This window comes from Achromobacter dolens, assembly GCF_902859745.1.
Classification (GTDB): Bacteria; Pseudomonadota; Gammaproteobacteria; order Burkholderiales; family Burkholderiaceae_B; genus Achromobacter; species Achromobacter dolens.
This window is the reverse complement of the sequence record NZ_CADIJW010000045.1, coordinates 1-48893: the sequence shown is the minus strand read 5'-3', so window position 1 is coordinate 48893 and position 48893 is coordinate 1. Positions and strand designations below refer to the sequence as shown.

Sequence of the window (48893 nt, the reverse complement as noted above, 5' to 3'; positions counted from 1 at the left end):
CCGCGCCGGCGCCGGCCAGCGCGGCCGTGCGCGCCGCGGCCAGGCTGGCCAGCACCGCCAGCCCCAGCGCGCCGCCCATCATGAAGGCGGTGTTGACCACGCCGGACGCCAGGCCCGACTGGCTCGGCTCGACGTCGCTCATGGCGGCCAGCAGCATCGGGTTGAAGGCGATGCCCGCGCCCAGGCCCAGCAGCAGCATGCCGGGCAGCACGTCCGCCGCGAAGTGGCCGTCGACCGGGGCGCGCGCGAACAGCGCCAGCCCCAGCGCCGCCAACAGCAGCCCGGTGGCCAGCGGCCCGCGGATGCCAAAACGCATCACCAGCTTGGCCGACAGCCCCAGCGAGAACGCCGCCATGATCAGGTTGGCCGGCAGGAACGCCAGCCCCACCTGCATGGCGTCGTAGCCCAGCACCAACTGCATGTACAAGGCCGAGACGAAGAACCAGGCGAACATGCCCGCGGCCCACAGCACCCCGACCACGTTGGCGGTGGCCACGTTGCGCAGGCGGAACAGCGCCAGCGGCATCAGCGGTTCGGCCACGCGCGCCTCGATCGCCAGGAACAGCGCCATCAGCAGCGCGGCCGCGCCCAGCAGGCCGAGCGACTGCGCCGAGGTCCAGCCGGCCTCGTTGCCGTTGACCACGGCATACACCGCCAGCATCAGCGACGCGGTGACGGTCAGCGCGCCGGCTACGTCGAGCCGGCCGCCGCCGGCCGCGCCGCGCGCCGCCGGCAACAGCCGCAGGCACAGCGCGTAGACGGCCACGCCGATCGGAATGTTGACCAGGAAGATCCAGTGCCACGACAGTTTGCTGGTCAGCAGCCCGCCCAGCAGCACGCCCAAGCTGCCGCCGCCCGCACAGACGAAGCCGTACACGCCCATGGCGCGGGCGCGTTCGCCGGCCTCGGTGAACAGGTTCATGATGAGCGACAGCGACACCGCCGACACCACCGCGCCGCCCAGCCCCTGGGCCGCGCGCGCGGCGATCAGCAGCCCCTGGCCCCGCGCCAGCCCACAGGCCAGCGAGGCCACCGTGAACAGCACCAGGCCCGCCAGGAACATGCGCCGGTGGCCGAGCAGGTCGCCCAGCCGTCCGCCCAGCAGCAGGAAGCCGCCGAAGGTCAGCATGTAGGCGTTCACCACCCAGACCAGCGAGGTCTCGGTGAAATGCAGGTCTTCGCGGATCGAGGGCAGGGCGACGTTGACGATGGTGGTGTCCAGCACGATCATCAATACGCCCAGGCACAGCACCATCAGTGCCCACCAACGTTGCCTGCCCTGTATGCCATGCGTCATGGATGTCTCGCTCCATCCGCTGGTGGCGGATGCGGTTGTCAGTGGGGTTGTCAGTTGGGGGTGTCAGTGGCTGAGCCGCCCGCCGCTGACCATCCACCGCGTGTCGTAGCGATCAATCAGCGCGCCGTAGGCGTCGGCCCAGAAGGTTTTCTGGAGCGGCATGGTAACGCTGCCGCCCTCTGCCAACAGATCGAACACGCGTTGCGCGTCCGAGACCGTGGGGTAGGCCAGTGACAGCGCCATGCCCTGCTTGCCGGGGTAGGGATGGCCGGCGGTGGCGTCGCTGGCCATCAGCACCTGTTCGTCCAGCGCCAGGCGGGCGTACATGATGCGTTCGGATTCTTCGGTCGACAGCGCCGGCATGGCGGCATCGGCGGGCGCATCCGCGTAGCGCACCATGGCCTCGACGCGGCCGCCCAGCACGCGCTCGTAGAAACGCATGGCCTCGGCGCAGTTGCCGTCGAAACTGAGGTAGGCGGAAAGTTGGGGCATGGCGGGTTCCTCCTTGATGGCCGACCCTGATTCTCGCACCCATGGCGCCGTCCGGGAAACCTCTTATTGCCGCCGGTCCGCGCGCATCCCTATGATTCGGCACAGGATCAGGACTGATCCGCACGCACCGGCATGGCTTGGTGCGGCAGTGCCCCGCAGCAATGATTGCTGCCCGAACCTTCGTCTGGCTATAGAAGCCCCCGACTCACACGCGATGCGTGGTCGGGGGCTTTTTTGTTTTCCGAAACGTTGCAGGGAGATCGCATGCAAGTATCACCGCCGCCGGACGCCGCCGCGTCCGCGATCCACGTGGCCAGTGTGCAGACGGCCCCCGTCATGGGCGAGGTCGCCGCCAACGTGGCCCGTTCCATCGAACTGGTCGAGCAGGCCGCCGCGCAGGGCGCGCGGCTGGTGGTGCTGCCCGAGCTGGCCAACACCGGCTACGTGTTCGCCAGCCGCCAGGAGGCCCACGCCCTGGCCGAAAGCGTGCCCGAGGGCCCCAGCTCGCGGGCCTGGATCGCGCTGGCGCAACGCCTGGGCATCTACCTGGTGGCCGGCATCGCCGAGCGCAGCGGCGGCAGGCTGTACAACGCCGCCATCATCGCCGGCCCCGACGGCTACCTGGGCACCTACCGCAAGCTGCACCTGTGGGGCGACGAGAACCTGTTCTTCGAGCCGGGCGACCTGGGCCTGCCGCTGTTCGACACCGAATTCGGCCGGCTGGGCGTGGCGATCTGCTACGACGGCTGGTTCCCCGAGGTCTACCGCCTGCTGGCGCTGCGCGGCGCCGACATCGTCGCGGTGCCGACCAACTGGGTGCCGATGCCCGGGCAGACGCCCGACGGCCCGGCCATGGCGCACGCGCTGGCGGCGGCCGGCGCCCACAGCAACGGCCTGACGCTGGTGTGCGCCGACCGGGTCGGCGTCGAGCGCGGCCAGCCCTTCGTCGGCCGCAGCCTGATCGTCGGCTCGCAGGGCTGGACCGTGGCCGGCCCCGCCAGCCACGACCGCGAAGAGGTGCTGGTTGCGCCGGTGGACCTGGCCGCCTCGCGCCGCGCGCGGCAATTGAACGACTTCAACCACGTGCTGCGCGATCGGCGCCGCGACCTTTACGACGAACTGCTGGGCGCCGCCGAGGCGCCGCGGCAGCGTTGACTACAACGGCGGACAGCCGGCCCCCAAGGAGAAATCCCCATGAAAAAACCCACTTGCAGCTTCCTCATCCGACTTTCCTTCATCGCCGCGCTGACCGGCGCGGCGGGCGCGCACGCGGCCGACCCTTTGCGCATCGGCGTGCCGGTCGGCCTGTCCGGCGCCAACAGCGTGGTGGCGCCCGGCGTGGTGCAGGCCTCGCAACTGGCCGCCGATGAAATCAACGCCGCCGGCGGCATCCTCGGCCGCCAGGTGGTGCTGGAGATCGCCGACGACGCCTCGGGCGCGGTCGGCGCGCAGAAGGCCTACGACACGCTGGTGTTCCAGAAGAAGGTGGACGCCATCATCGCCATGGAAACCAGCGCGGCGCGCAACGCCGCGCTGCCCATCGTCTCGCGCGGCAAGGTGCCGTACATCTACACCTCGTTCTACGAAGGCCGCTCGTGCAACCGCTGGATGCACGTCAACGGCTGGGTGCCCGAGCAGCAGGTGGCGCCGGTAGTGGACCACTTCATGAAGGAACGCGGCGCCAAGACCTTCTTCCTGGTCGGCAGCGACTACGCCTTCGGCCGCGGCATGCTCAAGTTCACCCGCGAATACATCGAGAAGCAGGGCGGGCGCGTGGTGGGCGAGGAATACCTGCCCATCGACGGCTCCGACTGGACCCCGGTTGTGTCGAAGATCCGCTCGGCCAACCCGGACGCGCTGATCAGCTCCACCGCCGGCGGCGGACCCAACGTCAGCCTGGCCAAGCAGGTCAAGGCGGCCGGCCTGACCATGCCCTACGGCAACCTGGCGATCGACGAAGCCACCGCCAAGACCATGGGCGACACGGCGATCGGCATGTACCTGTCGGCCTCGTACCTGACCAGCATCGATACGCCGCAGAACCGCAAGTTCCTCGACGGCCTGAAGGCCAAGTTCGGCGCCGACGCCAAGACCGCCAACGAGTTCTCGGGCCCGCAGTACGAAGCCTTCTTCCTGTACAAGGCGGCGGTCGAGAAGGCCGGCAGCCTCGATCCGCAGAAGGTGGTGCAGGCGCTGAGCGAAGTGTCGTTCGACGGCCCGCGCGGCCCGGTCAAGATGGACCGCCAGCGCCACGCCGCGCTGACCATGCGGCTGGGCCAGGTGCAGCCGGACGGCTCCATCAAGATCCTGCAGACCTTCGACCAGGTCGATCCGGGCGCGCAGTGCCCCGACCTGAAGTAACGCGGTAAGCCACACCCTGCGCGCCGCCGGTCCGCCGGCGGCGCAGGAGAACACAATGGGTTTGATGCTGGACATCCTGAGCACGGCCGCCATGCTGTTCATCGTGACGGCCGGGCTGATGATCATTTTCGGCGTGATGAAGATCGTCAATTTCGCCCACGGCGCCATCATCACGCTGGGCAGCTACGCCGCCCTGGTGGTGACGCGGCTGGGGCTGGACCCGTGGCTGGCGCTGCCGTGCGCGCTGGTGGCGGGCGTGCTGGTGGGCATGCTGGTCGAGCGCCTGATCGTGCAGCCGCTGTACAAGCGGCCGCTGGACGCCATCCTGGCGACCTGGGGCCTGGGCATCGTGATCGGCCAACTCATCACCATGGCCTTCGGCCGCGAGGTGCAGTTCGCCGATGCGCCGATCCAGGGCGCGGTGCCGTTCCTGGGCACCGAATACTCGGCCTATCGGCTGTTCCTGGTGCCGGGCGCGCTGCTGCTGTACGTGGCGCTGACGCTGCTGCTGAACGGCACGCGCTTTGGCGTGCGGACCCGCGCCGTCATCATGAACGAGGACCTGGCACGCGGCCTGGGCATCAACGCCGAACGCATCCGCTTCACCACCTTCGCGCTGGGCGCGGGGCTGGGGGCGCTGGCCGGCGCGCTCATCACGCCGCTGTCCAGCGTCGATCCGAACATGGGGCTGCCGTGGCTGGTCAGCGCCTTCATGCTGGTGATGGTGTCGGGCAACTCGATCACCGCGCTGCTCCTGACCTGCCTGGTCTATGGCGCCTGCCAGGTGCTGGTGGGCGTGTTCATCAGCCCGATCCTGGGCGGCGTCACCATCGCGGTGCTTGCGGCCCTGACCCTGCGGCTGCGTCCCAAAGGATTCGCCCATGACTGATTCCTCCCTTGCGCAACCGGCGCTGGCGACCCGCGCCGACCCGCGCCGCGCCGCCCGCGGGCGCGACCTGCTGTGGCTGGCTATCGCCTGCCTGGCGCTGACCGTGGCCGGCCCCTGGCTGTTCGACACCTACCTGCTGAACGTGCTGATCAAGGCGCTGTTCTTCGCCGTGGCGGCGGTCACGGTCGATATCCTGTGGGGCTACACCGGCTACCTGACCTTCGGCCAGTCGGCTTTCTTCGGGGTCGGCGCCTATGCCGCCGGACTGGCCTTCACGCACTACGGCTTCTCGCCGGGCATCGCGCTCGCGGCCGCGCTGGTGGCGGTGGGCGCGGCGATGCTGCTGGCGCTGGCCATCGGCTGGCTGTCGTTCTATCGCGGCGCCTCGCCGTTCTTCGCCACCGTGATCTCGCTGGTATTGCCCATCGTGCTGACCCAGGTGGCGCTGTCGGGCGGCACCTACACCGGTTCGTCGTCCGGCCTGACCGGCTACGACACCTTCGACCTGTCGCTGGAGGCCTGGTACGTCATCGCCGCCGGCGGCCTGTCGATCGTGGCGCTGCTGGCCTGGGTCGCGGTGCGCAGCGACGGCGGCCGCATCCTGGCCGCGCTGCGCGACAACGAGGGCCGCTGCAGCTACCTGGGCCTGAACACCGCGCACTGGCGCATCGCGCTGCTGGTGGTGTGCGGCGCGGTCGCCAGCCTGGCGGGCTTCGGCTACGGCGCCTTCAGCGGCGTGGTGGCGCCGGAACTGACCGGCTTCGTGTTCGGCACCGAACTCATCATCTGGGTGGCGCTGGGCGGACGCGGCACGGTCTGGGGGCCGGTCCTGGGCGCCGTGCTGATCAACGTGGCCGGCTCGTACCTCAGCGGCAACATGCCGTTCCTGTACCAATTGGTGCTGGGCGTGACCTTCATCCTGGTGATCCTGCTGCTGCCGCGCGGGCTGCTGCCGTTACTGCTGGCGCCGTGGCGCCGCCGGCGGCCGGCGCCGGTGCCGGAATTGGTGGCGCGCGCGCCGGCCCAGGCCGCCGCCGAAAGCGGCCTGGGCCTGGCCGGCGTGGCCAAGCGCTTCGGCAGCCTCAAGGTGCTGGAAGGCATCGACCTGCGGGCGCGCGGCGGCGAGCTGCTGGGCCTGATCGGTCCCAACGGCGCCGGCAAGACCACGCTGATGCGCTGCATCGCCGACGGCGCCGAGCGCAGCGAGGGCACGGTCGAACTCTGCGGCCACGCCGTCAGGCGCGACGGGCCGGAGCAGTGCGTGCGCTACGGCCTGGGGCGCAAGTTCCAGAACGCCAACATCTTCGACACGCTGACCGTGGCCGAAAGCCTGCGCATCGCCACCACGCTGCGCGAGCGCCCGTCATGGCGACGCCGCGCGCCCGCCTTGGCGCTGCCGGCCTACGCGCTGGAGGTGCTGCGCATGACCGGCCTGGACCAGCAACTCGACCGCGTGGCGCGCGACCTGTCGCACGGCCAGCAGCAGGCGCTGGAACTGGCCATGGTGCTGGCGCTGGAGCCGCGCGTGGTGCTGCTGGACGAACCCACCGCGGGTCTCAGCAAGGACGAACGCGCCCGCATCGGCCAGGTGCTGTCGGCCCTGGCCCATACCCACGGCCTGTGCTGCCTGCTGGTCGAGCACGACCTGGACTTCGTGGCCGAGGTGGCCACCCGCATCATCGTGCTGCACCAGGGCCGCATCGTCATGGACGGCAGCTTCCGCGAAGTAGCCGAATCCGAACTGGTGCGCACCATCTACGCCGGCAATGCGCCGGCCGCGAACAAGACCGCGCAAGCCACCCGGCAAGCTAGTCGGCAAGCCACTGAGCCACCCGCGCAGCAAGGCGCCCAATCCGCAACCCCGTCCATCCCGCCCGAAGGAGCCCAACCATGAACGCCGCCCCGGCCTTGCGCCTGGAAAACGTCGCCAGCGGCTACAAAGGCGCCGTGGTGCTGAACGACATCTCGCTGTCGGTGGCCGGCGGCGCCTGCGTGGCGCTGCTGGGCAAAAACGGCATGGGCAAGAGCACGCTGCTCAAGACGGTCATGGGCTACCTGCCCAAGCTGCGCGGCACCGTCAGCCTGGGCGGCGTCGACGCCACCCGCCTGCGGCCGCACGAAGTCGCGCGCCGCGGCGTCGCCTACGCGGCCCAGGACCAGCCGTTGTTCCCCGACCTGAACATCCGCGACAACCTGCGCCTGGGCCTGGCCAACGACCGCCTGTTCGACGAACGCTTCGGCGAAATCGCCGACTTGTTCCCGGTCTTCGCCAGCCGCCTGCGCCAGCATGCCGGCACGCTGTCGGGCGGCGAGCAGAAGATGCTGCTGGTGGCGCGCGGCCTGATGCAGCGGCCGGCCCTGTTGCTGCTGGACGAGATCACCGAAGGCCTGCAGCCTTCGGTGATCGAGCGGCTCGGCCGGGCGCTCAACTGGGAACGCGAGCGGCGCGGCACCTCCATGTTCATCGTCGAACAGAACGTGGCCTTTGCGCTGGACGTGGCCGACCGCTACCTGGTGCTCAAGCAGGGCGCCATCGTCGACCAGGGCGAGGCTGGCGCGCCCGGGGCCGCCGGCCATATCATGGACCACTTGAAGGTATGAACCGTCCCGGCGCCCGCGGCGCGCCGGCCACGATCTTGCAGAAGGAAGCCCCTATGACCTCCCGCACTGACAGGGACGCCGCCACGCCGGGATGGCGCATCGGCGTGCTGTATTCGCGCAGCGGCGTGACCGGCACCACCGAATCGCAGCACTTCTTCGGCACCGTGCTGGCGGTCGAGGAAATCAACGCGCTCGGCGGCGTGCTGGGCCGGCCGCTGGAACCGGTGGTCTACGACCCGCGCAGCGACGCCGAGGAATACCGCCGCCTGGCCGCGCGGCTGCTGCTGGACGACGAGGTCAACGTGATCTTCGGCGGCTGCACTTCGCACTGCCGCAAGGCCATGCTGCCGGTGGTCGAGCGCAACAACGCGCTGCTCTGGTATGCCTCGGTCTACGAAGGCTTCGAGTATTCGCCCAACATCATCTACACCGGCGCCGCGCCCAACCAGGGCAGCATGCAACTGGCCGCCTACCTGATCCAGCACTGCGGCAAGCGCATCTTCCTGGTGGGCGCCGACTACATCTATCCGCGCGAAACCAACCGCATCATGCGCGACACCGTCGAGGAGCATGGCGGCGAGATCCTCGACGAAACCTACCTGCCGCTGGGCTGCGACGAAGGCGAGATCATCGACGTGGTGCGCGACATCCGCCGAATCAGGCCGGATGTGGTGTTCTCCACCCTGATCGGCGACGACGCCCAGCGCTTCTACCGCCGCTACCACGCCGCCTGCGAGGCCGACCCGGGCGCGCCGCACATCCCCATCGCCAGCCTCACCATGGCGGAATCCGAGGTGGCCGAGATCGGCCCGGCCCTGTGCACTGGCCACATCACCGCCGCCACCTACTTCAATACCGTCGATTCGCCCGCCAACGCCCATTTCCTGGACCGCTGGCGCGCCCGCTTCGGCGACCGCCCGGCCAGCGTCTACGCCGAGGCCTGCTACAGCCAGATGCACCTGTTCGCGCGCGCCCTGCAGCGCGCCGGCAGCCTGGACACGCGCAAGCTGGCGCAGGCGGTGCACCAGGTGGGTTTCGACGCGCCCGGCGGCCGCCTGACCATCCTGGCCGAGAACAACCACAGCGTGCTGACCCCGCGCATCGGCGTCTGCCGCGCCGACGGCCGCTTCGACATCGTCTGGGCCAGCGGCGAACCGGTCAAGCCGGACCCCTACCTGACGGCTTTCGGCCTGGACGAGTTCTGGTTGGCGTGATCATGGACCATAGCCTCCGCCGCCTTTACGAAGACCTGCGCAGCGTGGCCGTCGCCGTGGCCTATCCGCCCGGCGAAGACCGCGACCTGCTGGTCGAACAGCTCAAGCGCATCGGCTGCCGCATCCACCTGGTCTGGCCGTTCCCCGACAAACCGCCGGCGGGCGCCGACGTGGTGTTCTTCCAGGTCTCGCAATGCGGCCAGAACTCGTTCGCCTGGTCCGCCAGCGAGGTCGACGCCACCCTGATCGCGCTATCCGAATACGAAACCCCCACCACCTTGAAGCAACTCCTCAAGACCAACGCCCACGGCGTGCTGACGCGGCCGTTCCGCTCGGCCGGCATCCTCAGCACCCTGGTGCTGGCGCGCTCGGCCAAGCAGTTCCAGAACCGCCAGCAGAACAAGATCGACAAGCTGGAAAGCACCATCAAGGCGCGCCGCGTGATCGAAAAGGCGATCCGCGTGCTGATGGACCACCAGCGCCTGGACGAGCGCGCCGCCTACGAACACATGCGGACCCGCGCCACCGGCCTGCGGGTCAGCGTGGCCGAGGTCGCCGCCATGATCGTCGAGGCCAGCGAAGCCATGGAAAAACTGGGCCTGGGCGGCGCGCGCCCCGACCCGCAGAACAACAGCAACAACGGAGGCAAGGCATGAAAGTCATGATCGCCCGCATGAACCACGAGACCAACACCTTTTCGCCGGTGCCCACGCCGCTGTCCGCCTTCGGCAACGACGGCCCCACCTACGACCGCGCCGCCTACGAAGAGAACCACGGCAAGCGCACCGCCATGTCCGCCTTCATCCACCTGGCCGAAGCGCGGGGCGCCACGCTGGTCACGCCGGTATCCGCCACCGCCTACCCCAGCGGCCGCGTCGACGGCCAGGCCTATCGTGAATTGTGCGACCGCATCGTCGCCGCCGCCGCCGGCTGCGACGCGCTGCTGCTGGACCTGCACGGCGCCATGGCCGTCGAAACCACCGACGACGGCGAAGGCGACCTGCTCGAACGCCTGCGCCAGCAAGCCCCCGGCGTGCCGATCGCCGTCGCCCTGGACCTGCACGGCAACGTCACCCAGAAGATGATCGACAACGCCGACGTCATCGTCAGCTTCAAGACCTACCCGCACGTCGACATGTACGAAACCGGCGAACACGCCGGCCGCCTCCTGTTCGACTGGCTCGCGGGCGGTCCGCGCCCGCGCCTGGCCTGGCGCCGCCTGCCGCTCATGAGCCACACCCTGCGCAGCAACACCGCCGAAGGCGCCATGCGCCGCGCCGTGCAGGCCGCGCGCGGCGCCGAGGCCGGCGGCATGCTGGCCGTGTCGGTGCTGGCCGGCTTCGCCCTGGCCGACATCCCCGACCCGTGCCTGAGCGTGGTGGTGGTCGCCGCCGGCGACGCCGAGGCCGCCGAGCGCGTCGCCGCGGGCCTGGCCGCCGCCATCTGGGACGACCGCGACGGCTTCGTCTACGAAGCCGAACCCCTGGCCGCCTCGCTCGAACGCGCCGCCGCCCTGGCGCGCGGCGCCGACCGTCCCGTGCTGCTGCTGGACCACGGCGACAACTGCATGTCCGGCGGCACCTGCGACACGATGGACGTGCTGGTCGCCGCCGTCGACGCCGGCCTGACGGGCATCGTCGCCGGCCTGTACTGCGACCCCGAAGCGGTCGCCGCCATGATCGCGGCCGGGCAGGGCGCCCGGGTCGAACTGCCGGTCGGCAACAAGCTGCCCATCCCCGCCATCGGCCGGCCCGCCGCGCCGGTGACGCTGACCGGCGTGGTGCGCGCCATCACCGACGGCAGCTACGTCATCACCGGCCCCACCTACACCGGCCAGACCGCCTGCATGGGCCGCAGCGCCGTGCTGGACATCGGCGCCGCGCAACTGGTCATCACCGAACGCACCCACGAACCCTGGGACCTGGGCGTTTTCGAGAGCCTGGGCATCGACCCGCGCGCCGCCCGCTTCATCCTGGTCAAGTCGCGCATGTACTGCCGCCCGGTGTTCGTGCCCATCTCGTGCGCGCTGATCGAATGCGACAGCCCCGGCGTCACCAGCTCGGACTTCTCGCTATTCCCGTACCAGCGGCGCAACCGGCCGCGCTATCCGCTCGATCCGTTCAAGCCGGCGCAGATGTCGGCGTAGGGTGGGGCGGATGTCGCCCCGCGCCTTGAACCGCGCCGGGCTTTCCAGTTCAATGGGACATTGCGCGGGCGGCACGCCGCCGCCCGGCCCCTTACCCGTTGGAGTGGCATATGGCTACGGTGCATCTGCTGTCGGATGAAGAAGCGCGCAGGATCCCCGAGGCGTGGGCGGTGTTCGAAGACATCCGCGCCACCCGCAAGTCGGATTTCGTCAACAATTTCTGGCGCGCCCTGGCCAACGACCCGCCCCAACTCAAGCGCGTCTGGGAGCAGCTCAAGCAGGTCATGATGGCCGACGGGGAAATCCCGCCCCTGGTGCGCGAGATGATCTACATCGCGGTATCGACGGCCAACGGCTGCAGCTACTGTATCCATTCCCACACCGCCGCCGCCCGCGCCAAGGGCATGACCGACGGCCAGCACGCCGAACTGCTCGCCGTCATCGGCATGGCCGCCCAGACCAACGCGCTGGTCACCGCCATGCAGGTGCCCGTCGACGACGCCTTCACCGTGAAGTAGGGCGCCGCCATGGCGACCATTCCGCTGTTCCCGCTGTCCAACGCGCTGTTCCCCGCCGGCGTGCTGCACCTGCGCATCTTCGAAGTGCGCTACCTGGACATGATCCGCCGCTGCATCGCCGACGGCGCCGAGTTCGGCGTGGTCGCGCTGCTGTCCGGCAACGAGGTCCGCTCGCCCGAAGGCCAGGAGGTCCTGGCCGACACCGGCACCCTGGCCCGCGTCGACGCCTGGGACGCGCCCATGCCCGCCTTGCTGCAACTGCGCTGCGTAGGGACGAGCCGCTTCCGCCTGGTCTCCAGCCAACTGGCAAAATACGGTCTTTGGATGGGCGAAATCGAACCCATCCCCGACGACCCGCCGCTGCCCGTGCCGGCGCCGCTGCAACCCTGCGCCGACGCCCTGGGCAGGCTGGTGGCCCAATGGCAGCAGGAAGGCGTGCCCGCCGACCGCATGCCGGTGGCGCCGCCGTACCGGCTGGATGAATGCGCCTGGGTGGCAGACCGCTGGTGCGAACTGCTGCCGCTGCCGGCGGTCGACAAGACCCGGCTGCTGGCGCTGACGGACCCCCGCGTTCGCCTGGAGGCCGTGCGCATCGCGCTGGAAGGGCCGCAGGCCTAGCCAGCGGCGGGCGGCGCTTGAATGTTTTTTGGACACCATGGATATCAGGATTGACGAAGGCCTGCGCGCCTATATTGACCCCTTGACCGACGACGAGCGCGAGGCGCTCGAACGCAGCCTGCTGGCCGAAGGCTGCCGCGACGCATTGGTGCTGTGGGGCGACCTGCTGATCGACGGCCACAACCGCTACGCGCTGTGCATGAAGCACGGCATTCCGTTCGAAACGCGCCAGAACACCTCGTTCAAATCGATGGACGACGTGCATCTGTGGATGATCGAGAACCACCTGGGCCGGCGCAGCGTGTCGGACTTCCAGCGCGGGGTGCTGGCGCTGCGCAAGAAGGAGATCCTGCAATCCCGCAGCGTGCCGCCGTGGGAAGACGACGGCAGCACGCCGCCGCCTGAACCGCCGCCCATCCCGCCGGCCGCCGCGCTGAGCCGTCAGGCGCTGGCGCGCGAGGCGCGCATCAGCAGCAACACGCTGGGGCAGATCGAGAAGATCCAGAAGGCCGCCGCGCCGGAACTGGTGCGGGCGGTGAAGGATGGGGCGATTTCCATCAACGCCGCGGCGGCCGTGGCGACGTTGCCGCCCGAGCGGCAGGCCGCGGCGGTGGCGGGCGGCAGAAAGGAATTGCAGCAGGCGGCGCGCGAAGTGCGCCAGGCCAAGGCGCCGCCGCCGAAAGAAGCGGTGCCGGATATCCCGATCGAGAATATCGCGGATTTGCCGGCGGAGGTGGCGCGGTTACGGGAGTTGCTGGCGCGGCTGACGGACGAGCGGGATCAGTTGAAGAAGAAGGTGATGCATCTGACGGTGGCGCTGGCCGAGGCCAGGAATGCGTCGGCGGGGGCAGGGGACGATTGACGGGCGCATATTAATTATTCGCGGCTAGAACTTATCAAACACGACGACCATCCTATGCCCCAGGACTTTTCCCAGTTCCAGGGCAAGTGCGTCCCCTACGCCAGGACCATCGAACCCAAACGCGAGGTTTCCCAACCCCCATGCGAGCGGCAAGAATCGCCGGGCCAGGCGCATGGCTGACTGATGAAAAGGCCATCCAACGCATGCCGCTGTCGGCGAAGGCGGGCGCGTCTTCAAGAGTGACATCGAGATCGACGATGTAGATCGGGGAGTCGCTCATCGGTTGCAATCTTGTCGAGAATTGGCCTGACAGCCCTTATTTGGTAAAAGCAAAGTTGATCAGAACCTGAGGAATCGTTGGCTGCCATGTCCGAACCCTATTCCGCCTTTCTCAACCTCCAGATGCCCCGCGAGAATCTTGCCAGATGGCTCGCGGCCCCGGCGCCGGCGGCATCAAGATGGTCGGACTGGCGTGCCATCGGCGGCCAGTGGTATCTCTCCGAAGGCAAGGATCTGGCTGCCTCCAGCAATCAGGATCTGGGCAGGCTCATTGCGGAATGCGACGCTATGCTGGCTCGCCATCCGGACAACCGCGCGGCCCTGGGGGCCATCCTGGCATCCGCGGAGGCCGAGAACATCAAAGTGGCGGCCTACGATCGTACAGGAACGCGCTTCGTTGCAGGCTCGCTGACCTATTCCGAAAACCTCTACGACCTCATCGTCTTTTTTTCGATAGCGCGCGGAGCGGCCGATTTTCTCGAGGCGGATGGCCGTGGCCTTGCGGTGGTTCACGACTATCTCTGGGGCGAGGAAGACGAACGAAAAACGGTGGCGGCGCTGGAACTCGCCGCAAACGGCGGCTCCGTATTCCTGGCGTCCGAAGCACTCGGCCAAGCCGCAGGCGCATTCGAGGCCATGGTGGACGCGATGCTGGAAGGCAAAGAGGACCCGGAGTTCCACCCGCGCAATCAACTCGACCATCTCTGAGACCGGACCTGCGTCCAGCAGGGACAACGCGTACACACGACAGGGCCGCCAGGCGGGCCAAAGAGGCAGAATTTCCAATGCGATTGCTACCACTGGTTATCATGCTGTCCGCTTGCGCGGTCTGCCAGGCGCAGGGAACCAGGACCTGGCACTTTACTGGCGCCGAGCTGGCCGCGGCCCTTGAAGGCCGGATGCCCTCGGAGTTCCGCGATGCATCGCTTCGCCGCCAATTTGCTTCCTCCTATGCGCAGGCCTACGTCGTCGGCATCGCGGACCAGACACAAGGCACGGTCTGGTGCGCCCCTACCGGCGTCCTTCCTCACGAATTGAAAGACAGGGTGTACAGCTACTTGTCCAAGCTGCCGGCCAGCCGTCTCGCGGAAAATGCCGGCCCGCTGGTGAGCGAGGCGCTCCATCAGTCTTTCGCTTGCCGGTAGGGTTCATTTCCGCGAATACGCCTTCCGGCGACACTTAGCGGGGAAGGGCCGCGGGCCTTCTGCCGCCCGCACGGGCGTAGGAAAAAGCAAAAAGGCGTGCGGCCGCCCCGAATACCGAAGCGGCTGGCAGCCACAAAAAATTCCGCCCCGCCATGCGAAATCGCAAACTTCCATTACAAAACCATTGCTATATGTGACATGAAATCTAAACTAGGGGTTTTCCCTTTGTCGTAATACAAATTCATGCGCTCGCGTCTCACTCTTGGCAACCTCTCCATTGGCACCCGGCTGACGCTGGGCTTCGGCACCGTACTTGTCCTGCTACTGGCGCTCACTGGCCTGTCGCAATACGAGCTGTCCCACATCGGCGGCATCAACCGGGCGATCACAGAACAGACTTGGGCCGAGGCAAGTGCCATCAACAGGATTGACGTCACGACGCGCGCCAATGCGCGCGCGAACCTCGAGTTGATCGTCAATACCGATCCCCGCGCCGCTGAAGCGCTGTTTGCCTACATCGACACCAATCGGAAGGTGATCGACCAGGCGCTGGAGACCCTGCGGCCGTTGTTCAGCACCGAAGACGAACGTCAGCGACTGCGGCTATTGGAAGACGTGCGCGGCCGCTACGTGAAGTCATTCCAGGGCGTGGGCGCGCTCCTCAAGCGTGGCGAGCGCGACGCCGCCCGCCAGCGCTTGCTGGAAGAGACCCTTCCGCTTCTGGACAGCCTGCAAGACCACATCATCGAGATTTCGCGGATTCAAGCGGCCGAGATGGCGGACGCCAGCGCCGACAGCCGGGAGGTCATCGACAACGCGGGCATGTTGAACCTGATCCTGTCGGGCCTGGCCGTCGTGCTGGGCGGCCTGTTCGCGTGGCGGGTGTCCAAGTCAATCACGGCGCCGCTTGCCCAGGCCGTGTCGGTGGCGGAGACCGTGGCGCGTGGCGACCTGGGGCAACCCATCCACGCCGTCACCCGCGATGAAACCGGCCGACTGCTGCGCGCGCTGCACGATATGCAGGACAAGCTGGCCGGCGCCGTTCGCACCATTCGCGCCGGGTCCGAAACCATCTCCAGCGCCGCGAGGCAGATCGCGGCCGGCAACGCGGACCTGTCCAGCCGGACCGAAGAACAGGCCGCGTCGCTGGAAGAAACCGCCGCATCGATGGAAGAACTCGCGTCGACCGTCAAGCAGAACGCCGACAACGCGCGCCAGGCCAATCAACTGGCGGCAAGCGCCTCCGAAGTCGCCCAGCGCGGCGGCGCCGTCGTGTCGGCGGTGGTCAGCACGATGGGCGATATTTCCGCCAGCTCGCGCAAGATTTCCGAGATTGTCTCGGTCATCGACGGGATCGCATTCCAGACCAACATCCTGGCGCTGAACGCCGCCGTTGAAGCGGCCCGGGCGGGCGAGCAGGGCAAGGGCTTCGCGGTGGTCGCGGGCGAGGTGCGGTCGTTGGCGCAACGCAGCGCGCAGGCCGCGCGCGAGGTCAAGACGCTGATCGAAGCGTCCGTCAGCAAGGTAGCCGAGGGCGCGGGCCACGCGGAAAACGCAGGCACCACGATGCAGGAGGTGGTTGCCTCGGTCAAGCGCGTGACGGACATCATGGGCGAGATCGCCGCGGCATCGCAGGAACAGGCCACCGGCATCGAGCAGGTCAACCGCGCGGTGTCGCAGATGGACGAAGTGACCCAGCAGAACGCCGCGCTGGTCGAAGAAGCCGCGGCCGCGGCGGGCTCGATGCAGGACCAGGCGCATGCATTGGTGGGGGCGGTCGGCGTGTTCCGCTTGCGCGAGGATGCCGCGCGGCGCGAGGACATCGGCGCCCGGCCGCGCGAGCGCGGCGCGCTGATGTTGACCTGATCGCCCGACGAAGGCCCTGGACTTCGCGCCCAAAGCCGTTGGGCGCGTCCGAAGGGCCGCACGGCGACCGTGGTTGGCCTGCGGTATAGTCGGCGTCGCTCGGCTTTTCGGCCCCGTCTCGACCCGCCAAGCGATTCGAAAATCCCCGGCCTGTCCACATGCGCTCCCCACTTGCCCCACGCGGCGCCGTCCTTCTGCTCATCGATCTGCAGTGCGCGATCGACCATCCCAGTTGGGGCGAGCGCAACAATCCCGATGCCGAGCGCCAGGTCGGTCGGCTCCTCGCCCATTGGCGCGCCCAGGGGTGGCCGGTCTGGCACGTCCGGCATGACTCCACGGATCCCGCGTCTCACTATCGGCCGGGCCAGCCAGGGCATGCCTTCAAGCCGGAAACAGCGCCCATCGCGGGGGAAGCGATCATTCCCAAGCAGACGAACAGCGCGTTTATCGGCACCGACCTGGAAAAGCGGCTGCGCGCCCATGGCCACGACACGTTGGTCGTGGCGGGCGTCATCACGAACAATTCCGTCGAGGCGACGGTGCGCATGGCTGGCAACCTTGGCTTGCAGGCGTGGCTCGTGGCCGACGGCTGTTTCACCTTCGCCCGGATCGACTGGAATGGGGCGGCGCGAAGCGCCGAGGATGTCCACGCCATGTCGCTCGCCAACCTGGACGGCGAGTACTGCACCGTCGTCACCGCGGATGCGCTGTTACGCGCTCTGCGCTGAACGCAGTTGCCGCTCTGGGCAGCGCGCCATGCCCGGTTCGAGTCGCCGCTTTTCGCCGCGCGGCCCAAATGTATGGATTTTTAAGCCATGTTTGGCTCATAAAAAACATACATAGCGAATCATTCAAGAGTTTGTATGGATTCGGCGGTAGAATTTGACGCTTGTAGGGAGCAGGGCGCTCACCGCGCTGAATCGGGCTGATACGTTTCGTGGTTCTCGCGTCCGTCGCCCGTTTGGCTTTGCCCGGCCCACGCGCAGTAAATGCAGCTGCCGCAGCAGCGTTTTGAGGAAATGATGAATTTTTGGGTCCCTGTAATCTTCGGTACGTTCAAGATCCTCGTGTTGGGCACGGGCATGTTTCTCGCCATCAAGTCGCACCACGAAGGCGCCAAAAAGGACAAGGAAAAGATGAAGAAAGAGAAAGAGAAGGAGATGAGCGCAACGTAGGGCAGGCTTCGTTGCGACCGGGGGCGGCGCCCGGTTTCTCCACGTTCATCATCCGTTCAGGGTTCGGTGCTTATGCTCCAGCCCGCATGCCGCAAGGCTAGATTGCAAGAACGGGAGCATGAACCATGACCGCCTTTCCGCCTCCGCTGGAAGACCCGGAGGACGATGAACACAGCCCGGCCGAACGCGCCGCCGCCGCCGCCCGCAGCACCTGGGTGAGCGTGGGCGTGAACGTGGTGCTCGCCACCGCGCAGATTGTCATCGGCATTTTCTCGAAGTCCCAAGGCCTGATCGCGGACGGTATTCATTCCTCTTCCGATCTGATCGCCGACTTCATCGTGCTGCTGGCCAACCGCCATGGCCAGAAAGCAGCCGACGCGGACCACCACTACGGCCATTATCGCTACGAGACCGCGGCGTCCCTGGCGCTGGGCGTCTTGCTGCTGCTGGTCGGCGGCGGCATGCTGTGGTCCGCCGTGACCAAGCTGGAGCAGCCCGACGCGATCCCGCAGGTCCACCTCGTCGCGCTGTGGGTGGCCTGTGCCGCCCTGGTCATCAAAGAGGCCCTGTTCCGCTACATGCTTGCGGTGGCCAAGCGCGTGAAGTCCAGCATGCTGGTGGCCAACGCCTGGCATGCGCGCTCCGACGCGGCGTCGTCGCTGGTGGTGGGCCTGGGCATCATCGGCAACCTACTGGGCTACCCGATACTGGACCCCATCGCCGCGGCCATCGTGGGCTTCATGGTGGCCCGAATGGGCTGGAGCTTCGGCTGGGACGCCTTGCACGACCTGCTGGACCGCGCCATCGACGAAGGCGAAGCCGCCGCGATCCAGCGCACCCTGCTGGACACCCCGGGAATTCAAGGCGTGCACGATCTACGCACCCGAAAAATGGGGGATATGATCGTCGTAGACGCTCACCTGGAAATCGACGCCGGGCTGACTGTCGACGAAGGCCACAAGATCGCCGTGCAAGCGCGCCAACGCGTCATGCAGCGGCATCGTGTATTGAACGTGATGACCCATGTTGATCCCTGGAGACCTCCCGACGCGCCCAAGCAGGGCGCCGAGGGCAGGGCGATTATCGAACCAGGCTGTCCGTAGCGCGTTTTGACGACAAGGAAAAAACATGAAAATCAAGAACTCCGATACTCAGTACGCAGGCCTGGTGATCACCATGCACTGGCTCATGCTCGTGGTCCTGGCATTGGTCTACGCCTGTATGGAATTGCGCGGGCTGGCCACCAAAGGCACTGATCTGTACAACAACATCAAGGCCCTGCATTTCTCGCTGGGGTTGTGTGTGATCGGGTTGGTGGTTTTGCGGGTGGTTATCCGTGTGGCTTCGGGTGCGGCGCCTGCCGTGCGGCCGCCGATGCCGAGGTGGCAGGATGTGCTTTCACGGGTGATGCATTACGCGTTGTATGCGTTCATGATCGTCACGCCGATTTTGGGGTGGCTGACGCTCAGCGCGGGCGGGAAGGTGATTCCGTTGTTTGGGTTGGAGGTTCCGGCGCTGGTGGGGCCGGATAAGGCCTTGGCGGATCAGGTCAAGGAGCTGCATGAGACCTTGGCTACGGTGGGGTATTTCCTGGTGGGGCTGCATGCTGCTGCGGCGTTGTTGCATCACTATGTGTTTCGGGATAACACGTTGGTGCGGATGTTGCCGGGGCGGCGGTGAGGTTCTTCTGGCGGGGGCATGCGCGATCCCGGGTGTACCGGTAAGTTCTATTCAACCCTGTCCCGCGGTTTCAGAAAGCGGGCGCGCCGGAGCTGGTGCGGGCCGTGAAGGATGGGGCGGTCTCCATCAACGCCGCGGCGGCAGTCGCGACCTTGCCGCAGGAGCGGCAGGCGGCTGCGGTAGCGGGGGGCAGGAAAGGAATTACAGCAGGCGGCGCGCGAAGTGCGCCAGGCCAAGGCGCCGCCGCCGAAAGAGGCGGTGCCGGATATTCCGATCGAGAATATCGCGGATTTTCCGGCTGAGTTGGCGCGGTTACGGGAGCTGCTGGCGCGGTTGACTGATGAAAGGGATCAGTTGAAGAAGAAGGTGATGCATTTGACGGTGGCGTTGGCTGTGGCGCGGAATGCGTCGGCGGGGGAGGGGATGAGTGACGGGGGGCTGCCGCCATCCAATCATGCCGCCGCGTCGTCCAGGCGCATCATGCCTGCGGCCCGTTCAATATGTTCTCATAGTGAAGAAGGTCTTCCTGCGAAAAGCAGCAGAAGGTGACCTCTTGAATGGATGAGTCCTTTGACAAGCTTTCACGAACGGTTTTGACAGCCATCTGCGCCGCCAATTCGATGGGATAGCCGTATATCCCGGTGCTAATGCTTGGGAACGCAATCGAGACGGCACCCCTTTCCTCCGCCAGCGCTATACACCGGCGATAGCAATTGGACAGCAATGCCGGTTCGCCATTGTTGCCTCCCCGCCATACCGGGCCTACCGTATGAATGATGTATTGAGCGGAAAGACGATAGGCTTTGGTCGCTTTTGCATCGCCCGTTTTGCAGCCGCCGAGCAGCCTGCATTCATGCACCAGGTCCGGGCCGGCGGCGCGGTGTATGGCGCCATCGACCCCGCCGCCGCCAAGCAATGAGGAATTCGCGGCATTGACGATAGCGTCCACGTGAAGCTTCGTAATATCCGATTGGATTGCTCGCAGGTTGGTGGGCATGTTCACGCTCCTTGGGCATGAGAGGCTTGATTTTCTGTGCTCACTAGACAACGGGCTCCTTCATCAAGCGCGCCAAGATAGACGATCAAAAAAGTCTGCAATTGGCTAGGAGCCGTCAATGCGCGGTTAGAAGCATACAGCTAATGCTGGCGCTAAGCCGCGAGCAGGAGCTTGCCGCCGTGCGTTGGCTCAAGTGGCTGTTTAGGCGTTTCTGCCCTCGCTGCGGACGGCGGTTTAGTGGGATCAAACCAGAGGGACGTGGGTCGACAGATTTCTCGGACGCTGCGGGATGATGAGGCCTAAGGTTGGCATAACCGTCGGCCAGCGCAAGCAAAGTCCGTTGCTCGTTCGATTGGTGGCAGGCGTTCAGTGCCTGCTGAGCACAGCCTCACCTTGCTTGGGTACTAATGAAACCTTCCTTGTTACGTTCTATCATGACATAACGCTCATCCGGAAACGGGGAGAGCTCCACTTGCTGAGGTGGATCAAAGTCTTGATTGGTACTGACCTCGTATGTTGCGATCCCAGAGACTTGCTCAATCCTAATGCCCCTCACTGAAAGAACTTTGCTTGAAGTTAACGCCGCTTTAGGCACTTTCCAGAACTCAGGCGGGTTCGATGGGAGAGGCGTGGTCCGCCTCCGAGATAGCCGCGGGGATCGCAGCCTAGATCGAAGGAAACTGCTGACAGGCCGACTCTAGGGCAATGACTCGTTGTGCCGGGCCACCAAACAGCACTCATACGAGGGTTCGCCCGACCTGATACTCAAGGTAGTTGGAGTACGAGCCGAGCGGCGACTCTTTGCGTAGATCAGGCAACGACATAAGGCACCTAACGTACCGAAGGCGGGCTTTCTCTTCCCTTCGGAAATCGATCGGGTGCGAGCAACGCGCCAGAATCTCACTATAAATGTTATATTTCGATAAATATAAACACAAATCTAATGTTGATGGCGCATTGTATTGAAGGCACGCAGATGAAGAATATGCAGGGAATGAAGAAAACGACGGCGATAATTGCCTTGGTTGCGCTAGTCTCGGGGTGTGCGCCCAGTAGCCCATATCTTCCAAAAGCATATGATCCGACAGCAAGCGCCCGGTTGCGGGTTTATTTTGGACCCCCGACCAGAATTACCCTGAACCATACCTGCCTCGATAGCACGCGCTCGTACAGCTTCGAAGCCAACGACCCCCTGGTACGCGGAATCAGCAATACGGTGATAGGCATGCCTATGCCCAATATCGACGAAAAGTACTATTCCGAGTACGTCGTCATGGCCGGGATTCCGATCAACATTTATTCACGGGGCGGTGGGTGGAGTGCTCCAAATTCGATAGGTATGTCCATGTACAGCACGGAATTTGGCCAGTCGATTACCGCAGTGCTTGAACCCGGGAAGGACTACGAGACGCTCTATCAACATCCTAATACGGTCTTGCGCGAGCTTGTCGTGGTGGATGGCGTAGTGCGCACGAAGCCCGTGGCCGTAAAGAAGACAGAGGTATGCAAAGTGGACAGAACGCCGCTTCCGATGGGTGGAAACTCCTGATTCGATCGGGGGAGTGCGTTTGAACTCCGCTGCCCGGGCATCTATCCGCCAAATCTGGGTTCATTGAACTTGGAAATGTTGAGAATAACCCTAGTGGTTCGCTTAACCTGAGTGAGCGTACTCTGCAACTGGCTCCGCTTTCGGCCAAAAGCCGACATTTCAAGGCATATGAGCTATGGAGACTTATCGAAAAAATGCTTACCTCAACTGTTCGTGAGTAAAAAACAGTATGTCTATACCGTTAACTCAGTATTCCATCGAGAAACACAAAGACATGTATGCCAGGTGGTGCGCTGCTGCCGCGTATGGCCGTGGTCTAGCAGACGGTGGTAACTCTCTGGCTTTTAGACTAATTGAGGTAAGTGGCCTAGGTCAGGTAGCCGGCCCAGACGACATTGGCCAGGACGTCGATGAATGGCAGATGAGCTTTATGAAGAAAATCGATTCGGAAGCTGTGCGACTGGGAATCGGCGATTTTTCCTTTGGTCGCGCTCAAAAGCTGGTCAACATCTACTTAAAAGCGATATTAGTCTGCGGTGGTCACCATCATCATCCGAATGTTGCCTTGCTCCATCCACCGCTAGACTACGAACTGTTCAAAGGGCTACGCACCTTTCTGTGGAAAAACCGCAAGTCTATGTCTGAGGCACGTGCAGCATTTCTCGCCGCGCAAAAGAGTAATCCGCGGTGGACGCATTTTTCTGAGGCTGACTACGTGACCCACATAGATGCTATCAAGTTACTAATGGCTGGCAAGCCGCTTTATCAGGTCGAGGAACACTGGAAATTCTGATTTGGAGACTGGCTATGACCAGCTTGGAACTCTTACGAGAGACAGCTTTGGGTCGGAACCTGCCGTTCGACTGCGACAGCTTGCGGCCAAAACCGGCCGGTCACACCCCCGGCACAATGCGGCAGATACGGCCTTTCGGCCATCGGTTTTTTCGCTGGCCACTGACTGAGCCCTGAAAATTTCCGACTTGCCCAGACTCGGCGACAGCACATTTGCGACCGAGGCTGCTTACACTTATGATGTTAAACCGTGTAACAACATTTCACGCTCGGCATCGAAAACGAAGTATTGGCAATCGGAGGAATCATGGCAGTTCGAACTGAGGAAGAGCTTGGAAAGGCACTGAAGAATGATCAAGACACCATTGAAATTGAAGGTGACCTGCAAAATAAGGTTCTGAGAATTAAAGCAACAGGCACGGTTGCCTGGGTGATCGCCATCGGTGCAATTGGCATTGCCGTAGCTATCACTTTGGGTACTGGCGGGGCTGGTGCGCCAATCAGCGGTGCCGTCGGTGTAGGTGCCGTCACAGTACTTGGGCTTCCTGCCGCTTTGTCGGCGGTAAGTATCGCAGTCGCTGCTGGGGGTGTAGGCGCTCTCAACTCCTTGCGCAGGTACAAAGTTGTTTCCAATGCCGGCGGAAAGCTGGTTTTGTCTCGCGACTGAAATTGCACTCAAGCTGACCCGCCTTCTATTGGCAGATTAGCTTCGCCATTAGCGGCCGTCCTAAGCCTCTCGCCAACAGCTTCCAGCCAGTAAAACCGACGCAGCAGTCGTCGTGACCGAAGCATTCATATCTCAGCATCTGACCAGAACGAACAACGCATGAATAACAGGGATAGAGTCGGGGAAGTGCAAGTTGCTTGGCAATTGTTGACGGGCACAATGCTTACAGCGGCTTCGGTTCGCCGGGTGAAAGATCTACGAGACGCGCGAATTCCGCCCGCTGTGCCATTGAGCGCAGGGGTCTACGCTTTCTGGTGGACCGGAAGTAGGGAGCAGCTACTTCAAGCCAATCGGCATATCGTACTGAAAGGGCCAGGAGGCAAGAGTGTGGACGTGCATTATCACGACTGGTGGCCAGCGGAGGCCCCGTTCCCCTGTTTGTACGTCGGCAAAGCGACCAATTTGAGGCGCCGCTTTCGCGAACATCTTTTGCCCGGTACGGCAGGGCGTGCACATCGAGCACTATCGGGGAACCTCAAGACAAAGCCCCGGACTTCATCTTGTCAATTGCGCTTCGGAATTGAACATATCTTCCCAGCCGAATCTGATCCGTTGGCGCTTATTGCCGATAGCGTAGGCTTTTCCTGGTGCGATGAGTTCCCGGAAAATGCTGTCGCTGAGCGCTTTTTTGCTGAGGACAGGCTCGTTGGGCATTTCCGCCCCTGGTTCAACATCGACTCGGAACGTTGATCGTCTGATAGCCTCCAATCACCGTCCTGACCAACGAAGAGGCCGCAGCGATCAGGCCGCAGATTTGGACATTTGCCCTTCTTCAACGCCTCTCGCGGTGGTCGGTATCCGGCTAGAAGCAGTCGTTCGATCGTCAATGTTGATGTTTAGCAGGTGTCTATTCAGACAGTCATGCGACATTGCACGAGCCACCCTGCCTTTAAAGCTGCAATGTCAGGCATTATCGAGCTAACTAGACCTGTCTTCTACACGCCTGCTAGATCAAGTTGGCCTTCTCCTATCTTCGGAACATCAAGTGATTACACTAGACCAGTTGCAAAAAGACATCGGGACCAGCTATACAAATAAATTAATTAAGCGGCTACATAAATTCGCATACATCCCCCCCAGAGTTCTACAAGAACTTTCCACCCAAGCGCTTAGCGAGAAATGGGGGAATGATCTACATGTTCTTGAAAAGTACCTTGCCGTTCATATTGCTTGGAGCATTGAGCAAGGAAAGGTCACTTTCTCCGAAGACCAGTTTTATGTTTCCGCAGGGAATTTGCAAACTCGGTATGGGACCCCTTTATATTTGGTTTTCATAAAAGGCACTGAGGAGGGCAAGACGCCATGGAAGCTGATCAAGGCTGGTTCACAAATCAACGCACCAGAATTGCCCGCACCGCCAGAAATCCCTAAAGGCCCAGAAATACCTAAAGGGGTGGAAATTGTCATGCAACATGACCACATGCTGAAAGACAACGAAGACCGGGTTAGCTTTCTAAAAGACGTCCCACCAGTTGCACAAATGTGCGCGATTTCAGGCTCGATTCAATGGTCTTTAAACAGAGGATTACAGCTTCCCTATTGGTATTACGGAAGTATGAACCATCTTGTTCCTCTCTACCTTAAAGATCGCGAGAACATTACCAACGCACCGGACCTAGTTGCGCCAATACAAATCACAAATGACATGCTATTGGTCCGCACGGTCCTAGATCCACATATGCCATACGCGAACTCTAGGGTTTCCGTAAAGCGGCACGATCAATTACCGCCGTGGATGATTGACACATGGAATGCTCATGCTGATGCAATGGCTGCCGAAGATGAAGAATCTGAATCCTGAGGCTAACTTTCATTCCACCGAAGCTGCGCAGAAAGCACTAGAATGTCTGCAGTGGGTCGGAAGGCGCCACTCGTGTCCGGCCGCTCTCGACCCTAATCGGTCAGTCGGAGCCCCTCGGGCAACGTCTGCTGTGCAGCGATTGGCCTTCCAGTTGTTCAGGCGACCGGCGGATGACGCCGCAAAGCGGACGCCAGCCGTCGAGGTCAAGCAAATAGCTCTGTTCGCGAAATCAACGGACCGACATGCTCAAGCTGCCCTATGGCGTAGGCATCTTGATGGTATCTTGCGCCGGTACTACCGTCCGTTTCTGCAGCTTCGTAGGCCTACCAAGCCATGTCTGCAGCCTGCTCGAACCGACGAGTCAGGCCGTCGACGAAACTGAGCATATTCTCCTCGGACTGCATAGCGCGTGCGTAGGTACCATCAGTCGCGTATGACGGAATGCTAGGAAGGGCACTGAAAAGATAGTGCTTTGCGGGTGCCAGTGCTCCCGCCCATAGGTGTTCAAGAAACGAACCGATCTCCGTTATCGCCGACGCCTCATCGAAAGCGACGCGACCTGTGAAGCTAACTTGATGGTCTCGGTCGTCGGACAGCATAACGGAGACGGAGCCAGCACCCGAATGGAAACGAAACGCTTGGCCCTCTTTGCCGAACGCCCCGTGAGCCACGAAGTTCCTTACCTGTGCACGAAGATCCAAGAGCTTGTCGTAGTGCACTTTGGTGTCTTTATCCGAGATGTCCAGTGCGGCCTTGAATTTCGCATTCCAGTTGTCCTCGGCGAGCTCCGCAACTTGCGTACCCACGGTCAGCTTTCCCTGAAGTATCGCGAGATGGATGAACGCATGCTCAGTCCAACTGAAGAAAGCTTCGATGGCAGCCAGCGCATACCAGTTCACTTGCTTGTTAACCGACAACCATGATGAGATGAACTCGAAGTTGAACGTTCCAGGGGATTCGCTTTTTCTGTCCTTCGCCTTACTTTCCAGCTCCTTGCTTTCACCGACCTTTGCGTTGAACTGGTCGCGAAAATACTCGTAGCGTGCGAACAGATCGGAGTTTTTGTTGACGACGTTCAGATCAGAAGTCGCAATTGCTTGCTGTGCACGCCACTGGAAGTATGGGGCCGCAACTGAGACGGCCTTCTTGATCGCTTCGACGATAGCGGTCGCGTCCTTCTCGCCTTGCTGACTTGGCCGACCGCTCATTCTCGCGTTGGGGTCGAGATTGGGTTCGAAGACGCCGAGCCCCATCTTTCTATGCTCTATGCTGTACAGGCGACTGCGAAACCTGACGGGTACCGTCCACGCGGTCTTTTCCCATTTACCAAGACTCGGGAACTCGAGTAGATCAACGAGAAGAAAATAGACAAGGTAGTAGGACGGAAGGCCCCGACTGGCCTCTGTTCGCGCCGACAACATTAGCCCGCGTCTTTCCTCAGGCGAACGCGGAGGCCCGGCGGGCTCCAGCTCTTGGAGTGCCGCTTGTACCATGTCTCTCATATTTGCAGGCAGGTCCGGTACAGCGATCGACTTTCTGGCTTTCACGCCTATTCCCTATTCTTGAGCCACGGTTCAGACCTGCGCGTCTACTAAGTCGCGGGACTGTGTCGAGAACGTGCGCAGGTTCCGCGAGATCACGCGCTGCAGGGCTACCGGATATGCCGGGTATCGGAGACTCGCGAAGGTCAATCAGCCTCCCTCCGGTAGCGCTGAGGGCGAAGCACCTCCTGTTGCCGGTGCAGCAGCAGGTCCCTGGAAGCGGATATTGTTTGCCTGTCCGTTCGCCTCGGCCCAGTCCTTGATCTTGGTGCCTAACCAGGTCAGGTAGTCGCTGGTACCCAGCGCGCCGTCAGCGAACGGCTCGTGCTGGTCTGAGTCCAGCAAGTCCGCCATTAGGGTCTGGACTCGTAGCGCCATGGCATCGTCCTTGGCCACCATCAGGTAGGTATTCAGTGGCTTGTCCTTGGACTCTTCCTCACCGCCGAGGAAGCGCTCGAAGTCGGGCACGCTGATCCTGTGCCGGGCGGCTAGGCCAGCCGTTCTGGCCTTAAGCACTGCCTCGCGGATTTTGTCGTTCTCGGTCCACATGCCGTTGCGGTGCCCGTTCGATTTGTATGGCGGGTCTACATCGTGCACGATGCCGAAGTCAATCTTGAAGTGGGTCATGACCTTTATAAGCGGCACCAGGATGGCTTTGCCCCTAGCGCGGATGACTGTCACCTCGTCCGTGAGTCCGTGTCCACGCTCAATGATGGACGACATGAAGGCGGCATGCTCCGTGTCACCCTCGACAAGCACGGGGTAGGAGCCGAAGAACACTTCGGAGAAGCTCGGGTCGATGTGCTGGAGGGCCTGCAGGCGCTGCTTGTCGTCGTCTTGGAACTCGAATTCAATCTCGTCCGAACGATAGGTCTTAGGCGCCATAGGCGCGTCGTCATCTTCACTCTCGCGTTCGAGGCGAACGATAGTCGTATGATCCTCGAACGGGTTGACGAAGTGGGGCGAATGGGTGGTCATGATGACTTGCCAGTCGGGATGTTTCGCCAGTTCGTACAGGTGGCGTTGCGCAGCCCGTGCGGCCATTGGGTGCAACGCGTTCTCTGGCTCATCGATCAGCAGTAAGTAGCCCGGAAATGCCGGGTCGTCCTCGCTGTCGGGAATGTTGCCGTCTTCGTCGTGAGCTTTCAGGCGTGAGTTACATTCCGCGATGATCTTGTCGTAGGCCTGCAGATCAGCTTCCTTGGCTTTCCCCGGTCCCTTGTCCGCCTCTTTCTTGCGCTTCACCCGGGCTGCTTCCAGCTCCTTCTCCAGTCGCTTCCTGTACTCCTGCCGGACCTCGTTGTCGCGTGACAACTCGTTGTGGACCTGGAGCATGGACCAGAATAGCGCGCGCCGTGCGCCGGTTCCCTGCTGGTGGAGCGACGTCTGCGTCTTTCCATCCTGGACGATGAGACTTGAGCCCGTTTTGAGGAGGTCGGCGAGCTTGGGCACGATCGGACTCGCCGCGATGTTCAGCTTCACGTCCAGGCGCGGGAATACCCGCTTGAACCCTTGTGCCACTCGGCCTGATATGCCGTTGAAGTGCTTCTCGTGCATGCCGCTGAGTGATTTGACTCGCGTCGTGACGCTTGCAAGAGCGAGGGAAAGCGCGGACGCCGGATCGATCCGCTCCTTCTCGAGGCCGGCCAACAGCGGACCCAGCGCTAGGGTGAGCAGCATCTCCTCGGTCTTCGCTGCGTCATCCAGCGAACCGATGCGAAGCGGACGGGGCAACCTGGAATTGAAGACTGGATCCGCGCCTCCGGCCTTGCCGTCCTCAGCCCACGCCCCCTTTTCGTCGGCACCTCCAGACGGATCCCACGTTGTGCGGACCTTCTGATACTTGCCGGGTGCCCATTGCCAGCGGCTCTTGACGATTAGCAATCCGTCCTTCGCCTCCTTCCACCGCGAGTCGACGTTACCAATGCCGTCTGGGATGTGAACCTCCAGAAGCACTTCGGAGGGCTTGTCCGACGGGGCATGCAGGCAGCGGTCCTTGTTCTCATCAAACTGGACTGAACCTTTGGCCAGTTCGTAGGCGCGCAGGATGGTGGACTTGCCCGCGTTGTTCTTGCCGACCAGGCAAACAACATTGTCTAGTTCGATCTCTACGCCGTCGTCGCCGATGCATCCGATGTTGCGCACGGTGATGCGTACAAGCCTGGATCGATTTGCTCCTGCCATGTTTATCCCCTATTGCACGAATATATCGTTGTTAAACAAGCGTAACAGCAGTGGCGGCATGACGGTAAACGCCGGACTTCCGCCGGGCGCCTGTCTGCCAAGTCAGCGGTATTAGGCGATCGGTGTTGGCGAGAAACCTCGCTCAGGCCCAGAACTGTGAACGACTCAACTGTGAATGACTCAGATCAGCCTATAGCGGTCGCTTAGACGGTATCTTTCAGTGACGCCTCACGGCCGTGTGTCGACACAAGTAGCCAAATTGTCCCTCCCCATTTCTACGATGCATCCTTTCCTCCCGTATACTCCCCCCACTACCGCACCAACGGTAGTCCCGGAATGGAAGCCGGGTAAGCTATAGGCGGGACAGCCGCCGCTCAGGCGGCATTTTCATGTCCAGCGTCTACGCACGTCCCTATGGGCGGGCCTGGACGGGGGTGCGCTTGCGCACGCCGGGTCCTATAGCTCCGGTCTTCCAACCCTGTCTTGTGCCCGCCCGCCCCGTTTGGAAGCGGGGAGGCGGGTTCTCCACTCGCTATAGGAGGCAGCCCATGCTGCACCCCCTAACCCAAAACCCCTGGCAAATCGACACCGACCGCGAATCCGGCCCCGTCTCCCTTTCCCACCTCCACCAACTGGACCGCACCCGCTACGCCATCCAGACCATCGCCCGCATGGTCGGCAACAGCGCGTCCGAACCCGACGCCACCGGCTCTCCACCGCTGGACCCCTGGGCAATCTCCGCCCTGATGGGCGGCGTCGAAAGCCTCTGCGAGCACCTCGGCACCCTGACCGAAGCCATGCTCGACCAGGCCCTGCAATCCGACGACGACAGGGAAGCCCCCAACCCCACCCACGACGCTCCCCCCTCGATCCAATAGATCCACGAAAATAATTCCTACATAACCGGGAATTTATATCGTTTTGAGGATCGCCCCGCGAGGCCTTGTAATGCGTGTTCGCTTATTGCCGTTCACGCCTTCAAGAAAATTCCTCGCTATGAATCCCATCGGATACCGCATTCTTCCCCGGCCCGCGCCGGCCGTCGCCGCTGACGTGCTGGCCGGTTTTGCCGCCATTGGCTCGGCCCAGATCAGCGATTGCATGAACCGCCTGTACGGCGTCAGCGGGCTGCGGCCGCTGCACGCCGGCAACCAGCGCACGGTTGGCCTGGCGCTGACCGTGAAGACGCGGCCGGGCGATAACCTGATGATCCACAAGGCGATTTCGCTGGGTGGCGCGGGTGACGTGATCGTGGTCGATGGCGCTGGCGATACCAGCAATGCGCTGGTCGGCGAGTTGATGATGATGGACGCGCAGGGGCGCGGCATCGCCGGGTTTGTGATCGACGGCGCGGTGCGTGACCTGGACGTGTTCGCGCAGGGGCAGTTCGGCTGCTTTGCGCGCGCGGTGTCGCACAAGGGGCCGTACAAGGATGGTCCGGGCGAGATCAATGTGCCCGTCTCGGTGGGCGGCCAGGTGGTCAACCCGGGTGACGTGGTGGTCGGCGATGCCGACGGCGTGGTGGTGATTCCCGCCGAGCATGCCGCGGCGGTGCTGGCGCTGGCGACCAAGAAGGAAGCCGACGAGGCGGTGGCCAAGGAGAAGCTGCGCGCCGGCACCTACACCAAGCCCTGGCTGGAGAAGACGCTGGCCGAGAAGACGGGAGCCGCGAAGTGAACCAAACCCCGACGCAAACCCCGACGCAAACCCCGACCCAGACGCAAACCCAACCCCCGCAAGCCGCCAGCGTCGTCGCCGACCGCATCAAGCGCATCAAGCTGTCGCCCAGCGTGGCGGCGCGCGCCATCATCGCCGAACTGCGCGAGCAGGGCCGGCGCATTATCGACCTGACGATCGGCGAGCCGGATTTCTCGACGCCGGAGCATATCCGCCAGGCGGCCACGGCCGCGATGAACCGGGGTGAGACCAAGTATCCGCCGGCCCAGGGCACGGTGGCGTTGCGGAAGGCGGCGCGGACGCATCTGCTGGAAGCGACCGGCATCGATTACCCGGCGGCGCGCATCATTGTCAGCACGGGCGCCAAGCAGGTGATCTTCAACGGGCTGGCGGCGACGCTGAACGAGGGCGACGAGGTGCTGATTCCGGCGCCGTTCTGGGTGTCGTATCCGGACATGGTGCTGGTCAACGGCGGGGTGCCGGTGACGGTGCCGACGACGCCGGCCACGGATTACAAGCTGACGCCCGAGGCGCTGGAGCGCGCCATCACGCCGCGCACCAAGTGGCTGATGATGAACGCGCCCAGCAATCCGACGGGCTCGGTCTACACTGCCGACGAGCTGCGCGGGCTGACCGCGGTGCTCGCGCGTCATCCGCATGTCTGGCTGATGACGGACGATATTTATGCGCGGCTGAACTTCACTGACGCGCCGACGGTGCATCCGTTGCAGTTGGCGCCGGCGCTGGCGGCGCGCACGCTGGTGGTCAATGGCGTGTCCAAGGCCTATGCGATGACGGGCTGGCGTATCGGTTACGGCGCCGGGCCGGACGAGCTGATCAAGGCGATGGCGATTCTGCAGTCGCAGAGCACGTCGGGCGCGTCGTCGGTGAGCCAGGCGGCGGCGCTGGAGGCGCTGTCGGGGCCGCAGGACTGCGTGACGGAGTTCGCCCGCGTTTTCCGCGAGCGTCGCGATCTGGCGGTGGCGGAGCTGTCCGGCACGCCGGGGCTGGCGATCGTGGTGCCGCAGGGCGCGTTCTACGTGTTTCCGGATTGCTCGGGGCTGCTGGGCAAGCGCACGCCGGCAGGCGTCGAGATCCGCACCGATACCGACCTGACGCATTACCTGCTGCGCGAGGCTGGCGTGGCGGTGATCGACGGCCATGCCTATGGCGCGCCGGGTACGTTTCGGCTGTCGTTCGCGGCTTCGCTGGACGATATCCGGCAGGGCTGCGCGGGCATCCGCGAGGCCTGCGCCAAGCTCGTCTAGTTGTTCCCGGGCCCGCCAACGAGCGGGCCGGTTCCGTTTTTCTGTTCAAACCACAACACAAGGGGAATCACCATGAAACGCCATTCACTTATCGCCGCCTGCCTGGGCCTGGCCGCGTTGTCGCTGGGCGCTGGCGCCCGCGCCGACCAGGTCGCGGACATCAAGGCCCGGGGCGAATTGATCTGCGGCACGCTGGGCACGTCGCAGCCGTTCAGCTTCCAGGACGCGACGACGCGCCAACTGGTGGGCTATGACGTGGACGTGTGCAAGCTGGTGGCCGACAAGCTGGGCGTGAAGATCAGCTACAAGCTGCTGTCGGTGGCGGCGCGCGTGCCGGAGCTGAACGAGGGCCGCGTCGATATCCTGGCGGCGAACCTGGGCTATTCGCCGGACCGCGCCCAGCAGATCGCTTTCAGCCACGCGTACTACGTCAGCCCGCAGAAGCTGCTGGTGCGCAAGGATTCCGGACTGGACACGATCGAGTCGCTGAACGGCCGCCGCATCGGCGCGACCAAGGGTTCCAGTTCGGAGCGCGAGATCAAGCGCATTCTTGATAAGTCGCAGGTGATCGGCTACGGCGACAGCTCGGCCACGTATCTGGCCCTGCAGCAGAAGAAGGTGGATGCGCAGTTCGCGTCGGAACTGGTGCTGGTGCGCCTGGTGCTGCAAAGCCCGCCGACGGCGCCGGTCAGCGTGATCGCCAAGTCGGTGTTCGACGAGCCGTGGGGCCTGGGCGTGCGCAAGTCGGAGCCGGGCATGCTGGCGGTGGTGAACCAGGCGCTGGACGAGGCGGAAAGCTCGGGCGTGGCCGCGCAGCTGTTCGACAAGTGGTTCGGCGCGCAGACGCCGTACAAGCTCGAACGCGGTTTCAAGATCGGCCCCATCGCGGGCTGAACGCCGGTACCGCGCAATGAGCCTACTTGACGCTTCGCAATACCAGTTGCTGGCCAGCGGCATGGTGGTGACGCTGCAGTTGTTCCTGGTGTCCTGGGTGATGGCGTTCACGATCGCGGTGACGTTGGTCGTGGTGCGCGCCACCAACCTGGCGCCGTGCCGCTGGCTGGTCGACGCCTATGTGGAATACCACCGCAACGTGCCGCTGCTGGTGCAGGTGCTGTTCTGGTACTTCGGCATGCCCGAGCTGCTGCCGGAGGGTTTCCGGATGTGGCTGTACCAGCACAACGCCGAGATGTCGCTGGCGGCGATCGCGCTGGCGCTGGGGTCGGCCGCCTATATCGCCGAGGATATCCGCAGCGGGCTGCGCGCCATTCCTGGCACGCAGTTCGAGGCGGCCCGGGCGCTGGGCGCCAGCTATCTGCAATGCATGCGCTTCGTGATCGTGCCGCAGGCGGTGCGGATTTCCATCCCGCCGCTGGTGGGCCGCGCCTTGCTGCTGTTCAAGAACACCAGCGTGGCCATGGCCATCGGCGTGATGGAGCTGACCTACCAGGCGCGCGAGATCGAGAACGAGACCTACCGCACCTTCGCCACGTTTGGCGCGGCGACCCTCATGTATCTGTTGGGATCCTTCCTCATCATGCTGATCGGCTCGCGCATCTATGCGCGCTACCGCCTGAACCGGGGAGGCCACGGTGCTTGATCTCCTGTCGCAATACTGGCCGACGCTGCTGGTCGGCCAATACCCCAATGGGCCGCTCGGCGGCCTGGCGCTGACGCTGATCCTGGCGTTGTGCGGCCTGGCGCTGTCGCTGCCGCTGGCGCTGGCCATCGCGCTGGCGCGGGTCAGTCCGTTTGGCTGGCTGCGCGTGGCCAGCAAGACGCTGGTCAACGTGGTGCGCGGCATGCCGCTGCTGATGCTGATCTTCTGGGCGTACTTCGTCATTCCGAAGCTGACGGGGCAGGTGATCAGCGGCTTCTGGACGCTGATCGCGGCGCTGGTGGTGTACGAGAGCGCCTATCTGTCGGAGGTGATCCGCTCGGGCATCGAGGCGGTGCCGCGCGGCCAGATCGAGGCGTCGCGCTCGCTGGGCGTGGGCTACTGGACGACGATGCGCCGGGTGGTGCTGCCGCAGGCGCTGTTCAACGTGCTGCCCAGCATGACCAGCCAGTTCGTCTCGACCATCAAGGAGACCTCGCTGGGGTATGTGATCAGCGTGAACGAACTGACGTTTGCCGCCAACCAGGTCAACAACCTGGTGCTGACCAAGCCGCTGCAGGTGTTCGGCATCCTGGCCATCATCTATTTCCTGGTGTGCTTCAGCCTGAGCCGCGGCCTGTCCTGGCTGGACCTGCGCATCCGCCGCCAGCGCGCCATGGCCTAGGGCCCGTGCGAGGCCCCTTTTAGCGTGAACAGGCCCTGAGCCGGCGCTTATCGGAATTCATCATGATCAAGCTTGAGAAAGTCAACAAATGGTACGGCGTGCATCACGTCCTGAAGGACGTGGACCTGTCGGTCGCGCGCGGCGAGGTGCTGGTGGTGTGCGGGCCGTCGGGCTCGGGCAAGTCCACCATGATCCGCACCATCAACCGGCTGGAACCCATCGAGAAGGGCCGCATCCTGATCGACGACGCCGACATCTACGGCAAGGGCGTCAACCTGAACGCGCTGCGCCAGAAGATCGGTTTCGTGTTCCAGCAGTTCAACCTGTTTCCGCACATGAGCGTGCTGGACAACGTGGTGTTCGCGCCGGTCAACATCCGCAAGCAGCCGCGCAAGCAGGCCACCGAGCTGGCGCGCCAGCTATTGGCGCGGGTGGGGCTGGAGCACAAGATCGACGCCTATCCCGGTTCGCTGTCGGGCGGCCAGCAGCAGCGCGTGGCGATCGCCCGGGCGCTGGCGCTGCAACCGCCGGTGATGCTGTTCGACGAGCCCACCAGCGCGCTCGACCCGGAGATGGTGGGCGAGGTGCTGCAGGTGATGAAGGGCCTGGCCAAGGACGGCATGACCATGGTCTGCGTGACGCACGAGATGGGGTTCGCGCGGGACGTGTGCGACCGGGTGGTGTTCATGGATGCGGGCGAGATCCTGGAAATGGATACGCCGGAACGCTTCTTCAGCGCGCCGCGGCATCCGCGGGCGCAGCGGTTTCTGGCGGATATCCTGCATCCGCGGGGGTAGTGCGGGCGCGGAGCCTGCCGTCCGCCCGGCGTTCCTTGTGGACCGGACGGCGCGCAGCCGCGCGCCTGTCGACGATAATGTGAGGGTTCTTCATGCATTTCACGTCCACCGCCGCGATGTACACCCTCAAACAGTTGGAGGCGTTCTACTGGAGCTCGGAACTGGGCAGCTTCAGCGCGTCCTCGCGCAAGCTGCACACCACCCAGTCGGCGGTCGCCAAGCGGGTAGGGGAACTCGAAGCCTTCGCCGGCGCGCCGCTGTTCGAGCGCCGCGCCAAGAAGCTGGTGCTGACGGCGCAGGGCCGCAAGCTGTTCGAGCTGGCGCGCGAGATGCTGGACCTGAACAGCCGCATCGTGCAGAACATGGCCGACCCGGCCAGTTTCGAGGGCGTGGTGCGGCTGGGCGTGACCGAGCTGGTCGGCATGACCTGGCTGGCGCGGCTGGTCAACCAGATCAGCCTGCGCTATCCCAAGGTGCAGTTGATGCCCGAGATCGATGGCGGCATCACGCTGTATGAGCGGCTGGAGCAGGACCAGTTGGACCTGGCCATCATGCCGGGGCCGTTCTGGAGCTATCAATACGACTGCGTCCATCTGGGCGCGGTGACCAACGTCTGGATGGCCAGCCCGTCGCTGGACATCGATTTCTCGGCAAGGCTGGCGCCGCAGGACCTGGCGCCGTACCCGGTGATCTCACAGCCGACCAATTCGGCGCTGTCGCATCTGTACGATGCCTGGTTCGCCGAGCAGGGCCTGTCGGTCAAGCGGGTGCTGACCTGCAAACAGCCTGGGCATGATGGCGCAGCTGACGATGTTGGGGCTGGGCATCAGTTACTTGCCCGGGGCGTATTTCGCGCCGCTGGTCGAGCGCGGGGCGCTGTGCCAGCTGGATGTCCAGCCGGATCTGCCGACAATCAATTACTACGCGGTGCACAAGAAGAGCATCGTCAATCCGGTGGTGTCGCGGGTGATCGATATTGCGCGGGAGGAATGCGCGTTCGAGGTGGCGGGGGCGTTTCTGCCGCATGTGCCGCCGGCGGTGCGGTCCGCTTGAACTTCAATCGGTGGCATGGACGGCTACCGCAGTGTATTCCAAAAGAACAAGCAATTTTTCTGGCGCCTGCGGTCACGTTGCAGACGCATTTTCTTCTGACCGTTAAGACAGTGCTGGCCATGCGCGCGATCGGGGCTTGACAATATCTCTGGTGATTAGACTACAAACTGGGGCTTCACTCCGCTTTATTCATCTACTGAGCTCAGGAGGAATTATGGGCTGCATGTCTACTGTGAAAGCGTTCTTCAAGAATCGGCGGCGCTATAGCCTCGCAGAATTTCCCGGCTGGTTGGTAGTGATCGCTACGATGGGTTCGGCTGCCCTGGCTTGGTTCTGGAGCAAGAAGACGATGGAGTTCGGTGAAATTTTCATCACTGAATTTGATCGCTATGGTCCTTTTTACTGGAAGGCGCTTGCTTGTTTCGCTGCGCTCTTTTGCATTGGATTTTTGGCGCTGATATGGGCAAGCATCGCCACGCATCTGTGGAAGAACTTGCAGGGGAGGCTGTTCACCAACCCATAGTTGGCACCACTGCCTGGATCGTGATGAGCCTCCCGGGGGCCCGCTATTTATTCGCACACGCCCACGGCCTTGGCGCCGTAGGTCGCTTCGCTCTTGGTGTACCGGTCGCCTGCGCTCGACGACAACTGCTGGATCAGGCCTTTGCACGAAAAACCCGTCATATCCACATAATTTTGTGCGGATCGGGCGGCCTGCTTGTTCCAATCCACCTTGAGGCTGTCCACCGCGATTGTGGCATCCGCAACCTTGTATCCGTCACCCGCGTCGGACGACAGCTGCTGAATCAAGCCACTGCGTGAGAATCCGGAAAAACTGAGGTATTGCTTGGCCGAGCGCACGGCATTCTTTTGGGGAATAGTCAGTTCTTGAGCCCAGGCGGAAGTCGTGCCAAGGGTTGCAAGAGTGATAAGGGAGATGCATGCGCGCGCTATCGTCTTTTTCATATCCAGTTTTATTGTGAGGTGATAGTGAAATGCAGGTCTCGATCGGCCAATCGGATATTCCGGAAGGAACGCCGATTAAGATCGTCACGATGTCTGACGTGAAACCTCAAATGGCCGAATGGAGAATGACGCGTAAATATACACTGCAAATAAATGCCATACGTAACCATATTGGTTAAATCCGAATATGGGAGCGGCGTGAGTTCCCAAGTTGCAGCTGATGCCGTCGATAGACGGATGCATTGGGGAAGTCCCAGGCGAGATAGCGCCAAGCGTAAGGCAGCGTCCCATCTTCCTTGCGCGACGCCATCGAGGGGCCGAACCGGCAGGCATTGATCAGCACCTCCGGCAACAGGTATCTCGCGTCGCTGGCCGTGCGCTATAGAACGGGCGCCCGCCGCCAGCAGGGCGGCGGTACTGGAAACTAGTCCTGCAGGTGAGACGACGGCTCGTAACGCGCTGGTTCATCGAGCGGTGGAGGACGAAATCCCAGCTGCTTCGTATGCCTCATCAACGCCGTCCCCAATCAATGCTCCCCGGCTCCGGACAAACCCACGACCCCTGCAACCGTTCCCGGATCTGCGCCAGATCCTGCTCCACCAGCAGAACCCCATCCCGGAACACCGGCACCAGCGCGCCGCCGGCCGCCTGCTCCGGCGTCTGCTGGTCGTGCAACACATACCCCGTCGCTGTCTCATCGACCCGCAACAAGCCCTTGGCCGACCGCTTCACGCCGGAGTCGGTGACCGGGTCCTTCACCAGTTCCTGCGGTTCGCCGTCGACCTCGGCATACGTCGCCTTCAGCGCCCAGCCGAAGCTGTCGCGGGTCAGGTATTGATAGGTGTATGAGCCGATGCCCAGGACCACGTTGCCCGACGCGAAGCCCTTTTTCTCCAGCCGCACCAGGATGTCGCGGCCACGCGCCAGGGTGATCGAATCTCCGTAGATCAGGCCGACGTGCGGGTCCAGCAGCTTGTAGCCGCGCTCGGTCACCACGCCGCCGAAGATGTTCCACAGGCATTGCACCGCGCCGTTGACTTCGGCCTCGCGCAGCGCCTGGCTGGCGCGGGCGTCGTCGTCCAGGCGCCAGTAGCGGCCGGTCTCGATATCCCGCACGGCTTCGAATCCGTCGCGGCGGGCGGCGGCCAGGGCTGCGGCGTCTTCCACACTGGGCACGTCGGTGCAGAAGTAGCCGGTCAGGATCTTCACGGGATCGCCGGAGTCGGGGCGGAACACGACCTTGGCGTTGCCGAAGGGATCAGGCTGGCGCGCCAGGATTTCCGACTTCAATGCGGCGGCGAAGTCGGTGACCACTTGCCAGAAGTCCCAGGTGTCCGACACCACCGACACGATGCCGGCCGGATAGACCTGCGTGACCAGGCGGCGGATGGTTTCGATTTCGCCTTCCTTGCTGCCCAGGCACATGACCGAGTGTTCGGTCGCGGGCACCGAGCCGCCGACCAGTTCGCGGTCGGAATCGGCGCCGTACAGGTCTTCCAGGTAGTCGATGGCGGGAATGGTGTCGGTGCCGGTGAACGACAGCAGGTGGCCGGCGCCGCTCTTGCGGGCGTCGTACAGGCCGGACATGCCGCGCATCGAGAAGTCGTGGCCCTGCCAGTTGACGAAGTCCATCGGGCTGCCGGTCAGGCGGGCGAAGTAGGTCAGGAGCTTGCGGTATTCGAAGGCGATGGTGGCCACGGTGGACGGCTTCCACGATTCGCAACTGAACAGCGTTTCGATGTAGGTGACCAGCCAGGCGAATTCGGGCCTGGTGTTGACGAAGGTGACGGGCGGCACGCGGATGTCGACGCGGGCGCCTTCGGGCAGGGAACGGATTTCCAGCGGCAGATAGCCCAGCTCGTACAGCGCCTGCAGGTGATCGACGGTGACCGCGCCCTTGCCCAGCGCGTTGTCGACGCGGCGCTGGTACTGGCGCACGGCGGCACCGGCGGGCTTGCCGAAGAATTCGCGGTTGAACAGGTCGATCAGGATTTCCTTGATGAAGCCTTGCAGGCCGAACCAGACGATCTTGTTGTCGAACAGTTCGGGCAGCACCGGCGCCAGCCGGGCCGAGCGCGGGGTGAAGTTGGCCAGGATCTTGTTGGTGCCCCTGGGGTACTGGAAGGGGTGGCCGGTCTTGTAGAAGTCGGCTTGCAGCAAGGGGTTGATGCCGTTCTTGGCAGGGATGGAGGCGTTCATGGTGGGGACTCCTGCTTGAGGTTCAGTTGGCCGGGGTGGCGAGCGCGGGGGCGCTGGCGGCTTTGATCGTGTTGGTGGGGGCGGGGGCGCTGGCGGCGCAGATTGTGTTGACCGGCGCGGTGGCGTCGGCGCCCTGGATCGTGTTGACCACGACTGGCGCGCCGGCGCCTTCGCTGGCGGTCCAGTCATAGGCGGTGTAGATCCCGGCGTAGCGGGCATTCAGTTCGACGAAGCCTTTGCTGAAAAGGCCGTGGGTGACGTACAGATAGAGCGGCTGGTCGGTCTTGTCGCGCAGGGCGGCGGCCAGTTCCAGGAAGGTGCGGCCGCCGTCGCAGATGTCGTCGACCACCAGCACCGGTTGCGCGGGGATGTCGTCGGGCACGCGGGTTTCGGTGATGCGGCCGGTTTGCGGGTCGCGGACTTTTTCGGCGTAGCGCACGTCGGCCACGCCCAGCTTTTTGGCCAGGGCCTGCACGCGCTTGCGGGCGCCGGCGTCGGGCGCCATCAGGGTGACGCCGTTGGCAAAGGCGGGGTTGGCCAGCGCGTTCTTCATGAAGGCGGCGGCGTCGATGACGCGGACGCGTTGCAGCAGGGCGGGGGTGACGTCGCTGTGCGGTTCGACCACGGTGACGGTGGCGTATTGCTGGTCGTTGATCAGCTTGCAGAACACCGCCGCGCCGAGCGCCTCGCCCGGATTGCAGACGCGGTCCTGGCGGGCGTAGGGCACGTAGGGCAGGTCCAGGTGCACGGGCGCGGCCGGGTTCAGGCGGCGCAGCGCGTCGGTCAGCAGCAGCAACTGCATGACGTCGTCGGCCGACTTCAGCAGGGCGTGGATGCGGAATTCGCTGGCCGCGTCGGCGCGGGCCTGCAAGGCAGCGGGCACGGTGACCTGGCTTTCGCCGCCGGGGAATACGAACGCGCTGGGCGTATCGGTGTGGCGTTGTCCTGCTACTACCGCGGTGAGGGTGAACATGATTTGGCCTTAGTGGCAAATTAAAACTAAGTGAGGCAAGTATAAGCCTACTTATTGTTTGTTTGCAACTAAGTGGAGTTCGGCGCGAGGTCAGCCGACGCTGCGGTCGAACAGGGCGAAGTCTTTCAGGCGGTACAGGCGGGCGGGACGCTGCGCGCCGAGCGCGTAGTCGTCGGTGGCTTCGAGCACATCCCAGGCTTCCATCTTGCGGCGGAAGTTCGATTTCTCGAGGGTGGTCTGGAGGATGGCTTCGTAGGTGCGCTGCAGCTCGGTCAGGGTGAAGCGTTCGGGCAGCAGGAAGAACGGCAGGGTGGAGTAGCTGGATTTGCCGCGCAGGCGGGCCACGGCGGCGGCGACGATGTCGGCATGGTCGAAGGCCAGCGGCGGCAGCGCGTCCACGCTGACGAAGCGAAAGCCCGCCGGGGCGGCCTCCAGTTCGGCGGCCGGCACCAGCGCCACGTAGGACACCGACAGCGACCACTTGCGCGGGTCGCGGTCGGGGCCGGAGAACACCTGCAACTGTTCCAGGTAGCGCGCCTCGAAGCCGGTCTTCTCGCGCAGCACGCGGCGGATGCTGGCTTCGGTGCTGGCGTCTTCGTCCACGTGCACCACGCCGCCGGGCAAGGCCATGGCGCCCTTGAACGGCGCGCGGTCGCGCGGGTGCAGGGCGATTTCCAGGCCGGTCTCGCGCAGGGTGAGCAGGACGGCGTCGACGGTGACGAGGGGCTGTGGGTGGTCCAAGTGGGGTTCCGGGCGTGGCACTTCGGGGTAAGGTGCCACTATGCGGCGGATTGGTCAACCGCGCCCATTGAACTAGCCCGCGGCGCCGATCCCGTCCAGTTCGGCCACGGCCCGCGGCGGCAGCGCCAGGCTGGCCGCGGCGGCGTTCTGCCGCAGGTGCTCGATCGACGAGGTGCCCGGGATCAGCAGGATGTTGGGTGAGCGTTGCAGCAGCCAGGCCAGCGCGGTCTGCATCGGCGTGGCCTGGCACTCCGCGGCCACGCGCTCCAGCGTGGCCGATTGCAGCGGCGAGAAGCCGCCCAGCGGGAAGAACGGCACGTAGGCGATGCCATCTTGCGCAAGCTGCCCGATCAGCGCGTCGTCGGCGCGGTGGGCGATGTTGTACTGGTTCTGCACGCAGACCATGTCGGCGATGCCGCGCGCCTGCGCCACCTGGCGCGCGGTGGCGTTGCTCAGGCCCAGGTGGCGTATCAGGCCCTTGCGCTGCAATTCGGCCAGGGTGGTGAAGGACTGTTCGATGTCGCCTTCGGCGGGGCCGGCCACGTCGAACATGAGACGCAGGTTGACCACGTCCAGCACGTCCAGGCCCAGGTTGCGCAGGTTGTCGTGCACGGCCGATTCGAGTTCGGCGGGGGAATTGGCCAGCAGCCACGAGGCATCGTCGCCCCGGCGCGCGCCGACCTTGGTGACGATGACCAGGTCGTCGCGATAGGGGTGCAGCGCTTCTCGGATCAGTTGGTTGGTGATGTGCGGGCCGTAGAAGTCGCTGGTGTCGATGTGGTTGATGCCGAGTTCGAGCGCTTCGCGCAGCACCGCCAGGGCTTGCGCCTTGTCCTTGGGCGGGCCGAATACGTGCGGGCCGGCCAGTTGCATGGCGCCGTAGCCCAGGCGGTTGACGGTCAGGTCGCCCAGCGGGTAGGCGCCGGCTTGTTGAATCGAGGTCATGACTTGCTCCGAGGCAGGGGGAATGAAGCGAGTCTAGGGCGGCGCAGGGCGTGCGACAATCCCTGGTAATCGCACAGCTTGTGCGGAATAGCGAACAATTGGGGCTTGCCGTGTCCAACCTTCAAGACATCAGCGCCTTTGTCGCGGTGGCCACGCATGGGGGCTTTCGTGGCGCGGCGCGCCAGACGGGGACCAGCGCGTCGCAGTTGAGCGAGGCGGTGCGCCGGCTGGAAGCCCGGCTGGGCCTGCGGCTGCTGAACCGCACCACGCGCAGCGTGGCGACCACGGCGGCCGGGCAGCGCCTGCTGGAGCAACTGGCGCCCGCGCTGGACGCGGTCGAGTCGGCGCTGGACGTGGCCAACAATTTCCGTGACCGGCCGGCGGGCCGGCTGCGGCTGAATGTGCCGCTGGCGGCGTCCCGGCTGGTGCTGCCGCGCATCGTGCCGCCGTTTCTGGCGCAGTATCCGGAGATCCGGCTGGAGGTGATCGTTGACGATCGTTTTGTCGAGCTGCTGCAGTCGGGCTGCGACGCGGGCATCCGCTACGAGGAAAGCATGGACCAGGACATGGTGGCCATCCCGATCGGGCCGCGGCGCCAGCGGATGGCGGCGGCGGCCGCGCCGGGGTATCTGGCCCGGCATGGACGGCCGCAACATCCGCAAGACCTGCGCCAGCACCTGTGCCTGCGCGGCCGTTTCACCAGCGGCGCGATGCCGGCGTGGGCGTTTGAACGCGACGGCCAGTCCGTCACGGTGGAGGTGGATGGTCCGCTGATCGTCAGCCTGGGGGCGGCGGTGGACCTGGCGGTCGATGCGGCGGTGGCGGGCGCCGGAGTGGTCTATCTGTTCGAGGACTGGCTGCAGCCGTACCTGGATCGGGGCGAACTGGAGCCGGTGCTGGCGGACTGGTGGCCCAGCTTCACCGGCCCCTTGCTGTATTTTCCGGGCCGGCACTATCTGCCGGCGCCGTTGCGCGCCTTCGTGGATTTCGTCCAGGCGGCGCGCTGGTAGCGCGGTCGCGGCTGCGACTGTCGTCGCGACTGTCACCGCGACGGCGACCGAGACCTCGACCTCGACCGTGACCTCGACCGCGACGACGACCTCGACCGTAACCGCGTCGGCGTCCGTGTCCGCGGACGCCGACGCCGCTTAGCGCGCCGCCGCCAATGCGCCCATGGCCTGGCGCATGAAAGCCAGCGTGGCGTCATCGGCCCAGGTGCCGGCGGTCAGTTCGGGCTCGGTCATCAGGGCGTGGCGGAATTTCGCGTGGGTCGCGGGATCGTTGCCGGCGTAGCTGCAAAACAGTTCCAGCCATTGCCGCGCGAGTTCGCGGCCGGCGGCCGAGTCGGGCGCCTGCCCGGCATCGATCGCGTCGCGCACCCGCGCCATCAGGGCCGGCCATTCGCCGGCGCGGTCGTGATAATGCGCCCGCATGAACCGGGCCTCGTCCGGCGTCAGGTGTTTTTCGTAGAGCCGCAGCTTGCTTTCGGAGAAGGCGCGCACCACGTAGTCGCGCATGGCCGGCGAGATACCGATGTGTTCCTGCATGGCCGGTTCCCGTTCGTGCATCTGGTTGAGCTTCACGAGCAGGCGCGCATCGCCGTTGGTGTCGCGCAGCAGCAGCGTCATCCAGCGCAGGGCCAGCGCCTGCGAACGCGGGTCCTCGGGCGGGGCGCTGTCGTCCATCTGCCGGCGCACGTCGGCGATCAGCGCAAGCCAGCCGGCGTCGTCGTTCGGGCCTCGGCGGTACATGGGCAGACGCGCCAGTTCTTCCTGGGAGAAATATTTGTCGTACATGTTCATCAGTTCCAGAGTGGTCAGCCAATCGGCCAGTTCCGGCTCCGCTCCCATCGCCAACTGGCCTTGCAACTGCGCGAGGCGTTCGCGCAGCCGGGTGGCGTGTTGGATCTGGCTGTCGAGCATCGCGATCTGTCTGGCGATGATCTCGTCCAGCGGCGTGCCGGGCTGGTCCAGGTAGGCGCCGATCTCGGCCAGCGGCAATCCGAAGCGACGCAATGCCTGGATCTGGTGCAGTCGGGCGATGTCGTCGCGGCCGTAGAGCCGGTAGCCGTTGTCGGCGCGCGCCGAAGGCGTCAGCAGGCCGATCGCGTGATAGTGGTGCAGCGTGCGGACGGTCAGTCCGCTGCGCTTGGCCAGTTCTCCTACTTTCAGTCGCATGGGGTTCCTTCGTGAATGGCGCAGGCCGAACTTTTGGGCATGACGTTACGTAAGGGTCAAGCGTTGGCGGATCGATTTGTGGATCGATTCGTGGGCCGGGCGTGCAGGGGGGCGGTCGCGCCGGCAAGCTTGCTGGCGCGCCGGCCCGGCCTGTGGGGCTGGCCGGTCATTCGCTTGGGGATGGTTGTCCGCGGGCGGGGCGGCCCCGGGGAGATGTCCATGGACGACCCGGGCAACCGCGCCGTCTGGAAGAAGCGAGCGCCGGGCGAGTGCCCGCTGCGCCCGTCTTGCCGTGAATGCCGGGACGTCAGCCGCAGCGGATCGCCGTCATCACGTCCTTGTCGTCGACGATCAGGTTCAGGCGGGTGTCGTTGTATTCCATGGTGACCAATTGGCCCGGGCGCAGGATGCGGGCGGTGGCGGCGCCGCTGCGGGTGCGCAGGTCTTCCAGGACGGACTGGGTGGCTTTCTGGCCGATCTGCGATTGCAGCGCGGCGGCGTCGCAGGTCTTGCGGGCGCCGGCCTGGGCGGAGGGTGATCCGTACGATGCGCCGGAGGAGCTGTCGGACGCGGCGGGCGAGCTGGCGGAACTGGAGGCGGCGGATGAGGATGAGGAACGCGGGGCTCCGGTGTTGGCGCAGGCGCTCAGCGTGGCAACCAGCAGAACGGGAATCAGCTTGCGGATCATGATCACTCCTGAAATAGAAAACGTCTCCACGGCGCGGCCAGCGCGGGGCCGGCGGGCGGCGCGGAAAATCCATCATAGACCAGCCGCCCGCGCGGCGCTTGGCCGTGGCGTCCGGTCGATTCCCGGAGCGTCGCCGGCCGCCGCGCACTGCCGTCAGTGGAAATTGCGGCTGGGCGTGCTCAGGCCGCCCAGCAGCTCGGACAGGTCCACCAGCCGCTGCGCGATCAGGTGGCGCACGCCGTCCACGCTCTGCCACGAGCCATACACGCCCAGCAGGGTGGCGCCGAGCAGCTCGCGGCGCTGGCGTTCGATCAGTTCGGGGCGCACCACCACGTTGACCGGACCGGTTTCGTCTTCCAGCGTGACGAAGATCACGCCCTTGGAGGTCTGCGGCCGCTGGCGCACGGTGACGATGCCGCAGGCGCGGGCCACGCGCTTGTCGGGGTAGCCGTTGAGCACGCTGGCCGGCTGGAAGTTGCGCGCCGCCAGTTGCGGCCGCAGCAGCTCGACGGGGTGGCGCCGCAGGGTCAGGCCGACGCTGCGATAGTCGGCCGCCACGGTCTGGTTTTCAGTCGGCGCGGCCAGTTGCGGCATCTCGGTTTCGTGGATGGCGGCGTCGCGCAGCAGGTCGCGGCTGTGGACGCTGGCGGCGGCTTCCCAACTGGCCTGGCGGCGGTGGCCGGCCAGGGTGCGCAGGGCGTCGCTGGCGGCCAGGGCGTTCAGGTCGTGGCGCGTCAGGGCGGCGCGGCGGGCCAGGTCGCCGGTGCTGGTGAAGGGGGCCTCGGCGCGGGCGGCCTCGATGCGGCGGGCGCTGTCTTGGTGCAGGCCCTGGATCAGGCTCAGGCCGAGGCGCACGGCGGGGCGGATTTCGTCCGGCGAGGGCGCGTGAGGATGCGGCCGGCGCGGCGGCGCGTCGGCGGGCGCGGTTTCCAGCGCCGCGTCCCAGCCGCTGACGGTCACGTCCACCGGCAGCACCCGCACGCCGTGGCGGCGCGCGTCCTGCACCAGTTGCGCCGGCGCGTAAAAGCCCATGGGCTGGGAGTTGAGCAGCGCGGCCAGAAAGGCCTCGGGTTCGTGGCGCTTGAGCCAGGAACTGGCGTAGGCCAGCAGCGCGAAGCTGGCGGCGTGGCTTTCGGGAAAGCCGTATTCGCCAAAGCCCTCGATCTGGCGGAATAGCGCCTGCGCGAAGTCCAGCGTGTAGCCGTGCGCCAGCAGGCCGCCCACCAGCTTGACGCGGTATTTGTCGACGCCGCCCTTGCGCCGCCAGGCGGCCATGGAGCGCCGCAACTGGTCGGCATCGCCGGGCGAGAAGCCGGCCGCGACCACGGCGATCTGCATCACCTGTTCCTGGAAGATCGGCACGCCCATGGTGCGGCTGAGCACGCCTTTCACCTTGTCGCTGGGATAGTCGATGTCCTCCTTGCCCTGGCGGCGGCGCAGGTACGGATGCACCATGCCGCCCTGGATCGGGCCGGGCCGCACGATCGCCACCTGCACCACCAGGTCGTAGTATTCGCGCGGCCGCAGGCGCGGCAGCATGGTCATCTGGGCGCGCGATTCGATCTGGAACACGCCGATGGTGTCGGCCTCGCAGATCATGTCGTAGGTGGGGGCGTCGCCTTCGGGAATGTCCTGCAACCGCAGCGGCTGGCCGCGGCGCTGGCCGGCCAGTTCCAGGGTGCGGCGCAGCGCCGACAGCATGCCCAGCGCCAGCACGTCGACCTTGAGCAGCTTGAGCGCGTCCAGGTCGTCCTTGTCCCACTGCACCACGCTGCGGTCGGCCATGGCGGCGTTTTCGATCGGCACCAGCCGCGACAGCTTGCCGCGCGAGATGACGAAGCCGCCGGGGTGCTGCGACAGGTGGCGCGGAAAGCCCATCAGCGTCTGGGCCAGCGCGGCCCACTGCCGCGCCACCTGCGATTCCGGGTCCAGGCCGCAGGCGCCCAGCGTGCGCAGCATTTCCTGCTTGCTGTCCCACCACTGGTGGGCGCGCGCCACCGCGTCGATCACGCCCGGGTCCACGCCCAGCGCGCGGCCGGTGTCGCGCAGCACGCTGCGCGGGCGGTACGAGATCACCACGGCGGTCAGGGCGGCGCGCTGGCGGCCGTACTTGCGGTAGATGTACTGGATCACTTCCTCGCGCCGCTGGTGTTCGAAGTCGACGTCGATGTCGGGCGGCTCGTTGCGTTCCTTGCTGATGAAGCGCTCGAACAGGTTGTTGCCGCGGCGCGGATCGACCTCGGTGATGCCCAGGCAGTAGCACACCGCCGAGTTGGCGGCCGAGCCGCGCCCCTGGCACAGGATGCCGTGGTCGCGGGCGTACTGCACGATGTCGTAGACCGTGAGGAAGTAGGCCTCGTATTGCAGGTCGGCGATCAGCGCCAGTTCCTTTTCGATCTGCTCGCTGACGTAGTCCGGCGTCCCGCCCGGAAAGCGCCGCGCGGCGCCGGCCAGGGTTTCCTGGCGCAGGTAGGTGGCGGGGGTGTGGCCGCGCGGGATGATCTCGTCGGGATATTCGTAGCGCAGTTCGTCCAGCGAGAAGGCGCAGCGCCGCGCCACCACCAGCGTCTGCGCCAGCGCCTCGGGCGGATAGAGGTTGGCCAGCCGCATGCGGGTGCGCAGGTGCTGCTCGGCGTTGCCCGCCAGCGCGTAGCCGCATTGCGACACGCACTGGTGGGTGCGGATGCCGGTCAGGGTGTCGTGCAGCGGCTTGCGCGAGCGCACGTGCATCTGCACCTGGCCCAGCGCCACCACCGGCAGTTCGGCGGCGCGCGCGGCGCGGTCGACGGCGGCGCGGTGCAGGTCGTCGCGCGAGCGGTACAGCAGGGTCAGGCCGACCCAGGCGCGGCGCGGGAAGGTGGCGGCCAGCCAGCGCGCCTGCTGCGCCATGCGGTCGGGGTCGTCGCCGTAGACCGGCGACAGGATCGCCAGGCATTCGGGCAGGTGGCGCAGGTGTTCGTAGCCCGGCGGCGGAGCGGTGAAGTCCTCGGGCGCCAGCCGGTATTCGCCCTTGGGGGCGCGGGTGCGGGCCAGGGTGATGAGTTCGGACAGGTTGCCGTAGCCCTCGCGGGTCTGCGCCAGCAGGGTCAGGTCCAGCGGCGCGGCCTCGGGGCCGGCGCGCAGCCGGAAGGTGGCGCCGATGATGAGCGGCAGCTTCTGGGTCTTGGCCTCGACGTGGGCGCGCACCACGCCGGCCAGGCTGCATTCGTCGGTGATGGCCAGGGCGGCATAGCCCAGTTCGGCGGCGCGGGCGGTCAGTTCCTCGGGGTGCGAGGCGCCCTGCAGGAACGAGAAGTTCGACTGGCATTGCAGTTCGGCGTAGCCGGGCAGTCCGGCAGGCGGACCGGGGGCGTCGTCATGGGGATCGTCGGGCGCGTGCATGGCGGGGTCAGGCGTACAGCCCGTGCAGGTACCAGCGCGCGTGCGCGTCGTCGCGCTCGCGGTAGATCCAGTAGCGCGCGCTGGCGGCGTCCTCGGCGACGAAGTAGTCGCGCACGGTCAGGACCGGATCCCACCAGCCGCTTTCGATGCGCTCGGGGCCGCGCATCAGCCGCAGCGCCTGGCCGGCGTATTGCGGGCGGTGGCCGGCAAGCTTGAGCGGCAGCGGCGGATCGAGCAGCCAGAAGGGGCGGTCCAGGGGCTCGGGCAGCGGTTCGGGGCGTTGCGGCGGTTCCAGCGCGTCGCCCCAGGCGTTGGCGGCCTCGGGCCGGTGGTCGGGGAGGGGACAGGCGTGGCGCACCTGCTCGCGGCCCAGCCGCGCGGTCAGCAGGTCCAGCAGGCGGGCGTGGTCGGCGGCGGTGCCGCCGGGTTCGGGGAACAGCGTGGTGCTGGCGGCGGGCTGTTCGGTGGTGTCGGGCGCCAGCAGCGTCACCGCGATCACCGGCGCTTCGAGCGTCAGGCGGCCGAGCTTTTCGCGCAGCAGGTTGAGGATCTGCGGCGCCTGCCAGACGGGCTGGGCCAGCGCCAGTTCCAGCTCGGTGGGCGGGCGCGCGTGGCGGCCACGCTCGTGGTCCAGGCGCAGCAGCACGCGCCGCACCGCCAGTTGCCGCGCCGCCAGCCAGCCGCCCAACTGTTCGGCCAGGCGCCGCGCCACGGCCAGCACCGCGTCGGTGTGTTCGAGGTATTCCATCAGCTCGATGCGGCGCTCGAAGCGCGGCGGCGGCTCGATCCAGCGATGCAGTTCGGGCGACTGGCCGTAGGCCGCGTCCAGCGCTTGCAGCAGGTCGGGCGCGCTGCGCCGTTGCAGGCCGGCGCGCGGCAGGGCGCGCAGGTCGGCCAGGGTGTGGCAGCCGATGTCGTTGAGCCAGTCCAGGCGCGGCCGGGCCTGGGGCAGCAGGGCCACGGGCAGGGCGTCGAGCCGGCGCGCCAGGGTGCGCGGGGTGAGCACCCGGCG

The 48893-nt window shown here is 65.0% G+C and carries 46 protein-coding genes and 2 pseudogenes; 33 read left to right on the top strand and 15 right to left on the bottom strand.

Annotation, left to right across the window (positions count from 1 at the left end):
• Both HV783_RS23490 and HV783_RS23485 read right to left on the bottom strand, forming a co-directional pair.
• On the bottom strand, window positions 1–1297 hold a 1297-nt coding region (locus HV783_RS23490), incomplete at its 3' end, for an MFS transporter (protein ID WP_175189967.1).
• 63 nt (window positions 1298–1360) lie between these two features.
• Window positions 1361–1789: a VOC family protein gene (locus HV783_RS23485; RefSeq protein WP_175167429.1), complete on the bottom strand. Its 429-nt coding sequence runs from the start codon at window positions 1787–1789 to the stop codon at window positions 1361–1363.
• A 264-nt stretch (window positions 1790–2053) separates the two neighbouring features.
• Between HV783_RS23485 and HV783_RS23480 the strand changes: the two genes are divergently transcribed.
• From HV783_RS23480 to HV783_RS29525, 19 genes and pseudogenes are all read left to right on the top strand, one after another.
• Window positions 2054–2944: a nitrilase family protein gene (locus HV783_RS23480; RefSeq protein ID WP_175189966.1), complete on the top strand. Its 891-nt coding sequence runs from the start codon at window positions 2054–2056 to the stop codon at window positions 2942–2944.
• Window positions 2945–2983: 39 nt separating this feature from the next.
• Entirely contained in the window at window positions 2984–4150 is a 1167-nt protein-coding gene (locus HV783_RS23475; RefSeq protein WP_175189965.1) for a substrate-binding protein, read from the top strand.
• A 55-nt stretch (window positions 4151–4205) separates the two neighbouring features.
• Window positions 4206–5039 carry a branched-chain amino acid ABC transporter permease gene (locus tag HV783_RS23470; RefSeq protein WP_054502773.1) on the top strand — a complete coding sequence of 278 codons (834 nt, stop codon included), beginning with the start codon at window positions 4206–4208 and terminating at the stop codon, window positions 5037–5039.
• Window positions 5032–6933, top strand: coding sequence for an ABC transporter permease subunit (locus HV783_RS23465; protein WP_144658112.1), 1902 nt, complete (start codon window positions 5032–5034; stop codon window positions 6931–6933). The genes HV783_RS23470 and HV783_RS23465 overlap by 8 nt, the downstream gene beginning before the upstream one ends.
• A complete protein-coding gene (locus tag HV783_RS23460; RefSeq protein WP_054502771.1) occupies window positions 6930–7640 on the top strand; it encodes an ABC transporter ATP-binding protein in 711 nt (236 codons plus the stop codon). The genes HV783_RS23465 and HV783_RS23460 overlap by 4 nt, the downstream gene beginning before the upstream one ends.
• Before the next feature lie 53 nt (window positions 7641–7693).
• On the top strand, window positions 7694–8854 hold the full coding sequence (locus HV783_RS23455; protein WP_144658111.1) for a transporter substrate-binding domain-containing protein: 1161 nt from the start codon (window positions 7694–7696) through the stop codon (window positions 8852–8854).
• Window positions 8855–8856: 2 nt separating this feature from the next.
• Entirely contained in the window at window positions 8857–9510 is a 654-nt protein-coding gene (locus HV783_RS23450) for an ANTAR domain-containing response regulator (RefSeq protein ID WP_024069053.1), read from the top strand.
• Window positions 9507–11000, top strand: a complete 1494-nt coding sequence (locus HV783_RS23445; protein ID WP_175189964.1) for a M81 family metallopeptidase — start codon at window positions 9507–9509, stop codon at window positions 10998–11000. Before HV783_RS23450 ends, HV783_RS23445 begins: the two co-directional genes overlap by 4 nt.
• A 110-nt stretch (window positions 11001–11110) precedes the next feature.
• On the top strand, window positions 11111–11518 hold the full coding sequence (locus HV783_RS23440; protein WP_026384362.1) for a carboxymuconolactone decarboxylase family protein: 408 nt from the start codon (window positions 11111–11113) through the stop codon (window positions 11516–11518).
• A gap of 9 nt (window positions 11519–11527) precedes the next feature.
• Window positions 11528–12136: an LON peptidase substrate-binding domain-containing protein gene (locus tag HV783_RS23435; protein ID WP_054502769.1), complete on the top strand. Its 609-nt coding sequence runs from the start codon at window positions 11528–11530 to the stop codon at window positions 12134–12136.
• Between the two features lie 37 nt (window positions 12137–12173).
• Window positions 12174–12998, top strand: a complete 825-nt coding sequence (locus HV783_RS23430) for a ParB N-terminal domain-containing protein (protein ID WP_006386271.1) — start codon at window positions 12174–12176, stop codon at window positions 12996–12998.
• Window positions 12999–13364: 366 nt separating this feature from the next.
• Window positions 13365–13985 carry a hypothetical protein gene (locus HV783_RS23425; protein WP_175189963.1) on the top strand — a complete coding sequence of 207 codons (621 nt, stop codon included), beginning with the start codon at window positions 13365–13367 and terminating at the stop codon, window positions 13983–13985.
• Between the two features lie 77 nt (window positions 13986–14062).
• Complete coding sequence (locus tag HV783_RS23420) at window positions 14063–14422, top strand: Rap1a/Tai family immunity protein (protein WP_054502767.1); 360 nt, start codon at window positions 14063–14065, stop codon at window positions 14420–14422.
• A 243-nt stretch (window positions 14423–14665) separates the two neighbouring features.
• Entirely contained in the window at window positions 14666–16288 is a 1623-nt protein-coding gene (locus HV783_RS23415; RefSeq protein WP_175189962.1) for a methyl-accepting chemotaxis protein, read from the top strand.
• Between the two features lie 158 nt (window positions 16289–16446).
• Complete coding sequence (locus HV783_RS23410; RefSeq protein ID WP_064524523.1) at window positions 16447–17016, top strand: cysteine hydrolase family protein; 570 nt, start codon at window positions 16447–16449, stop codon at window positions 17014–17016.
• Window positions 17017–17277: 261 nt separating this feature from the next.
• Complete coding sequence (locus tag HV783_RS23405) at window positions 17278–17463, top strand: hypothetical protein (protein ID WP_063568803.1); 186 nt, start codon at window positions 17278–17280, stop codon at window positions 17461–17463.
• 125 nt (window positions 17464–17588) lie between these two features.
• A complete protein-coding gene (locus HV783_RS23400; protein ID WP_175167421.1) occupies window positions 17589–18566 on the top strand; it encodes a cation diffusion facilitator family transporter in 978 nt (325 codons plus the stop codon).
• 25 nt (window positions 18567–18591) lie between these two features.
• On the top strand, window positions 18592–19143 hold the full coding sequence (locus HV783_RS23395) for a cytochrome b (protein WP_175189961.1): 552 nt from the start codon (window positions 18592–18594) through the stop codon (window positions 19141–19143).
• A gap of 59 nt (window positions 19144–19202) precedes the next feature.
• Window positions 19203–19563: pseudogene (locus tag HV783_RS29525) on the top strand (hypothetical protein); the annotation flags it as partial.
• 58 nt (window positions 19564–19621) lie between these two features.
• On the opposite strand, the gene HV783_RS23390 reads toward HV783_RS29525, so the two are convergent.
• The gene (locus HV783_RS23390) at window positions 19622–20140 is read right to left on the bottom strand and encodes an O-acetyl-ADP-ribose deacetylase (RefSeq protein WP_175189960.1); all 519 of its coding nucleotides are present in this window, start codon (window positions 20138–20140) and stop codon (window positions 19622–19624) included.
• Window positions 20141–21116: 976 nt separating this feature from the next.
• Here HV783_RS23390 and HV783_RS23385 point away from each other — a divergent pair.
• The 3 genes from HV783_RS23385 (at window position 21117) to HV783_RS23375 (ending at window position 23148) form a co-directional block, all read left to right on the top strand.
• Window positions 21117–21689, top strand: coding sequence for a hypothetical protein (locus HV783_RS23385; protein WP_175189959.1), 573 nt, complete (start codon window positions 21117–21119; stop codon window positions 21687–21689).
• Between the two features lie 421 nt (window positions 21690–22110).
• Entirely contained in the window at window positions 22111–22482 is a 372-nt protein-coding gene (locus tag HV783_RS23380; protein WP_175189958.1) for a hypothetical protein, read from the top strand.
• Window positions 22483–22788: 306 nt separating this feature from the next.
• A complete protein-coding gene (locus tag HV783_RS23375; protein ID WP_175189957.1) occupies window positions 22789–23148 on the top strand; it encodes a PM1101 family membrane protein in 360 nt (119 codons plus the stop codon).
• Between the two features lie 555 nt (window positions 23149–23703).
• Here the strand turns inward: HV783_RS23375 and HV783_RS23370 are convergent.
• The gene (locus HV783_RS23370; RefSeq protein WP_175189956.1) at window positions 23704–23862 is read right to left on the bottom strand and encodes a hypothetical protein; all 159 of its coding nucleotides are present in this window, start codon (window positions 23860–23862) and stop codon (window positions 23704–23706) included.
• Window positions 23863–24193: 331 nt separating this feature from the next.
• Between HV783_RS23370 and HV783_RS23365 the strand changes: the two genes are divergently transcribed.
• On the top strand, window positions 24194–25009 hold the full coding sequence (locus HV783_RS23365; RefSeq protein ID WP_175189955.1) for a DUF3825 domain-containing protein: 816 nt from the start codon (window positions 24194–24196) through the stop codon (window positions 25007–25009).
• A gap of 323 nt (window positions 25010–25332) precedes the next feature.
• Here the strand turns inward: HV783_RS23365 and HV783_RS23360 are convergent, their stop codons facing one another.
• Entirely contained in the window at window positions 25333–26556 is a 1224-nt protein-coding gene (locus HV783_RS23360; RefSeq protein ID WP_254604008.1) for a hypothetical protein, read from the bottom strand.
• A gap of 144 nt (window positions 26557–26700) precedes the next feature.
• On the bottom strand, window positions 26701–28734 hold the full coding sequence (locus HV783_RS23355; RefSeq protein WP_175189954.1) for an ATP-dependent nuclease: 2034 nt from the start codon (window positions 28732–28734) through the stop codon (window positions 26701–26703).
• Window positions 28735–29282: 548 nt separating this feature from the next.
• Here HV783_RS23355 and HV783_RS23350 point away from each other — a divergent pair.
• The 9 genes and pseudogenes from HV783_RS23350 to HV783_RS23310 all read left to right on the top strand — a co-directional run bounded on the left by HV783_RS23350 (window position 29283) and on the right by HV783_RS23310 (window position 36334).
• A complete protein-coding gene (locus tag HV783_RS23350) occupies window positions 29283–29612 on the top strand; it encodes a hypothetical protein (protein WP_175189953.1) in 330 nt (109 codons plus the stop codon).
• Between the two features lie 118 nt (window positions 29613–29730).
• Window positions 29731–30411, top strand: coding sequence for an RraA family protein (locus HV783_RS23345; protein ID WP_006394591.1), 681 nt, complete (start codon window positions 29731–29733; stop codon window positions 30409–30411).
• A gap of 86 nt (window positions 30412–30497) precedes the next feature.
• Window positions 30498–31679 (top strand): aminotransferase class I/II-fold pyridoxal phosphate-dependent enzyme, encoded by a 1182-nt coding sequence (locus HV783_RS23340; RefSeq protein ID WP_254604009.1) that lies wholly within the window; start codon window positions 30498–30500, stop codon window positions 31677–31679.
• Window positions 31680–31751: 72 nt separating this feature from the next.
• Window positions 31752–32573 (top strand): ABC transporter substrate-binding protein, encoded by an 822-nt coding sequence (locus HV783_RS23335; RefSeq protein ID WP_175167412.1) that lies wholly within the window; start codon window positions 31752–31754, stop codon window positions 32571–32573.
• Window positions 32574–32589: 16 nt separating this feature from the next.
• Window positions 32590–33279, top strand: a complete 690-nt coding sequence (locus HV783_RS23330) for an amino acid ABC transporter permease (RefSeq protein WP_006386293.1) — start codon at window positions 32590–32592, stop codon at window positions 33277–33279.
• Complete coding sequence (locus HV783_RS23325; protein WP_006386294.1) at window positions 33272–33961, top strand: amino acid ABC transporter permease; 690 nt, start codon at window positions 33272–33274, stop codon at window positions 33959–33961. Before HV783_RS23330 ends, HV783_RS23325 begins: the two co-directional genes overlap by 8 nt.
• A 62-nt stretch (window positions 33962–34023) precedes the next feature.
• Window positions 34024–34758, top strand: coding sequence for an amino acid ABC transporter ATP-binding protein (locus HV783_RS23320; protein WP_175189952.1), 735 nt, complete (start codon window positions 34024–34026; stop codon window positions 34756–34758).
• Between the two features lie 116 nt (window positions 34759–34874).
• Window positions 34875–35811 (top strand): annotated as a pseudogene (locus tag HV783_RS23315) (LysR family transcriptional regulator).
• A gap of 223 nt (window positions 35812–36034) precedes the next feature.
• Window positions 36035–36334, top strand: a complete 300-nt coding sequence (locus HV783_RS23310; protein WP_175189951.1) for a hypothetical protein — start codon at window positions 36035–36037, stop codon at window positions 36332–36334.
• Window positions 36335–36381: 47 nt separating this feature from the next.
• Here HV783_RS23310 and HV783_RS23305 read toward each other — a convergent pair whose 3' ends face one another.
• From HV783_RS23305 to HV783_RS23285, 5 genes are all read right to left on the bottom strand, one after another.
• On the bottom strand, window positions 36382–36777 hold the full coding sequence (locus HV783_RS23305) for an Ltp family lipoprotein (RefSeq protein WP_175189950.1): 396 nt from the start codon (window positions 36775–36777) through the stop codon (window positions 36382–36384).
• Window positions 36778–37287: 510 nt separating this feature from the next.
• On the bottom strand, window positions 37288–38976 hold the full coding sequence (locus tag HV783_RS23300) for a nicotinate phosphoribosyltransferase (RefSeq protein ID WP_175189949.1): 1689 nt from the start codon (window positions 38974–38976) through the stop codon (window positions 37288–37290).
• 22 nt (window positions 38977–38998) lie between these two features.
• A complete protein-coding gene (gene prs, locus HV783_RS23295; RefSeq protein ID WP_175189948.1) occupies window positions 38999–39949 on the bottom strand; it encodes a ribose-phosphate diphosphokinase in 951 nt (316 codons plus the stop codon).
• A 90-nt stretch (window positions 39950–40039) separates the two neighbouring features.
• On the bottom strand, window positions 40040–40690 hold the full coding sequence (locus HV783_RS23290) for an NUDIX hydrolase (RefSeq protein ID WP_175189947.1): 651 nt from the start codon (window positions 40688–40690) through the stop codon (window positions 40040–40042).
• Between the two features lie 72 nt (window positions 40691–40762).
• A complete protein-coding gene (locus HV783_RS23285; protein ID WP_054502754.1) occupies window positions 40763–41635 on the bottom strand; it encodes an aldo/keto reductase family oxidoreductase in 873 nt (290 codons plus the stop codon).
• Between the two features lie 110 nt (window positions 41636–41745).
• Here HV783_RS23285 and HV783_RS23280 point away from each other — a divergent pair, with 110 nt between their 5' ends.
• Window positions 41746–42645: a LysR family transcriptional regulator gene (locus HV783_RS23280; protein ID WP_175189946.1), complete on the top strand. Its 900-nt coding sequence runs from the start codon at window positions 41746–41748 to the stop codon at window positions 42643–42645.
• A 138-nt stretch (window positions 42646–42783) separates the two neighbouring features.
• On the opposite strand, the gene HV783_RS23275 is transcribed toward HV783_RS23280, so the two are convergent.
• From HV783_RS23275 to HV783_RS23260, 4 genes are all read right to left on the bottom strand, one after another.
• Window positions 42784–43812: a MerR family transcriptional regulator gene (locus HV783_RS23275; RefSeq protein WP_175189945.1), complete on the bottom strand. Its 1029-nt coding sequence runs from the start codon at window positions 43810–43812 to the stop codon at window positions 42784–42786.
• 307 nt (window positions 43813–44119) lie between these two features.
• Window positions 44120–44500 carry an I78 family peptidase inhibitor gene (locus HV783_RS23270; protein WP_049073382.1) on the bottom strand — a complete coding sequence of 127 codons (381 nt, stop codon included), beginning with the start codon at window positions 44498–44500 and terminating at the stop codon, window positions 44120–44122.
• A 153-nt stretch (window positions 44501–44653) separates the two neighbouring features.
• Window positions 44654–47881, bottom strand: coding sequence for an error-prone DNA polymerase (locus HV783_RS23265; RefSeq protein ID WP_175189944.1), 3228 nt, complete (start codon window positions 47879–47881; stop codon window positions 44654–44656).
• Between the two features lie 7 nt (window positions 47882–47888).
• Window positions 47889–48893, bottom strand: a 1005-nt coding sequence (locus tag HV783_RS23260) for a Y-family DNA polymerase (protein WP_254604007.1), incomplete at its 5' end; no start/stop codon positions are given.

Bases quoted from the DNA above. Each gene is read 5' to 3' on its own strand.
- HV783_RS23285 (WP_054502754.1), bottom strand. From the start codon at position 41,635: ATGACCTCGATTCAACAAGCCGGCGCCTACCCGCTGGGCGACCTGACC.
- HV783_RS23460 (WP_054502771.1), top strand. From the start codon at position 6,930: ATGAACGCCGCCCCGGCCTTGCGCCTGGAAAACGTCGCCAGCGGCTAC.
- HV783_RS23485 (WP_175167429.1), bottom strand. From the start codon at position 1,789: ATGCCCCAACTTTCCGCCTACCTCAGTTTCGACGGCAACTGCGCCGAG.
- HV783_RS23310 (WP_175189951.1), top strand. From the start codon at position 36,035: ATGTCTACTGTGAAAGCGTTCTTCAAGAATCGGCGGCGCTATAGCCTC.
- HV783_RS23405 (WP_063568803.1), top strand. From the start codon at position 17,278: ATGCAGCTGCCGCAGCAGCGTTTTGAGGAAATGATGAATTTTTGGGTC.
- HV783_RS23475 (WP_175189965.1), top strand. From the start codon at position 2,984: ATGAAAAAACCCACTTGCAGCTTCCTCATCCGACTTTCCTTCATCGCC.
- HV783_RS23415 (WP_175189962.1), top strand. From the start codon at position 14,666: ATGCGCTCGCGTCTCACTCTTGGCAACCTCTCCATTGGCACCCGGCTG.
- HV783_RS23395 (WP_175189961.1), top strand. From the start codon at position 18,592: ATGAAAATCAAGAACTCCGATACTCAGTACGCAGGCCTGGTGATCACC.
- HV783_RS23385 (WP_175189959.1), top strand. From the start codon at position 21,117: ATGAAGAATATGCAGGGAATGAAGAAAACGACGGCGATAATTGCCTTG.
- HV783_RS23270 (WP_049073382.1), bottom strand. From the start codon at position 44,500: ATGATCCGCAAGCTGATTCCCGTTCTGCTGGTTGCCACGCTGAGCGCC.
- HV783_RS23275 (WP_175189945.1), bottom strand. From the start codon at position 43,812: ATGCGACTGAAAGTAGGAGAACTGGCCAAGCGCAGCGGACTGACCGTC.
- HV783_RS23355 (WP_175189954.1), bottom strand. From the start codon at position 28,734: ATGGCAGGAGCAAATCGATCCAGGCTTGTACGCATCACCGTGCGCAAC.
- HV783_RS23470 (WP_054502773.1), top strand. From the start codon at position 4,206: ATGGGTTTGATGCTGGACATCCTGAGCACGGCCGCCATGCTGTTCATC.
- HV783_RS23330 (WP_006386293.1), top strand. From the start codon at position 32,590: ATGAGCCTACTTGACGCTTCGCAATACCAGTTGCTGGCCAGCGGCATG.
- HV783_RS23380 (WP_175189958.1), top strand. From the start codon at position 22,111: ATGAGCTTTATGAAGAAAATCGATTCGGAAGCTGTGCGACTGGGAATC.
- HV783_RS23455 (WP_144658111.1), top strand. From the start codon at position 7,694: ATGACCTCCCGCACTGACAGGGACGCCGCCACGCCGGGATGGCGCATC.
- HV783_RS23390 (WP_175189960.1), bottom strand. From the start codon at position 20,140: ATGCCCACCAACCTGCGAGCAATCCAATCGGATATTACGAAGCTTCAC.
- HV783_RS23335 (WP_175167412.1), top strand. From the start codon at position 31,752: ATGAAACGCCATTCACTTATCGCCGCCTGCCTGGGCCTGGCCGCGTTG.
- HV783_RS23480 (WP_175189966.1), top strand. From the start codon at position 2,054: ATGCAAGTATCACCGCCGCCGGACGCCGCCGCGTCCGCGATCCACGTG.
- HV783_RS23450 (WP_024069053.1), top strand. From the start codon at position 8,857: ATGGACCATAGCCTCCGCCGCCTTTACGAAGACCTGCGCAGCGTGGCC.
- HV783_RS23440 (WP_026384362.1), top strand. From the start codon at position 11,111: ATGGCTACGGTGCATCTGCTGTCGGATGAAGAAGCGCGCAGGATCCCC.
- HV783_RS23420 (WP_054502767.1), top strand. From the start codon at position 14,063: ATGCGATTGCTACCACTGGTTATCATGCTGTCCGCTTGCGCGGTCTGC.
- HV783_RS23300 (WP_175189949.1), bottom strand. From the start codon at position 38,976: ATGAACGCCTCCATCCCTGCCAAGAACGGCATCAACCCCTTGCTGCAA.
- HV783_RS23265 (WP_175189944.1), bottom strand. From the start codon at position 47,881: ATGCACGCGCCCGACGATCCCCATGACGACGCCCCCGGTCCGCCTGCC.
- HV783_RS23305 (WP_175189950.1), bottom strand. From the start codon at position 36,777: ATGAAAAAGACGATAGCGCGCGCATGCATCTCCCTTATCACTCTTGCA.
- HV783_RS23430 (WP_006386271.1), top strand. From the start codon at position 12,174: ATGGATATCAGGATTGACGAAGGCCTGCGCGCCTATATTGACCCCTTG.
- HV783_RS23435 (WP_054502769.1), top strand. From the start codon at position 11,528: ATGGCGACCATTCCGCTGTTCCCGCTGTCCAACGCGCTGTTCCCCGCC.
- HV783_RS23375 (WP_175189957.1), top strand. From the start codon at position 22,789: ATGGCAGTTCGAACTGAGGAAGAGCTTGGAAAGGCACTGAAGAATGAT.
- HV783_RS23370 (WP_175189956.1), bottom strand. From the start codon at position 23,862: ATGCCCAACGAGCCTGTCCTCAGCAAAAAAGCGCTCAGCGACAGCATT.
- HV783_RS23410 (WP_064524523.1), top strand. From the start codon at position 16,447: ATGCGCTCCCCACTTGCCCCACGCGGCGCCGTCCTTCTGCTCATCGAT.
- HV783_RS23465 (WP_144658112.1), top strand. From the start codon at position 5,032: ATGACTGATTCCTCCCTTGCGCAACCGGCGCTGGCGACCCGCGCCGAC.
- HV783_RS23320 (WP_175189952.1), top strand. From the start codon at position 34,024: ATGATCAAGCTTGAGAAAGTCAACAAATGGTACGGCGTGCATCACGTC.
- HV783_RS23345 (WP_006394591.1), top strand. From the start codon at position 29,731: ATGAATCCCATCGGATACCGCATTCTTCCCCGGCCCGCGCCGGCCGTC.
- prs (WP_175189948.1), bottom strand. From the start codon at position 39,949: ATGTTCACCCTCACCGCGGTAGTAGCAGGACAACGCCACACCGATACG.
- HV783_RS23400 (WP_175167421.1), top strand. From the start codon at position 17,589: ATGACCGCCTTTCCGCCTCCGCTGGAAGACCCGGAGGACGATGAACAC.
- HV783_RS23425 (WP_175189963.1), top strand. From the start codon at position 13,365: ATGTCCGAACCCTATTCCGCCTTTCTCAACCTCCAGATGCCCCGCGAG.
- HV783_RS23350 (WP_175189953.1), top strand. From the start codon at position 29,283: ATGCTGCACCCCCTAACCCAAAACCCCTGGCAAATCGACACCGACCGC.
- HV783_RS23445 (WP_175189964.1), top strand. From the start codon at position 9,507: ATGAAAGTCATGATCGCCCGCATGAACCACGAGACCAACACCTTTTCG.